Genomic DNA, 42,684 nt, shown 5'->3' with positions numbered 1-42,684 from the left:
GCGACGGGCGTCGACGCGCGCGATGAACGGCTTGGACGTCTCTTCGCTTCCTGCGCGACGGCCGTAGATGAAGGCGTCCGCGCCGAGCTCCTCGACGAGGTCGACCTCGACGGCGATGCCCTGGCCGTCGGGAGCGATCTCGAGGTCCTCGGGACGGATGCCGATGGTGACCGTGCTCTGATCGGTCTCCGAGAGGGTCGAGCGATCCACGGGGACCACGACGCCACCGAACTCGGCACCCTGATCGGTGAGGTTGGTGTCGAACAGGTTCATGGCGGGGGAGCCGATGAAGCCGGCGACGAACACGTTGTTCGGGTGGTCGTACATGCGGCGCGGGGTGTCGAGCTGCTGCAGAACGCCGAAGTTCAGCACTGCGACGCGGTCGCCCATGGTCATGGCCTCGGTCTGGTCGTGGGTGACGTAGACCGTGGTGACGCCGAGGCGGCGCTGCAGCGACGCGATCTGAGTACGGGTCGCCACACGCAGCTTCGCATCGAGGTTCGACAGGGGCTCATCCATGAGGAACACCTGCGGCGAACGGACGATCGCGCGGCCCATGGCCACACGCTGGCGCTGACCACCGGAGAGCGCCTTGGGCTTACGGTCGAGGTACTCGGTGAGGTCGAGGATCTCGGCGGCGTCCTCGACGCGCTTGCGGATCTCGGCCTTCGGGTTGCCGGCGATCTTCAGGGCGAAGCCCATGTTGTCGGCGACCGTCATGTGCGGGTACAGCGCGTAGTTCTGGAACACCATCGCGATGTCGCGGTCCTTCGGCGGGACGTCGGTGACGTCACGATCGCCGATCAGGATGCGGCCTGCGTCGATCTCCTCGAGGCCTGCGAGCATGCGCAGCGCGGTCGACTTGCCGGAGCCGGAGGGCCCGACCAGCACGAGGAATTCGCCATCCCCGACTTCGATGTTGAGGTTGTCGACCGCGGGACGTTCCTGTCCCGGGTAGACGCGCGAGGAATTATCGAACGTGACTGTTGCCATGGTGGTTCTCCTTCACCGGCAGGTACGTGCCGGACGGTCCGTTGTGAAGTGATACGTGGCCGAGTGGATGTCGCTCCCACGAGGGGTGCTTCATCGCACTGGCTCGATAAAGTGTAGCCCAGCTCTCATCTGGATGGGTGCACAGGGCGAGGCGTGTCTCACGTCTCGGGACTCTGTCGCCCGCGGGAGCCTCTCCGCCGCTCCGCCCCCGCTCCTCCGCCGCTCCGCCGTCCGTGTCCGACGCCCGTGCGAGACTCTGCGCAATCCACGGACGGCCTCGTCGACTGGAGCGCGCCCAGTGCGCTCGGGCTGCGGGATACTGGCGATGTGGACATCACTGAGCTGACTCGGAAGATCCTGGACCGCCGTGCGAAGGAGGGCGACCCCCTGCGGATAGTGCAGGCAGGCCATCCCGCGCTGCGGAGGAAGGCCGTGACCGCTGTGGGGCGGATCGACGTCGGGCTCCTGCTCGAGCTCGCCGAGGCGATGACGATCACGATGCACAAGGCGCCGGGCGTGGGGCTGGCAGCTCCTCAGGTCGGCCTGCCGCTGCGGTTCTACGTGGTCGAGGACTCCTTCGCGGCGGAGGAGGGGGAGGACCCGGACGACGATCTGCTGGAGCGGCGCCCGCTCGCTCTGCGCGCCCTGCTGGATCCCGTCGTCGAGCTGCTCGGAGAGCAGCGGGTCTACGCCTTCGAGGGGTGCCTCTCGGTAGACGGCTGGCAGTCGATCGTGCCGCGCTCACGACGGGTGCGACTGCGTGCGACCGAGCTGCTGCCCGACGGCCGGCTGCAGGAGATCGACGAAGAGCACGTGGGGTGGACGGCCCGCATCTTCCAGCACGAGACCGACCACCTGGGCGGCACCCTGTGTCATGACGTCTCCGTGCCCCGCTCATTCATGGAGGCCGGATACACCGCGCACTACGCCGACCTCGGAGAGGCGGTGCGTCGGCTCGGGCTGACCGGCGAGATCGCCGAGCTCGGCGACGGCGAGGTCATGATCGGCTGAGCGGGCACAGTCCGAAGAGCCAGCAGTCCAAAGAGTCTTCAGACTGGCGCCCCACGAGGCGGTACCTTGACCCTGTTCATGACCCCACAGAACGGAGCTGACGGTGGCACAGAGCGACCCGAGCATCCCGCGCGATGACCAGAACGGCCCGGATGCGCTGCCCGCAGATGGCGAGCTCGCCGAGCAGATCGACGAGCGCTGGCTGGCACTGATCGATGCCGCGCTGAAGGTGCAGGCCCCGCTCGCGCACAGCTACGTGCACAAGCTTCGCCAGAAGCACCCCGAGGAGACCGATCGGCAGCTGCTCGAGCGCGTCACGAAGCGATTCACCACGCTGACCACCGCCGCCGGAGCGGGGATCGGCGGCGTCGCGGCGCTGCCCGGGCTCGGCACCGCGGCAGCGCTCGGCCTGACCGTCGGCGAGGGAGTCACCTTCGCCGAGGCCTGCGCCTTCCTCACCCTTGCCGCGGCGGAGATCCACGGCGTCGACATGACCGACAAGAGCACCCGCCGCCTGGTGCTGATGGGCGTGCTCGGCGGCGAGCGCGGCACCGAGATCATCGCCAAAGCGATGGGCAAGCAGGGGCTGCAGTGGCACTCCGTCCTCAACGGCGGAGGTGGCTTCGTGCCCGGCCTGATCAGCAAGCAGGTCTCGCGCTATGTGCGCCGCCGGGTGGTGGCGCGGACCGGCAAGCTGTGGCTGATGCGGCTGCTGCCCTTCGGCATCGGAGCCGTCATCGGGGGGCTCGGCGCCCGGGCGGTGTCGAAGTCGGTCGTCGAGGCGATGCTCGAGATCTTCTCCCAGGAGCTGACCCTCGAGGGTGAGCTCGCAGGAGAGCAGAGCGCGCTGGACGCCTGAGCACCGCGCCGTACCGCGCCGGGCACAGCTCAGTGCTCGTGCGCGGACGATGCGCACGAAGTGAATTTGGGCCCCGCGAAGGGGACGAGGACGAGAAACCAGAAGAGGGCCGACCCGCTCGGGTCGGCCCTCTTCTGGACGGTGGCGACGGGGGCGGCGTCGCCCCCGGACGCTCACATCTCCTGCGTGAAGGCGTTCGCGTGCTCAGTGCCGACGGCGCGACGGTAGGAACGACGGATCTCCGCCTCCGCATCGCTGCGGCCCTCCCAGTGCGCGCCCTCGACGCTCTTGCCCGGCTCGAGGTCCTTGTAGACCTCGAAGAAGTGCTGGATCTCCAGGCGGTGGAACTCGCTGACGTCGGTCAGCTCCTGGCGGCGCACCTGACGCTGGTCGCCGACCGGCACCGCGATGATCTTGTCGTCACCGCCGGCTTCGTCCCGCATGCGGAACATGCCGAGCGCGCGGCAGCGGATCAGGCAGCCGGGGAAGGTGGGCTCCTCGAGCAGCACCAGGCAGTCCAGCGGATCGCCGTCCTCGCCGAGGGTCCCCTCGATGAAGCCGTAGTCGTCCGGGTAACGCGTGGCGGTGAACAGCATCCGATCGAGCCTGATCCGACCGTTGTGGTGGTCCACCTCGTACTTGTTGCGATTCCCGCGAGGGATCTCGATGGTCACATCAAATTCCACGACAGCCGCTCCATTGCTCCGGCCCCGTGGGCCTCTGGTAATGACCCGGACACCATATCGTGGGGTCATGGCCCTGAGAGCAACGGAACGCATCTGGCGCACCACCGCGATCGTGATGTGCGCGGCGGTGCCCACGAGCTTCTACATGCTCGGGGACCTCACCGACGCCTTTCCCGGGGTGCTCACCGTCGCTACGGTCGACGAGGGCCCGGCCTCCGGACCGCGTGCCGTGGCGGAGGACTGGGAACGTCTCGGAGCCTCCGAACTGCTTCCCCCCATCGATCGCAGCGGTGACCCGGTGGACCCGGCTGACCTCGAAGGACGCATGGCTGCGGGAGCCCTGCTGCCCGTGGTCGACAGCGGATTGGCGTTCAGCGTGGTCGATGCCGGGACCGGTGAGGTGCTCGCAGAACGGGAGGCCGACGTCGCGCTCGTGCCCGCCTCGACGCTGAAGATGCTCACCGCCGCCGCGGTGCTGCGCCGATACAGCGGCGACGAGGTGCTCACCACCCGAGCCGCCGTGCAGGACGGCGTGGTGACCCTGATCGGCGGCGGTGACATGACTCTCAGCGAGGAGGAGCTGCGCGATCTCGCGATCCGGACTGCCGAGCTGGCCACGAGCCAGGGCACGACGCAGGTCTCGGTGGTCCTCGATGACACCTATCTCGTCGGCGGCGCCAATGAGGCCTGGGGGAACAACGGCCCCGCCGGCGGGTGGGTGACTCCCACCGCCAGCCTGGCGCTGGAGGGCGGCTGGCTCGACGGGCAGCAGTACGGCGCCAAATCCACCGACCCTGCCGGGGATGCGGCGCGCCGCTTCGCCGAACTGCTGGTCGAGGCGGGTCTCGAGGTCACCGGGACGCTCTCCGAGGGCGTGGCGCCCGAGGACGTGCCATCGGTCGAGATCCATTCCGAGCCGCTCGCGGAGATCGTGCGCCACACCCTGCTGATCTCCGACAACACCACCGCGGAGCTGCTCGCGCACCTGGTCGCGCTCTCCCGTGGCGAGGAGACCACGCCGGTGGGGGCGGCCGCCGCCGTCGAGGCCGAGATCCGAGATCTGGCTGCGGAGATCGGGGTGCCGGACACGGACCTCGCCGCGCTCGAGCTGCATGACGGCTCGGGACTCTCTCGCCAGAACCGGGTGCCGCCCGCCCTGTTCTCGGCGGTGCTGGCCGAGGTGGCCTCCGGAGAGGTGCCCAGGCTCGAGCAGATCCTCTTCGACGTCCCGATCGCGGGTCTTTCGGGCACGCTTGCCGACCGCTTCCACGCCGACGGCACTGAGGATGCGAGCGGCCTGGTGCGCGGCAAGACCGGCTATCTCGGCGGTGCCGCCACCCTCGCCGGAGTGGCCGTCCTGCCCGACGGTCGCACCGTCGGCTATTCGATCGTGGTGCACGGCTTCGACGGCGCGGACGCCGCCGCGGCCCGCGCCGCAGTGGACCAGGTCGCCGCCGAGATCGTGCAGGTCGACTGATGGCCGGCCCGCCCCCGGTGATCGCCCGCGCCCGCACCGCCGTGCGCGCCTCGCTGACCGCGCGCATCGAACAGCTCGCCGATGACACCGCCGTCGGCCATCTCGCCCCTCGACTGCTGGTCGGGCTCAGCGGGGGAGCCGATTCCCTCGCCCTGCTGGCGACGACCGTCTGGGTGGGCTCGCGGATGGGCCTGGAGACGGAGGCGGCGATCGTCGACCACGGTCTGCAGGAGGGGTCGGCGGAGGTCGCCGAGCGAGCCCTGATCCAGGCGCAGCAGCTCGGCGCCGAAGGGCAGGTGCTGCGCGTGCAGGTCGATGCCGACGCACCCGGCGGAATCGAGAATGCGGCACGAACCGCCCGCCACGACGCCCTGGAGTCTGCGCGGGAGGAGCGAGGAGCGCTCGCCCTGCTGATGGCGCACACGCTCGATGACCAGGCCGAGCAGGTGCTGATGGGGATCGCCCGAGGAGCGGGCCCTCGGGCGTTGGCAGGGATCCCGCGCACGCGGGGCGCTCTGCTGCGTCCCTTCCTGGGCACCGGACGCGACGAGCGCACGGCACTGCGGCGCAGCGACACCGAGGAGATCTGCCGCCTCCACGACCTCCAGTGGTGGGAGGACCCGATGAATGCGGACCCCACCCTGCTGCGCTCACGGGTACGGCATCAGGCACTCCCGCTGCTGCGGGAGATCCTCGGTGAACAACTCGACGAGAACCTGGCCCGCAGCGCCGACCTGGTGCGCCCTGATGTGGATCATCTCGACCGGGAGGCGCAGGCACTGCTGCCCTCGCTGCGACGCGACGGGGGAGAGCTGCGCGAGGACGGCGATCTGCTGCTCCTGGATGTGCACGCCCTGGCCGCCGCCCCGGCGCCCTTGCGCACCCGGGTCCTGCGCGACGCCACGCGTTCCGCTGACCGCGCAAAGCCGCAGGGCGGCAGCACCGGCGGATCCTCGAAGTCGCTGCTCCGACGCCAGGTGCTCGCGATCGATGCGCTGGTGGTCTCATGGCACGGTCAGGCAGCGGTGCCCGTTCCAGGTAGGATCGAGGTCGCTCGCCGCGACGGCCTGTTGGTGTGGCGCCGCCTCGATCCGTGATCCGCGGCGGACGCACCCCACCACGTTCCATGGAGGAGATCCGCGTGCCCCAGACGCACCCCCACCCCGATGTCGACCGCGTGCTGCTGGACGAGCAGCAGATCCGCGAACGCCTCGCCGAGCTCGGTCAGCAGATCGCCGAGGACTATGCGGATGAACCGCCGGTCCTCGTGGGCGTTCTGCGCGGCGCGGTGATGGTGATGGCGGATCTCGCCCGCCAGATCGACCTCAAGGTCGAGATGGACTGGATGGCCGTCTCCTCCTACGGCTCGGGCACCAAGTCCTCGGGCGTCGTGCGCATCCTCAAGGACCTCTCCGGCGACATCACCGGGCGCAACGTGCTCATCGTCGAGGACATCATCGATTCCGGGCTCACCCTGAAGTGGCTGCTGTCCAACCTGCGCTCACGGGGTCCCAAGAGCGTCGAGATCGCCGCACTGCTGCGCAAGCCCGAGGCGGCGCGGGTGGAGATCGACGTGAAGTACGTCGGTTTCGACATCCCCAACGAATTCGTCATCGGCTACGGGCTCGACTATGCCGAGAACTACCGCAACCTCCCCTACGTGGGCGTCCTCGCGCGCTCGATCTACGAGGACTGATCCCATGGCAGATTCCCCCAAGTCCAAGAGCTCCGGCGGCAAGAAGCGTCGCCCGTTCACCGGGCTGGCGCTGTGGATCATCGTCGCCCTGCTGCTGGGCATGGCGATGTTCTCCCTGTTCGGCCGCGACGGCTATCAGCAGATCGACACCCAGCAGGGACTCGAGCTGCTGGCCGGCGGCACTGTCGAGCAGGCGAAGATCATCGACGGCAACCAGCAGCGGGTCGACCTGGTCCTGACCGAGGACTTCGTGGACGGCGAGGAGAACAAGGGCACCGAGGTGCGCTTCTCCTACGTCGACGCGCGCGGTGAGGCCGTGGTGCAGGCCGTCGAGGACGCGGCTCCGGCCAAGGGGTACACGGACGAGATCGCCAGCAGCTCCTGGTGGTCCACCCTGCTGCTGTCCTTCCTCCCGCTGCTGATCTTCATCGGCCTGTTCTGGTTCCTGATCATGAACGCCCAGGGCGGCGGCAAGGCGATGCAGTTCGGGAAGTCCAAGGCCAAGCTGTTCAACAAGGAGGCCCCCAAGGTCACCTTCGCGGACGTGGCAGGCGCCGAGGAGGCCGTCGAGGAGCTCGACGAGATCAAGCAGTTCCTCGTCGACCCCGGGCGGTACCAGGCAGTCGGCGCGAAGATCCCCAAGGGCGTGCTGCTCTACGGCCCGCCCGGCACCGGCAAGACCCTGCTGGCCAAGGCCGTGGCAGGCGAGGCGAACGTGCCCTTCTACTCGATCTCCGGCTCGGACTTCGTGGAGATGTTCGTGGGCGTCGGCGCGAGCCGCGTGCGCGACCTGTTCAACACCGCCAAGGAGAACTCTCCGGCGATCATCTTCATCGACGAGATCGACGCCGTCGGCCGCCACCGCGGTGCTGGCATGGGCGGCGGTCACGACGAGCGCGAGCAGACGTTGAACCAGATGCTGGTGGAGATGGACGGGTTCGACGAGAACCAGAACGTCATCCTCATCGCCGCCACCAACCGCGTGGACATCCTGGATCCCGCGCTGCTGCGACCGGGACGGTTCGACCGCCAGATCGCTGTCGAGGCCCCCGATATGAAGGGCCGCCTGCAGATCCTCGGCGTGCATGCCAAGGGCAAGCCGCTCGCGCACGACGTCGACCTCGAGCACGTCGCCAAGCGCACCATCGGCATGTCCGGTGCCGATCTCGCGAACGTCCTGAACGAAGCGGCGCTGCTGACCGCACGCTCCGGCAACCAGATCATCGACAATCGCGCCCTGGATGAGGCGATCGACCGTGTCTCCATGGGGCCGCAGCGCTACTCGAAGGTGATGAGCGAGCGTGAACGTCAGATGACCGCGTACCACGAGGGCGGCCACGCCCTGGTCGCGGCGGCCATGAACAACTCCGCCCCCGTCACCAAGGTGACGATCCTGCCGCGCGGCCGCGCCGGCGGCTACACGATGGTGGTCCCCACCCAGGACCGCAACTACCAGTCCCGCAACGAGCTGCTGGATCGGCTGGCCTACGCGCTCGGCGGCTACGCGGTGGAGGAGAGCATCTTCCACGACGTCACCACCGGTCCCAGCTCGGATCTGCAGAACGCCACCAAGATCGCCCGCACCATGGTGATGCAGCTCGGGATGAGCGACGCCGTGGGCCAGGTCGCCCTGGCCGGCGAGCAGGACGAGGTGTTCGTGGGGATGCAGCAGGGGCAGGCCCCCCGCTTCAGCGCAGAGACCGCGAGCCTCGTGGATCAGGAGGTCCGGATGCTGCTGGACACCGCGCTGGACGAGGCCTGGGCCGTAATCGTGGAGAACCGTCACGTGCTGGACCGCCTGGTGGAGGAGCTGCTCGAGCGGGAGACCCTCAACGAGCACGAGCTCGCCGTGATCTTCCGCGATGTCAAGAAGCAGCCGCCGCGCGAGGTCTGGGTCTCCAGCGCCGAGCGTCCCGCGCTGGCCGCGCCGTCCGTCGGGGCGACGATCACCGCGACCGGTACCGAGGCGCACGACGCCGGGGAGCCACTGCAGCCGGGCGCCCCCGAGCTGCCGCACCCCGGTGGTGAGGGCCCGCAGATCCCGGGCGCCCCGCAGGGTGGTGCCCCCGGAGAGGGCGGCACCGGCTACGGCTACGGCAGCACTGACTACGGCAGCACCGAGGGGACGGAGCGCTGAGATGAGCGTGGACCAGCCCCGGATCGAGGCCGCTGTGCGGGAGATCCTCGCCGCGATCGGTGAGGATCCCGACCGTGACGGGCTGCTCGAGACCCCAGCCCGGGTGGCGCGGATGTACTCGGAGGTCTTCTCGGGCCTCACGCAGGATGCCCGTGAGCCCCTCTCGACCACGTTCGACATCGAGCACCAGGAGCTCGTGCTGGTGCGCGACATCGCCTTCTACTCGATGTGCGAGCACCACCTGCTGCCCTTCCATGGCGCAGCCCACGTCGGATACATCCCCGGCAGCGGCGCGGTCACCGGGCTCAGCAAGCTCGCCCGGCTGGTGAACGTCTACGCCCGCCGGCCCCAGGTTCAGGAGCGGCTCACCACCCAGATCGCCGACGCGCTGATGGACGAGCTCGGCGCCGACGGGGCGATCGTGGTGATCGAGGCCGAGCACATGTGCATGTCGATGCGAGGAGTGCGCGCGGCCGGCGCCCGCACCGTCACCAGCGCCGTGCGAGGAATGCTGCGCGACAGCCCCAGCACCCGTGGCGAGGCCATGGCCCTGATCAACAGGGCGTGAGCGAAGTGAGCAGCACGCCCCGCCGCCCCTCCGGTCTGCCTGAGCGGCTGGACATCGACGACACCCTGGTGATGGGCGTCCTGAACGTCACCCCGGACTCGTTCTCCGACGGCGGCGCGCACGACGATGCGCCCGCCGCGATCGCCCACGGCCTCCGACTGGTCGACCAGGGCGCCGCGATCGTGGATGTCGGCGGGGAGTCCACCCGTCCCGGCGCACCGCGCGTGGACGAGGACGAGGAGCTGCGCCGGGTGCTCCCGGTGGTCGCAGCTCTCGCGGAGAAGGATGTCGTGGTCAGCGTCGACACCATGAGGGCCTCCGTCGCGGCGGCGAGCGTGGAGGAGGGGGCGCTGATCGTCAACGACGTCTCCGCCGGACGTGCCGACGTGGACATGGGCCGCGAGGTGGCCCGGCTCCGCACCCGCCTGGGCACCCCGCCGGTCTTCATCGCGATGCACTGGCGCGGGCACAGCGACGTGATGAACGAGCTCGCCGTCTACCGCGATGTGGCGCGCGACAGCGCGGCCGAGCTCGCCGAGCGGCTCGCCGCCCTGCGCGAGGCGGGGGTGGAGGACAGCTTCCTGGTCGCCGACCCGGGCCTGGGCTTCTCCAAGACGGGAGAGCAGAACTGGGAGGTGCTGGCCGACTGGCCGACGCTGAGCTCCCACGGACTGCCGCTGCTCATCGGGGCGTCCCGGAAACGATTCCTCAGCGCGCTCGGAGTGGATCGCGACCTGGCGACCGCTGCCATCAGCGCCTACAGCGCGGAGCACGGCGCCTGGGCGGTACGCGTGCATGACGTCGAATCCTCGGTCGCCGCAGTGACAGTGGGCGACCGTCTGCGTCGGAGCATCCGACGATGACGGCGCAGCCCGTCCAGCCGGGCACCGGCCCGGGGCGACTGGACCGCATCGAGGTGGCTGGAATCAGAGCCTGGGCGCACCACGGGGTGCTCGAGGAGGAGAAGCGCCTGGGCCAGCAGTTCGAGGTCGATGTGACGCTCCATCTCGACACCGCGCCCGCGGGTGCCACCGACGCGCTCTCTCGCACCGTGAACTACGCCGAGGTCGCGGCAGCGGTGCACGAGGAGATGACCGGCGGCCCCTACGACCTGGTCGAGACGCTCGCAGAGCGGATCGCCACACGGATCCTGACGGACACCGGACATCCCCTGGTACGGCGTCTCGGAGTCCGAGTTCATAAGCCATCCGCCCCCGTCGGGCTGCCCGTCGGCGCCGTCACCGTGAGCATCGAGCGGGACGCCCCGCCGATCTCGGCCGTCCTGGCGCTGGGGACCAACCTGGGGGAGCGGGAGAAGCACCTGCAGGGCGCGCTCGCCCACCTGGCCGCGACGGACGGCATCGACGTGGCCTGGACCGGGCCGGTGCTGGAGACCGCGCCCGTCGGCGGGCCCGCGGAGCAGGGCAGCTTCCTGAACTCGGTGATCGGGGTGCGCACGGTGCTGGGCCCCTTCGCGCTGCTCGAGGCGGCGCACCGTGCGGAGCATGCCGCTCATCGGGAACGCCTGGTGCGCTGGGGCCCGCGCACTCTCGACGTGGACGTCATCACCTACGGCGACTGGGTGAGCGAGGACGCGCAGCTGAAGGTCCCGCACCCACGCGCCCACGAGCGAGCCTTCGTCCTCGCTCCCTGGCACGCCGCCCGCCCGCAGGCGCAGCTGCCGGGGCACGGACCGGTTGACGCTCTGCTGGCCCGTGCTGCGGACCTGGGAGGACTGCGACCGGGGCCGGTCGTCGAGGGGTTCGGAATCTCGTGAAGCCGTTGAACGTGCCGGTCCTGGTGCTGATCCTCGTGATCGGTGCGGGTTTCGGGGCGCAGATGCTCGAGGCCTTCGCCTCCCGTGGCCATTCGCTGCCGATCGCAGGCTGGCTGACCACCCTGGTGCTGCTGGCGCTGGCGGCGGTGCTGCTGGTGCACGGCCTGCCGCTGCGCCGGTACATGCTCGAGAGCCAGCAGCGCAAGGAGCACCCCAGTTTCGCCCCTCGCCGCCACCAGATCGATCTGCCCACCGCTTACCGCACGGTGCTGCTGGCCCGTGCCTGCGCATACACCGGCACGGTGGTCGGCGGGATCTTCGCTGGTCAGGCGTTGTTCCTGCTACTGACCGGGACTGGCGACCCGCTGCTGGGGGTCCTGCCCACTGCTGCCGCGGCGATCGCCGGGATCGTGCTCGGCGTGCTGGGCGTGATCGTCGAGCACTGGGGCCAGCTGCCGCCGGAGGACGGCGAGGGCTCAGCGGAAGGCGCAGGCGCTGGCAGCTGAGCCCTGCGTCTACGTGGACGCTCCGTCCGTGTCGACTTTCGACGGATCAACTTCCTCCCACGGGGGGCGCGGCGAGTAGCTGCGGGATGACACGATGGTGCCCATGACCTCAGCTCACGACCCCCACGAGCACCTCTACGCACCGGTCGCTGACGTTCCCGCGGCGTCCACCAGCACCTCTGCGGCGTCCGCTGACGCGCCCGCGGCGTCTGCCGGCACCTCTGCGGCGTCCGCTGACGCGCCCGCGGCGTCTGCCGGCACCTCTGCGGCGTCTGCCGGCGCCCCCACTGTGTCTGCGGGTGACCCCGCGGCGTCTGCCGGTGCCCCCGCAGGGTCCGGGCGCGTGCTGTCCGACGACCCTGCGGGTCTGCTCGGCGCCGAGGCTCTGCGCCCCGTCTCGCTGAAGCTCATCCCCGCTCGTTACATGGCGGGGAGCATCGGGTACGCCATCTGGCTGGTGCTGATCATCGCCGCGATCGTGGGCACGGTGCTGACGGGATGGTGGTGGATCGCGGCATGCGGCCTGCTGCCTCTGCTGATCATGGTCCAGAGCCTGCTGTTCACCCCGCGCAGGGTTCGGGCGATCGGGTACCTGGACGATGAGGAGGACCTGACGATCGCCAGCGGCATCATGTTCCGCTCCGTCCACACGATCCCGTACGGCCGCGTGCAGTCCGTGAAGATCGGTGAGGGACCGGTGGAGCGGCGCTACGGGCTCGCGACGCTCACGATCACCACGGCCGCGGGCGGAGGCACCGAAACGTTGCCGGGTCTGCCGAAGGCCGAGGCAGAGCGCCTGCGCTCCCTGCTCACCGACCGCGGCATCGATCTCATGGCAGCATTGTGAGCAGCTCAGCGACCAGCCCGTCCAGCCGGTCCAACCCGGACGATCCCACCAACCCGGGCGGTCCCACCAGCCCGGCCAGTCCTACCGGTCCGCCCGCTCCGGCCAGCCCGGCACCCGCAGACAGCGGACTGCTGAACGCGGCTGATCACCAGGCCGCGACCGAGCCGGATCCCTCGACCCCGCGTCACCGCACCCACCCGATCACCCCGCTGGTGACTGGCTGGAAGATCGTGGTCGGCGTGATCGCGGTGATCGCGGCGCAGAACATCGCCCAGCTGCTCGACGAGTTCACGATCCGTCGCGCTCTCATCGGGGTCGGCGTGCTGCTGGCCGCTGCGATCATCGCGATCGCGTTCTCGACCCTCAGCTGGTGGTTCACCACCTACGCGGTCGATGAGGACGGCGTCTCGCTGCACACCGGCATGATCAGCCGCTCCCGCGAGTACGCACCCCGGGCCCGGATCGAGTCAGTCTCCGTCGAACGCCCGCTGCTGGCCCGGCTGCTGGGACTGGCGAAGGTGCGCGTCGAGGTCGCCGGAGGTGGCGAGTCCTATCTCGACATCGAGTACGTGAAGTCCACCGCGGCGGAGGACCTCCGACGAGGGATCCTCGGCATCGCCGAGCGTTCCGCGCCGGAGACAGTGGGCGAACCTGCCACGGACGGCGCCGACCGATACGAGGGAACGGGAACTGCAGGTACTGCCGACCTGCACCCGCAGAACGAGAGCACCGACGGCGCTTCCGGACGGCTCGAGCAGCTCCTGGTCGACGGGGTCACCGACGGTGAGCTGATCGCGCAGGTGCCCACCGAACGGCTCATCCGCTCCCTGGCGCGGGACATCGGCTTCCTCATCGGCGTGGTGATGAGCCTCATCGGCGTGGCCGTCGCCGTCGCGCTCGCGATCTGGCAGGACGGGATCAACATCGCGATGTTCATCGCCCTGGCGCCCGCCGCGATCGCCGTCCCGAAGTACATCTTCGGCCGCATCGAATCCGGATGGGGATTCGTCTCCCGGTTCACCGACCGCGGGCTCCGGATGCGACGGGGCCTGGCCAACACGCGCACCGACAACATCGCCTCCGGTCGGATCCAGCGCATCGAGCTGCGCCGCCCGCTGCTCTGGCGCGGTCCCGGCTGGACCGCCGCCACCGCCACCGTCGCCGGCATCGATGACGACAGCGAGAACGGCGCCGAGAACGTGCTTCCCGTCGGCACTCATGAGGAGCTGCGTGCCACCCTCGGCCACCTCGCCGTGCCGCTCGGCACCGCGGATGACGAGGCCTACATCGAGCACCTGCTCACCGCCCCGGCACGCGAGATCGACGGGTTCCGCACGCAGGTACGGCCGTACTGGATCGCCCGTCGTACCGAGGTGACCGTGCTGCTGCCCGGTGCTCTCGTGAAACGTGGGGGACTGCTGACCAGGCACGTCGAGATCGTTCCCCGCGAGCGCATCCAACAGCTCTCCGTCGACGACGGCCCTCTGAACCGGAAGATCGGGGTCCTCGATCTGCAGGTGGGGATCGCCGGAGAGACGGTGACCGTGAGCAACCTGCCCCGCGCCGAGGTGCTCGGACTCCACAGCGTGCTCTCGCGCGATGCGGCCACGCTGCGCCGCTACCGGGACCGCCAGCACTGGCCGCAGCCCGCCCTGAGCTTCGCCGGACCTGCCGGGCAGCCGCCCCGTCCGGTGGAGCTCGAGGGGGAGCGATGATGCCGCCCCGCCTGGGCATCGGTGTGATCGGGGCCGGCCGGGTGGGTGCGGTCCTCGGCGCCGCGCTGCGGGCCGAGGGCCATGCGATCACCGGCGCCTACGCCGTCTCCGACGACTCCCGCGAGAGAGCTCGGCAGCTCCTGCCCGGAGTGCCGCTGCTGGATGTGCCGGCCCTGGTCGAACGCAGCGAGATGCTGATCCTGGCTGTGCCGGACGACCAACTGGCCCCTCTGGCCGCAGGCATCGCAGCGACCGGGATGGTGCCGGGCGGCCAGCTCGTGATGCACACCTCGGGCCGCTACGGCATCGAAGTGCTGGCGCCGCTCGCCCAGGCCGGCTGCGCGACCCTGGCCCTCCACCCGGCGATGACGTTCACCGGCACCCAGGCCGATCTCGCCCGGCTGATCGGCTGCCCGATGGGAATCACCGCCACGCCTGAGCTGCTGCCGATCGCGGCCGCGCTGGCGGTCGAGCTCGGCGGAGACGCGGTCGTGGTCGCGGAGGGGGATCGCCCCCTCTACCACGCAGCCCTGGCCCACGCCGCGAATCATCTGGTGGTGCTGGTGGACCAGTCCCGTGACGCACTGTCACGGCTGGGGATCGAGGATCCGGGAGCGTACCTGCGGCCGCTGCTCGAGGCAGCGCTCGACGAATCTCTGCGTCACGGGGACAAGGCGCTGACCGGACCCGTGATGCGCGGGGACGCGGGCACCGTCACCGCCCACCTCGGGGCACTGCGTGACCTGGACGCCACCGGGGCCCCGGGCGATCCCGGGGACACCTCCGCCACCTACCGTGCCCTCGCACTCGCGGCCCTGCGCCGTGCGAGACTCCCGGAGGGCACCCGGGCGCTGATCCGGGACCTGCTCGAGGACCATCCGCCGCTGAAGGACGATTCATGACCCTGGACTCTGGCTCCCACGAGCCGCAGCATGGTGCGGACCAGCGCCGTGCCACCACGCTCATCAGCACCAAGGCAGAGCTGCGCGAGCACCGCGCAGCGATGACGGGGACCGTCGCGGCGGTCTTCACGATGGGTTCCCTGCACGCCGGGCACCTGGCGCTGGTCCAGCGCGCTCGGGGGCTCGCCGATCACGTGATCCTCACCGACTTCGTCAACCCCCTCCAGTTCGGCCCGGGCGAGGATTTCGAGGCGTACCCGCGCGACCTCGATGCGGACCTCGCCCTCGTCGACGGGCTGGTCGACGTGGTCTTCGCCCCCTCGGTCCAGGAGATGTACCCGGTGCTGCCACCCACCGTCTCCGTGACCGCAGGGCGGGCAGGCACGATCCTCGAAGGCGCTGCGCGCCCGGGACACTTCGACGGGGTGGTGACGGTGGTGGCCAAGCTGCTGCAGCTCACCGCTCCCGATCTGAGCGTGTTCGGGCGGAAGGACGCCCAACAGCTGGCCATCATCCAGCGGCTGGTCGCTGATCTGGACCTCCCGGTGCGGATCGAGCCGGTCGAGATCCAGCGCGAGCCGACGGGACTGGCCCGTTCCAGCCGCAACGCCTACCTCAGCCCGGAGGGCCGGGACCAGGCGCTCGCGCTCTCGCGCACGATCTCCGCTGCACTCGCGGCTGCGCCTTCGGTCGCGGGGATCAGGGCCGCTCTCGCGCAGGCCGTGGACCGGGCCGAGATCGAGTGGGACTATGCGCTCGCCCTCGACCCCGGCACCCTCGAGCAGGTCGGTCAGGACCATCGCGGTGAGGTCCTGGTGGTCCTCGCGGGGCGCGTCGAGGGCACCCGGTTGCTCGATGCAGCTGTGGCAGTGGCGACAGCCCCCTGATCCAGCGGGCATTCCCAGCGGCAGTGATGAGACAATCACCGTCATGAGCGAGAATTCCCCTGCCCTCGAGACGACGGACACCTCCGACCAGGTCGCGGTCCGCAAGTCCAAGCGGGAGCGCCTGCTGGCGCGCGGGGAGGAGGCCTACCCCGTCTCGGTGCCGGTGACCACCACCATCGCCGAGGTGCGCGCGCAGTACGGCCACCTCGCCGCCGGCGAGGAGACCCAGGACGTGGCGGGCGTCGCCGGGCGCGTCGTCTTCCAGCGCAACACCGGCAAGCTGGCCTTCATCACCCTCCAGGATGGTGCCGGAGAGCGCCTGCAGATCATGGCCTCGCAGGCCGTCATCGGCGAGCAGCGACTGGCGGATCTCAAAGCCGATGTCGACCTCGGCGATCATGTGTTCTTCCAGGGCCGGGTCGGCGCATCCCGGCGCGGCGAGCTGAGCATCTTCGCCGAGTCGTGGCAGATGGCGGCCAAGGCAGTGCGCCCGCTCCCGGTGCTCCACGCCGGACTGTCCGAGGAATCCCGGGTGCGGCACCGCTACGTCGACCTCATCGTGCGGCAGGAGGCCCGTGACACCGTGCGTCAGCGCGCCGAGGTCATGCACTCCCTGCGCACCTCCTTCCACGATCGCGACTACGTCGAGATCGAGACCCCGATGCTGCAGGTGATCCCCTCGGGCGCGGCGGCACGACCGTTCGTGACCCACATGAACGCCTTCGATCTCGACCTGTATCTGCGGATCGCTCCCGAGCTCTACCTCAAGCGCGCTGCGGTGGGTGGTCTCGAGCGGGTCTTCGAGATCAACCGCAATTTCCGTAACGAGGGTGCTGATTCCACGCATTCTCCGGAGTTCGCGATGCTCGAGGCCTATCAGGCGTACGGGGATTACGACACCATCGGCGACCTCACCCGGACACTTGTCCAAGAAGCTGCTGAGCGTGCGACCGGTTCGCAGACCGTGACCCTCATCGACGGGTCTGAATACGACTTCTCCGGGGAATGGGCGCAGATCACGGTCTACGGATCGCTCTCGGAATCCCTCGGCGTGGAGATCACTCCCGAGACCACCCCGGAGCGTCTGCGCGAGATCGCACGTTCCCTGGATCTGGACTTGGATCACCCGAAGTACGGCCACGGAAAGCTGGTCGAGGAGCTGTTCGAGCACCAGGTCGGAGATCACCTGTACGAGCCTACCTTCGTGCGGGACTTCCCGGTCGAGACCAGCCCCCTGGTGCGCGCGCACCGCTCGCAGCCGGGCGTGGTCGAGAAGTGGGATCTCTACGTGCGCGGATTCGAGCTGGGCACCGGCTATTCGGAGCTGGTGGATCCCGTCATCCAGCGCGAGCGCTTCGCTCAGCAGGCAGAGCTGGCGGCCCAGGGCGATGACGAGGCGATGCGCCTGGACGAGGACTTCCTCGAGGCGATGGAGTACGCGCTGCCGCCGACCGGCGGCATGGGCATGGGCGTGGATCGCCTGCTGATGGCCCTGACCGGCCTCGGGATCCGCGAGACCATCCTGTTCCCCCTTGTGAAGCCTGAGGCCTGAGATGGACTCGGGATTCTGGTTTGAGGCCGGGGCGCTGCTCCCATCGATAGGCGTGGGCCTGCTGTTCTGGTTCACGATTCGAGCGATTATGCGGGCAGATCGCAGTGAGCGTGAGATCGAACGTCAGGTCGAGCGAGAATATCGTGAGCGCCACGATAGGGATGAACCGAATCACTCCGCCTGATTGAAAATCTGAATGATATTGATATCTGCGTCGCCGAACTGGATACTTGGTGCTGACGGCGAACTCACCAGAGTTTGCGCAGAAGTATGAAGTCACAGCAACGAGGGAGAACCCCTATGGCACGGAAGACGTACGTGGAGCTCATCGACGATCTCACCGGCGATAAGGCCGATGAGACGGTGAGCTTCGCCCTGGATGGCGTCGCCTACGAGATCGACCTCTCCGAGGACAACGCGAAGAAGCTCCGCGAGGAGCTCAGCAGCTGGACGGAGAAGGCGCGCCGTGTTGGCGGCCGCCGCGCTCGTGGCACCTCCTCCGCGCGCAGCGGCTCGAACGATTCCGCGCGGATCCGCGAGTGGGCCCGTGAGGCCGGCTACGAGGTCCCGGACCGCGGCCGCATCTCCGGCACCATCCGCACGGCGTACGAAGAGGCGCACGGGGAGTGATCCCTGCTTCTCCGCGGGCGCGGTGAGCGACCGCAGAGCCCCTCAGCAGCATGAAGGCCCGCCACCCATCGGTGGCGGGCCTTCACGCTACGAGGCCTCAGGCCTCAGGCCTCAGGCCTCAGGACTCGAAGGCCGAGTCGATGTACTGGTCGACGTTCTCCTTGGTCACCACCGGGGCGAAGAGCTGGACCTGGCGGGGGACCTCGTTCTCGACGAGATCCGAGAGCGACTTGCCCTGGACGAGCAGCCGCGCCAGCGCGACACCGTTGGCTGCCTGGCTGGAGGGGTAGACCACGGTGGCCTCGACGACCGAGTCACCGTCCTGGATGTGACGCATCATGTTCGCCGAGCCGGCACCGCCGACCATGAAGAACTCGTCACGGCCGGCGTTCTCGATGGCGGCCAGCACCCCCACACCCTGGTCGTCGTCGTGGTTCCAGACGGCGTCGATCTCGGGCGCGGCCTGCAGCAGGTTGGCGGTCGCAGATTCCCCGCCCTGGACGGTGAAGTCCGCGTCGACGCGGTTGTCGACATCTTGGCCGCATTCGCCGAGCGCATCCTTGAATCCCTGGGTGCGCTCCGCGGTCAGGGGCAGGGAGGAGATGCCGGTGATCTCGGCGATCACAGCGTCGGGATCATCGCCCACCCGCTCGCAGATGTACTCGCCGGCGTTGTGGCCCATCCCGTAGTTGTCCCCCATCACGGTCACACGTGCGGCGTTGGGGTCGGAGAATTCACGGTCGACGTTGACGACGGGGATCCCGGCATCCATCGCCTGCAGGGCGACGCCGGTCAGCGCGGCGCCATCGAAGGGGACCACGACGATAGCGTCCACCTCGTCATTGTTGATGAAGGTCTCGATCTGGCTGATCTGCAGGTTGACGTCGTTCGTGCCCTCGGCGACCAGCAGCTCGACGTCGTCGTACTCAGCGGCCAGCTCTTGCGTGAGGGTGCTCATCGCCGCCATCCAGCCGTGGTCGGCGGCCGGAGCGGAGAAGCCGATGGTGATGGTCTCTCCGGTCTCGTCATTGCTGCTGCCGGCATTTGATTCGTTGCCGCCGGCTCCGCCGCCGGTGCTCTCCGGGGTGTTGCCCGTGCACGAGGCGAGCAGTGCTGCTGAGGCGAGCACGGCGAAGACGGCTGTGGCACGGCGACGCAACGTCATTGATGCGGTCATGGGGGATTCTCCTTGGGGTGGTGGGGGAGTGGCGGGCAGGGAGAGGCCGAAAATGCGGCGGGTTGGGCGTCGGAGTGGGCGTTGAAGTGGGGATCGGGATCGGAGTGGGGATCAGGGGCCTGGGATGGCAGGCTCAGGTCGATCTGGCGCGGACGACGAATCGCTGCTGGAGGAGGACCGCGATCACGATGATCGCGCCCTGCACCAGCGCCTGCACCGAGGTGGAGAGGTTGTTCAGCACGAAGACGTTGGTCAGGGTCTGGAAGATGAGCACCCCGATCACCGTGCCGACGATCGTGCCGCGCCCACCGATGAGGAGGGTGCCGCCGACGACGACGGCCGCGATCGCATCGAGTTCGTACAGCGTCCCGTTGGTCGAGCTGCCGGCACCTGTGCGCCCGAGCATCATCACGGCTGCGAGGCCGGTGGTGAAGCCGCTGAGCGCGAAGACGTAGACGGTGTGCCGCCTGATGTTGATCCCCGCCAGACGCGCGGCCTCCGCATTGCCGCCGACAGCGACCGTCCGGCGGCCGAAGGTGGTCCGGTTCAGCACCACCCAGCCGACTGCCGCGACGATGAGGAACATCCACACGATGGTCGGCACACCGAGGAGGCTGCCGCCGAAGAAGTCGTCGAAGCCGTCGTTCGTGACCAGCTGGGTTCCACGACCGGAGATGATCTCGGCGAGGCCGCGGGCGGCGATCAGCATGGCGAAGGTGGCGATGAAGGAGACGACCTTGCCGTAGGAGACGACGATTCCGTTGACAATGCCTGCGGCAGTGCCGACCGCGACTGCGGTGAAGACCATCACGAGCCAGTGCACGTCCTCTGCCATGGCCTGGGTGGCGAGTGTGGTCGCCCAGACGCTCGCGAGGCCCAGCACCGAGCCGACAGACAGGTCGATGCCGCCGGCGGTGATGACGAAGGTCATGCCGATGCTCACCACGCCGATGACCGCCGCCCCCCGCACGATGGTGAGGACGTTGTCGACATCGAGGAACCGGTCGCCGCTGGTCAGGGCGCCCACGAGACAGATCAGCAGCAGCGCGACGACGAGTCCGAGGCTGCGGCCCAGTCCGGTGCCACCTCCGAGGCGGGCACGTACGCCCCGCCCTCCAGGATCTGGCGCAGGCCGCAGCGTGCGGGAGGTCGGGGGCAGGGAGCTGCTGTCCGGCGCTGCCCCTCCATCGCTGCGCGATGCCTGATCACTCATGTGCGGTTCCTTCCATGACGAGGTCGAGCACCCCGTGCTCATCGATCTGCGCGGCAGGGCCGTCGTGCACGACGGCACCGTCCGCGATGACGAGGACCTGATCTGCGAGGCCGAGGACCTCATCGATCTCGCTCGAGACCATGACGACGGCGGTGCCCTGTCGCGCCAGGCGCCGGATCAGTGCGTAGATCTCGGCGCGTGCGCCGACGTCGACCCCGCGGGTCGGCTCATCGAGCAGCAGCACCCTGCATCCGTGCACCAGCCAGCGGCCCAGCATCGCCTTCTGCTGATTGCCTCCGGAGAGGGTCCGGATCGAGCGATCCGGATCCTCCGGCGCGAGGTGCAGCGCAGAGATCTGCTCCACGGCGGCCCGACGCTCAGCACTCTCGTCGAGGAAGCCGCCGCGTGCGAACCGGGCGAACGTGGAGAGGGTGATGTTGCGATAGATCGGTTCATCCAGCAGCAGGCCCTGGCTCTTGCGCTCCTCGGGAGCCAGCCCGATGCCACGGCGGACGGCGCGAGTGACAGAACCGGTGCGCATCCGTCGCCCAGCAACCCTGACGGTGCCCGCGGCTGCCGGTCGTGCGCCGTAGAGCGTCTCGAGGATCTCGGAGCGCCCGGCACCGACCAGGCCGGCCAGGCCGAGGATCTGCCCGGAACGGACCTCGAAGCTCACGTTCTCGAACACTCCCGCGAGCGCCAGCCCTTCGACCTCCAGCACCACGTCGCCGAACTCGTCGACCCCGGCGCCGCCGAAGTCGCTCTCGACCCGGCGGCCCGTCATCATCTCGATGAGATCGCCGGTCGGGGTGTCGGCGACGGCGAGCCCGGTGGCGACGGTCCTGCCGTCTTTGAGCACGGTGATCCGGTCGCCGATGCGTCTGATCTCCTCCAACCGGTGGGAGATGTAGATGACGGCGAGGCCCTCGGCGGTGAGCGACTCGACCACCTGGAAGAGGTTGTCCACCTCTTCCGGGTCCAGCACCGCAGATGGCTCGTCCATGACGATCACCTTGGCGTCATGGGACAGCGCGCGCCATGGAGACGATCTGCTTGCCCGCTGCGGACAGGCTGCCCACGTCCTGATTCGGGCGGATCTCCGGGTGGCCGAGGCGGCGAAGCACCTCGCGGGTGCGGACGCGGGTCTCGGCATGCCGCAGGATTCCACCGTGGGACAGCTCATGACCGAGGTAGATGTTCTCCGCGACCGTCAGGCCGTCGACGACATCGAGCTCCTGGTACATGGTGGCGATGCCGAGGTCGAGCGCCTTGGTGGGCGACGCGATCGTCACGGCCTCATCCTGCCAATGGATGTGCCCGGCATCGGGTTGGTGAGCGCCGGCGAGGACTTTGATGAGCGTGGACTTGCCCGCGCCGTTCTGGCCGAGCAGGCAGTGCACCTCGCCCGCACGGACGTCGAAGTCCACGCCGTCGAGCGCTTTCGCGCCGGGGAAGTGCTTGACCAGGTGGGTGACTCGCAGCAGTGCCGCCGGGGGGTCGTCTGTGACCATGCCCACTATGTTAGATGAACATACTTAACAGTCAACCAGAATTTCGACACCGACCGCACCGTTGCGGAACTGATGCTGTGGCGCTGATGCCGCGGAGCCACCCGCGGGTCTGCTCGGCTCGCGCCGTAGCCGCAGGGTGTGCTCCGCGGGTCCGCTCACCAGCCGCGCAGGGTCCAGGCTGCCGCGTGCTCCGCCCCGGGGCTCAGGCGCACCACGTCCGTGCCGCTGCGGAAGGCATCCGGGGGACAGGTCATCGGTTCCACAGCGAGTCCGAGCCGATTGTTCTCGGGCTCCGGTCGGTCTCCGGTGTGCACCTGCAACCACGGCAGCTCCGGACCTGCGGAGAGTTCGACACCGGTGCCGCCCGGGGCGCTGACGGTGATCGTGAGCCGTCCCTGCGGATCCCGGCCGAGGTCGGTGAAGGCGTGGTCGATGAACAGCGAGCCGATCACCTTCGCACTGCGGAAGTCGAACTCCGACCCGGGCGCGATCGCTGCGGTGCCGGTGGGCAGGAGCCGATCCTCGGTGACGGTGAGCACGGTGCCGGCGTCGAACTCCAGGGACCACTCATCGAGCGGTTCGGGGCCGGCGACCAGGTACGGATGCGGGCAGACCCCGTAAGGGGCGTCCAGTGCACCGAGGTTGCGGGCGGTCACCGTCGTGCTCAGGCCCTCCTGAGGGTCCAACGCATAGTGCACCGCCAGCAGCAGATGGAAGGGATAGCCAGGAGAGGGGAACAGCTCCGTGATCATCACCAGCTCGTCGTCGGAGACCGTCACCGGGGTGAACCTCTGGAAGGACACCAGCCCATGCAGAGCATTGCCCCGTTCGGGCTCGGTCAGCGGGGTCTGTATCTCCTGTCCGTCCCAGGTGTAGAGGCCGTCCCCGATCCGATTGGGCCAGGGGGCCACGATCGCGCCGCGGTAGAACTTCATCGGCCCGGTCTCGGGATTGCGGACCAGCAGATCTCGGCCGCTGAGGGTGAGCGACTCGAGGATGGCCCCCACTGCGGAGACCTCGGCGCGATATGCCCCGGCCGCGATGGTGAACAGCTCGCCACGGTCACGAAGGCCGTCGCCGACGGACAGCTCGAGGCCTTCGGTGGGGATGGAATCGTTCATCGGGTGTTCTCCTGGTCGGTCGCGGGCTGGGTCACGGGCTGGATCTCGGGCTCGCTTTCGGGCGTCGGGTCCGGTGCGGGCTCGATGAGCACGACGTCGAGGCGGCGCGGTCCATGCACGCCTTCGACCCGTTCCAGCTCGATGTCGCTGGTGGCGCTGGGTCCCGAGATCATGGTCCAGGCGGCACGGGGATCCTCGCCCATGCGTTGGATCGCCTTCGGGACGCCGAGCACCACCTGGTCGGCGTCCACCACGATCACGTGATGGTCCGGCACCAGCGAGATCGCGCGGCGGCCGCCCCGCTCGTCGCCTCGCAGCACGATGGTGCCGGTGAGCGCGATCGCGGTGTGGCAGCCGGTCAGCACGGCATCGATCGCATCCAGCTGGTGCGGGTCGGCGCTGCCGTCGTCGACGATCAGCTCCGCCTGCACCGCCGTCGTCCACGCATCGGGAAGACCGGAGGGGACGACCACGGTGCGGGCGGCCCCGAGGGCGGCGGCGACCGCTGCAGGCGCCTCGGACGGGGTGGTCCGGTGGACGACCGCGGTGTAGTCCTCCAGACGCTGGACCAGCACCCCGCGGACCTTCTCGGGTGCTGTGCGCAGCTCCTGCTTGTCGTCGGCCCGCTGATAGCTGCGCGGCACGTCGGCGGCCTCGGTGATCTCGTCGCGGCGCGGGGCGTCCAGTGCGGTCCGGAGTCGGGCGAGGATCTCGTCCTTCGCACTCATCCCCGGGGTGCGCTGCGGGCGGACATCGGTCCACTCGGTCATGCCTGCTCCTCGCTGTCCGGCGCGGCGTCGGGACCGGCGGGTGGCGCCGTGGCGGCCTCGCCAGTGCCAGTGCCAGTGCCAGTGCCAGTGGCGCTCTCGGGGCCAACGGGGTCAGCGGCGCCGTCGGCCGCTGCGCGCTCCTTCTCGTGCTGGTCCCACCAGGAGCGGAAGGAAGTGCCGGGCTTGGGCAGGTCACGGTGATCGGTCCAGCCGGGTATCAGCGGGAGCACACCAGGGAGCTTGCCGATGTTCTTCCCACCCAGCACAGAGGTCAGGGGACCGGCGGAGCGCACCGCGAGGTCGTAGGCGCGGGGAGAGGACATGAGCTTGCCCGCTCCCTTCAGTGCCATGTCCCACGTGCCGTGGAAGTCTCCACGGGTCTCCCGGCGGCGGTCGACGTCCTTCGCCCGCAGGTGGACCAGGATCTCCGGGATGTTGATCTTCACCGGACACACGTCGTAGCAGGCGCCGCACAGGCTCGAGGCATAGGGGAGCGTCGAGTTGGGATCGTCGTCCCCGCTCATCCCTGTCATCTGGGGGGAGAGGATCGCCCCGATCGGGCCCGGATAGGTCGAGCCGTAGGCGTGGCCGCCGGCACGGACATAGACCGGGCACACGTTCAGGCAGGCCGAGCATCGGATGCAGTGCAGTGCGCTGCGGCCTTCGGGGTCCTCGAGGACCGCGGAGCGGCCGTTGTCCAGCAGCACCAGATGGAACTCCTCGGGCCCGTCCCCGTCATGGACCCCGGTGAACATCGTGGTGTACGGGTTCATGCGCTCCCCGGTGGAGGAGCGGGGCAGCAGCTGCAGGAAGACCTCGAGGTCCTCGAAGGTCGGCACGATCTTCTCGATCCCCACCACGGAGATGAGCGTCTTCGGGAGCGTGAGGCACATGCGGCCGTTCCCCTCGGATTCGACGACCACCAGGGTGCCGGTCTCCGCGATAGCGAAGTTCGCCCCGGATATCGCCACCGAGCCGGGCATGTCCAGGAACTTCTCCCGCAGGAAACGACGTGCCGCCTCAGCGAGCTCAGCCGGCTCATCGGTGATCGACTCATCGAGGTCCGGCATCGAGGCCAGGAAGATCTCCCGGATCTCCGCACGGTTGCGATGGATCGCAGGCACCAGGATGTGGCTGGGCGTGTCATCGGCCAGCTGAACGATCAGCTCGGCGAGATCGGATTCGATCGCCCTGATCCCGGCGTGGGCGAGCGCCTCGTTCAGTCCGATCTCCTGGGTCGCCATCGACTTGACCTTCAGCACCTCCCGCGCGCCGCGCTCGAGGGCCAGGGCGGTGACTATCTCTCCGGCCTCCTCGGCATCGCGGGCCCAGTGGACCACGCCGCCGGCTGCGGTCACGGAGGATTCGAGCTGCTCGAGAAGCTCGGGAAGATGATCTGTGACCTGCCACTTCAAGGCGCTGCCGGCGGTGCGGAGCTTCTGCCAGTCCCGCACCTCACGGACTGCTGACGCACGCTTGGACTGGATCGTCGAGGTGGCCCGGCGCAGGTTCTCTCGGAGCGTGGGATTCGCGAGCTCGTCCCGTGCGGCCTCCGGGAAGCCGCGCTCGCCCCGCAGGGTCGAGCTGGGGGAGGCGTGCTGAGGGCGGACCTGGGGGATCCCGAGGTGGACTGTGCTCGTAGAACTCATGCGGATCTCCCGAGGATGGTCTCCGAGGGGACGAAGGGGTCCTCCTTGGTCGAGGCGAGGATCTGCGCCAGGTGGATCGACTTCGGGGCGGCGCCGGTGCGGCGCAGCTTGCCACCGATGTTCATCAGGCATGAGGCGTCACCGGCGACCACGAAATCCGCACCGCTGCGCACCACATTGGCGGCCTTGTCGGTCACCATCGCATCGCTGGTCGCGTCGTTCTTCACGGAGAAGGTGCCGCCGAACCCGCAGCAGGTATCGGACTCGGGGAGGTTCTTCACCTCGATGCCGTCCACCGCGCGCAGCAGCTTGAGCGGGCGCGCACCCACCTTCAGGAACCGCATCGAGTGGCAGGTGGGGTGGTAGGTCACCGAGTGCGGGAAGTATGCGCCGACGTCGGTCACCTTGAGCACGTCCACCAGCAGCTCGGAGAGCTCGTACGTCTTCGCCGAGACCGCCGCGGCGCGTTCCTCCAGCTCGCTGTCACCCTCATGCCGAGCGACCAGCTGATGCTGGTCGCGCACGCAGCCGACGCAGGAACCGGACGGCATCACGATCGCGTCGACCGTGTCCAGTGCAGGCTCGAAGGTGTCGACGAAGGAGCGCACCACCGGGGCCGCCTCCGTGTAGTAGCCGGAGTTGGTGTGCATCTGGCCGCAGCAGGTCTGGCGCTTGTCGAACACCACCTGGTGCCCTAGCCGCTCCAACAGCGTGACCGTCGCCCGGGCGACGTCCGGCGCCATCACATCCACCAGGCAGGTGGTCATCAGCGAGATGCGCATCCGTGGTCCTTCCTCCTCTGTCGTGCGCTCGGGGACGAGGCCGCGCCCTGCAGGGGAGCGGCCGCGCCGGTGAGAGGTCAGGCGTGGTTCAGGCCCAGCGACTCGGCAGTGCGAGAGAGCGTGCGGTGCGCCTCGTCAGCATCCTCGGAGAGCGATCGGCCCCAGCTCGGGACCATCTGGGTGAGCGTGGGACGCCAGGCCTCGATGCGCTGCGGGAACATCTTCTCGAGCAGGCCCAGCATGATGCTGGTGGCCGTCGAAGCGCCGGGGGAGGCGCCGAGCATGCCGCCGATCGAGCCGTCGGCTGCGGTGATCAGCTGGGTGCCGAACTGCAGCACGCCGTGCTTGGCCCTGTCAGGGGCGATCACCTGGACGCGCTGGCCGGCGGTGATCTCCTCCCAGTCGCCCTCGTGCGCGGCGGGCATGTATTCGCGCAGGGCTTCGAAGCGCTGGTGGTGGGTGGCGGCGAGCTGCGAGCCGAGGTAGACCATGAGGTCGAGGTTCGGGGGAGCCACCGCCATCATCTGGGTGATGTTCGAGGGCTTCATCGACTCGAAGAGGTCGGTGTAGCTGCCGGTCTTGAGGAACTTCGGTGACCAGCCGGCGTAAGGGCCGAACATCAGGGCACGCTTTCCATCGACGAAGCGGGTGTCGAGGTGCGGGACGCTCATCGGCGGTGCACCCACCGCCGCCTTGCCGTAGACCTTCGCGTCGTGACGGGCGATGACCTCGGGATCGGTGCAGCGCAGCCACTGGCCGGAGATCGGGAAGCCGCCGAAGCCGCGGATCTCGTCGATCCCCGACTTCTGCAGCAGCGGCAGCGCGTAGCCGCCGGCGCCGACGAAGACGAACGGCGCGCGCACCACCCGGATCGAGTCGTCCTTGGTGGAGCGGACCATCACGCCCCAGTCCTCACCCATGCGGCGCAGATCGACTACCTCGGAACCGGTCGAGACCGTGGTGCCGGTGCGGGAGGCGAAGTCGAGCATCTGGCGGGTCAGGGCCCCGAAGTCGACATCGGTGCCGTCGGCGGAACGGGTGGCCGCGATGGTCTCGGTGACCGGTCGGCCCTCGGAGACCAGCGGTGCCCACTGGGCCAGCTGAGCGTGCTCGGTGGTGAACTCCATGCGGTCGAACAGCGGGTTCGCGGCGAGCGCCTCATGTCGACGGCGCAGGTAGTCCACGTTCTCCATGCCATGCACGAAGCTCATGTGGGGGACGGTGTGGATGAACTTGGCCGGATCACCGATGCGGTCGTTCTCCACCAGATGCGCCCAGAACTGCCTCGAGACCTGGAACTGCTCGTTGATGGAGATCGCCTTGGCAGGGCTGACGGAGCCGTCGACGTCCTGCGGCGTGTAGTTCAGCTCGCAGAGCGCGCTGTGGCCGGTGCCGGCGTTGTTCCAGGCGTCGCTCGACTCCGCACCCAGCTCGTGGAGCCGTTCGAGGACCACGATGTTCCAGCTCGGCTCGAGCTCGGTGAGCATCGCGGCGAGGGTCGCGCTGGCGATGCCTCCACCGATCAGCACCGCATCCGCACGGGTCACGTCCAGGTCAGCCATATCTCTCCGTTCGCTGTGCACGTCACGCGCCTCGAGGCCGGTCGGCACGTCGCGTCGTGCGGCTCCGGGCGGTCGTGGCATCCAGCGTATCCCGTGTCCGGGCCCCTCCGCCGCCTCATCCCCCCGGGCTGACGGTGGACATTCAGGTGCGCGCCGTCGGTCCCTTGTCCTTCCCCTGGCCGGTTCCGTCCCTGCGCCAACACCGACAACGACAGACAGAGGCGGCACCCCGGATCGGGGCGCCGCCTCTGGTCGGACGAGGGGTGAGGGTCAGACGGAACGGTCAGACGGGACGGTCAGACAGGACAGCGGAACGGTCAGACAGGACGGTCAGACGGTGGGCGGGGGATCCCGACGCTCCGAGACCGTGTGCCCCGGTGCGCTCTGGGTGTTGACCACGGTCTTGCGCGAGCGCAGTGAGAGCAGCAGGCCCACGACGAAGAGCACCGCCCCGGCGACCATCAGGATGGTGCCGAGCATCGTGGAGTCCACGCCCGGCAGGTCGAACTCGAGGGCGAAGCGGGAGATGGCTCCGAGCACGAACAGGATGATGCCGCCGACGATGGCGCCCATGGGATGCTCCTTCACGCAGAAAGTATGACGTGGGTCATCTTAGGGGCTGCCGCCGTCCGGGGACGCAGCTCGACCGACAGGTCGGCGGTGCATGTCGGCCGCTGGGAGTGGAGCGGGGAACGTGAGTGGAATCGTCCGGTGAGCGCTCACCGGCATCCAGGAATGACGACCGATCACGCCTGCGGCGAACAGCTATCACGCCAGCGGCGAACAGGCGATGCATCCTCCTCGGATCCGCGTAGTCTCGATCCATCACCACCACCGGACGGGGGAGGACCATGTTCGAACGCTTCACCGATCGCGCCCGCCGCGTCGTCGTCCTGGCGCAGGACGAGGCACGGCTGCTCAATCACAACTACATCGGCACCGAGCACATCCTGCTGGGCCTGATCCACGAGAACGAGGGCGTCGGGGCCAAGGCCCTCGAGGCTCTCGGCGTGACCCTCGATGCCGTGCGCGAGCAGGTCCGCGACATCATCGGCGAGGGCAATCAGACGCCCTCCGGCCACATCCCCTTCACGCCGCGTGCGAAGAAGGTCCTCGAGCTGAGCCTGCGCGAAGCGCTGCAGCTCGGGCACAACTACATCGGCACCGAGCACATCCTGCTCGGTCTGCTGCGCGAGGGCGAGGGGACGGCCGTCAAGGTCCTCTCCCGCCTCAAGGCAGAGCCGTCGGCCGTGCGCCAGGAAGTCATCGAGCGCCTCTCCGGCTACCAGGGCAAGGAGCCGGCCAATGCCGGCGGCCCCGCCGAGGGTCAGCCCGCCGGATCTCTGGTGCTGGATCAGTTCGGTCGCAACCTCACCCAGGCCGCCCGCGAGGGCAAGCTCGACCCGGTCATCGGCCGCGAGCACGAGGCCGAGCGGGTCATGCAGGTGCTCTCCCGCCGTACCAAGAACAACCCCGTGCTGATCGGTGAGCCCGGTGTCGGCAAGAGCGCCGTGGTCGAGGGGCTCGCGCAGTCCGTCGTCGCCGGCGATGTGCCCGAGACCCTCAAGGACAAGCAGATCTACACCCTGGATCTGGGCTCCCTGGTTGCCGGCTCCCGCTACCGCGGCGACTTCGAGGAACGCCTGAAGAAGGTGCTCAAGGAGATCCGCACCCGCGGTGACATCATCCTGTTCATCGACGAGATCCACACCCTCGTGGGTGCAGGTGCCGCCGAGGGCGCGATCGATGCGGCCAGCATCCTCAAGCCGATGCTGGCCCGTGGCGAGCTGCAGACCATCGGGGCGACCACCCTCGACGAGTACCGCAAGCACATCGAGAAGGATGCGGCGCTCGAGCGCCGCTTCCAGCCGATCCAGGTCGAGGAGCCGTCGGTGGCGCACACCGTGGAGATCCTCAAGGGTCTGCGCGATCGCTACGAGGCGCACCACAAGGTCACGATCACGGATGCCGCCCTGGTGGCCGCCGCGAACCTCGCCGACCGCTACGTCAACGACCGCTTCCTGCCGGACAAGGCGATCGACCTGATCGATGAGGCCGGGGCCCGCCTGCGCATCCGTCGGCTCACCGCGCCGCCCGAGCTCAAGGAGTTCGACGCGCGCATCGAGGAGACCCGCAAGAAGAAGGAGGAGGCGATCGACGGGCAGGACTTCGAGCTCGCCGCCTCCCTGCGGGACGAGGAGCAGAAGCTCAAGACGGAGCGCGAGGAGAAGGAGAAGGCCTGGCGTCACGGCGAGTCCGATGCCGTCACCACGGTCAGCGAAGAGGTCATCGCCGAGGTGCTGGCAGCTTCGACGGGCATCCCGATCGTGAAGCTGACGGAGGAGGAGTCCTCGCGTCTGCTCAACATGGAGGACGAGCTGCACAAGCGGGTCATCGGGCAGAACGAGGCCATCAAGGCCATCTCCCGTGCCATCCGTCGCACCCGTGCGGGGCTCAAGGACCCCAAGCGTCCGGGCGGCTCGTTCATCTTCGCCGGGCCCACGGGCGTCGGCAAGACCGAGCTGGCCAAGGCGCTGGCCGAGTTCCTCTTCGGCGACGAGGAGTCGCTGATCCAGCTCGACATGTCCGAGTTCGGCGAGAAGCACACCGCCTCGCGGCTGTTCGGCTCGCCTCCCGGCTATGTCGGGTACGACGAGGGCGGCCAGCTCACCGAGAAGGTGCGCCGCAAGCCCTTCTCCGTGGTGCTCTTCGACGAGGTGGAGAAGGCCCATGTGGACATCTTCAACTCGCTGCTGCAGATCCTCGAGGACGGTCGCCTCACCGACTCCCAGGGTCGGGTCGTGGACTTCAAGAACACGATCATCATCATGACCACCAACCTCGGCACCCGGGACATCGCCAAGGGCGTGTCCCTGGGCTTCACCGCGGGCGGCGACCTCTCCACCGACTACGAGCGGATGAAGTCGAAGGTCCACGAGGAGCTCAAGCAGCACTTCAAGCCCGAGTTCCTCAACCGTGTCGACGATGTCGTGGTCTTCCCGCAGCTCTCGATGGCGGAGATCGTCCAGATCGTCGATCTGGAGATCGCCAAGCTCCAGAAGCGCCTCCAGGACAAGGACATGTCGCTCAGCCTCAGCACGGGGGCCAAGAGCCTGCTGGCCGAGAAGGGGTACGACCCCGTGCTCGGTGCGCGACCGCTGCGTCGCACCATCCAGCGCGACATCGAGGACACGCTCTCCGAGCGGATCCTGTTCGGTCAGATCCAGGTCGGCGACGAGATCGTCGTCGACGCCGAGGGCGAGGGCCTGCTGGGCGAGCTCACCTTCACCCGCCGTGGCGAGAACGGCACCCTGGAACCGATCTCCGAGGTCGTCGACCTCGAGTCGATGACTCAGGCTCGCGCGGACGTCGTGACGCAGACCGAAGGCTCGGATGCACCGGGCACGGACAGCGCGGAAGCCAGCGCCTGATCTCGGCTGGTGCCGGCCCCACCCTCTCGGGGTGAGGCCGGCACCGGTGCTGCGCAGCGCTGACCTCGGCGGCGCACACGAACGGCCCGTGAGACCTGCTGCTCCGGAGCGGCTGACGGCCCGTGAGACCTGCTGCTCCGGAGCGGCTGACGGCCCGTGAGACCTGCTGCTCCGGAGCGGCTGACCGCGGATTCCCATGGAGAGGACCGATAGCTCACGTGATCGACTGGTTGCTGTCGCTGACTGGCCAGCTTGAATCCTGGATCCTGACCCTTGCTGATGCCTGGTGGGTCTATCTCGTGGTGTACGGATTCGCTGCGTTCGATGGCTTCTTCCCGTCGGTGCCCAGCGAATCGACGATCGTCACCCTCTCCTCCCTCTGGTCGAGCTCGGGCAGGCCCTCGATCCTCCTGATCGGTCTTGCCGCCTGGCTCGGAGCCTGGACTGGGGACAACGTCGGCTACCTGGTCGGCAACAAGATCGGCTACGAGCGCTTCAAGTTCCTGCGCGAGGGCAAGGGGCGCGCCGCCGTCGAGGCCGCCGACCGGGGCCTGCAGAAGCGGGCTCTGGTCTTCCTCATGACCGCTCGTTACATCCCCTTCGGCCGCACAGCGGTCAACCTCGTCGCCGGCGCGGTGCACTATCCCCACCGGAACTTCTGGCCCCGCTCCCTGCTGTCCACCTTCGTCTGGGCGGTCTACTCCTGTGCGATCGGTGCCCTCGCCGGTGCCTGGTTCGAGGACAACCACCTGCTGGGAATCACGGTCGCGCTGATCGCTGCCGTGGTGATGGCCCTGCTCGTCGAACGGCTGATCACAGCTGTGCACCGTGCGCTGGACCGGCGTGCGGAGCGACGCGCGGCAGAGGCAGACACGAACGCGGATACGGAGCGGGACGCCGCGCTCGAGGAGTCCACTGCCCCGCAGTCCGCAGCCACGCCCGATGCCCCTGAGCAGTCCGCCACCGAGCACTCCGCCGCAGTGAGCCTCTCAGCTGAACTGAGCACGGCAGAGCCCGACCCATCCCAGCAGCCCGACGTCCAGGCTCCCGCTGACTCAGATCCATTCCGCACGCAGTCCCGTCCCGGGCTGCCGGGCGGTGAACCGATCGCTGTCAGCGCCGAATCTCCGAGCGCGGCCCGAGGCGAGGAGAGCCCCGCATGAGCATCAGCATCCGCCCCGCCCTGCCCGCCGACGTGCGAGCGATCAACTCGCTGGTCGAGCCCATGACCCATACCGGGGTGCTGCTGGGCAAGGACCTCGTGTCCTACTACGAGTCGATCCAGGAATTCCTGGTCGCGACCGACGAACACGGCCGGGTGATCGGCTGCGGTGCCCTCCACGTGATGTGGGAGGACCTCGCCGAGGTGCGCACCCTGGCGGTCCACGACGAACAGCGGGGAACCGGCCTGGGCCACCGTTTGCTGGAGGCCCTGCTCGAGCGTGCCCTCCAGCTCGGATTGCAGCGGGTGTTCTGCCTGACCTTCGAGGTGGAATTCTTCGCCCGTCACGGTTTCGAGGTGATGAGCGAGAGCGTGGACCCCGAGCTCTACAACCAGCTGCTGCGCTCACTGGACGAGGGGATCGCGGAATTCCTCGATCTCGCTCGGGTCAAGCCCAACACCCTCGGGAACACGCGAATGATCAAGCTCCTGGACCGCGAGCGCTGAACAGCGCTCGGCACACCTGCTCAGCCTTGAGCGAGCGTGCGATCGTGCCCTTCTGGAAAGGTGCAGGATCAAAGGTGCAGGGTCAGGGCAGGCGCAGGCCGGTGCCCTGTGAGACGGCGAGGCCGTCGCTCAGCAGCGACTCGGCGCAGCGCTGCACCCGAGCCGTATCGTCCCGGTCCAGGTCGAGCAGCTCCTTCTCGGTCGCGGTGCCGTCTCGGCGCAGCAGCGCCATGATCATGCCCCGCATCTGCCGATCCGTACCCTCGAAGGCCTGGCGCCGTCGGGTGTCCGTCTCCGGGGCGGGGCGTCCCGCAGCCAGCCATGCACAGCCCTGGGCGGCCAGCGGGCATTCCTCGCAGCGCGGTGACCGTGCCGTGCAGACCAGCGCCCCCAGCTCCATCACCGCCTGGTTCCAGGCGACGGAGCGTTCCGGCTGGGAGGGCAGGCTGCGGGCGGCGAGGCTGCGCTCGGCCGCGCTGTAGGAGCGGTCCGGGAGCGCTCGACCTCGACGGGAGCGGGTCAGCACGCGCCGGATATTGGTGTCCACGACGACGGCCCGACGGTGATGCGCGAAGGCGGTGACCGCAGCGGCGGTGTACTCACCAACCCCGGGCAGCGAACGCAGCACCTCCTCGCCGATGGGCACCTCCCCACCGTGCTCACGCACTATCGCGCGGGCGCACTCCTGCAGCCGCAGTGCCCGCCGGGGATAGCCCAGCCGATCCCAGCGGCGCAGGACCTCAGCGGTCGGGGCGTCGGCGAGATCGGCGGGAGTCGGCCAGCAGCTCATCCATTCCCGCCATCGTGGCAGCACCCGGACCACCGGGGTCTGCTGGAGCATCACCTCGGAGACCAGGATGGCCCAGGCGGAGACCCCCTGATGGCGCCAGGGGAGGTCGCGCCCGGTGCGCGAGAACCAGGAGATGACGGCGTCGATTGAGTCTTCATCGATGGGGGAGGGCACCGGCTCCGGTGCGGGTGAGGCGGGTGAGGCGGGCGCGGCGGGGGAGGCATCGCAAACGGCGCGAGCCGGGACCCGATGGTCCCGACCCGCGCCGGTGGACGATGGTGCCGAAGCACCGCTCATGTGAGTCAGACCTGCGGGGTGGTGCCGCCGGGCTGGACGGGGCCACCACGCTGCGCCGTGAGCGCGTCACGGATCTCGGTGAGCAGGACGATGTCCTCGGACACCGCAGTCTCCTCCTCCTCGGGCAGGCCACGACGCTTGCGATCGAGCTTGCGTGCGCTGGAGATCGGCAGCACGAAGACGAAGTAGACGACGGCAGCGGTGATCAGGAAGGCGATGACCGCGGAGAGGACAGCACCGAGGTCCACCCGGGTGGCCTCATTCGCGTCGATGATCTTGAACGAGAGTCCGTTGACGTTGGTGCCGCCGAAGACGTTGATCACGGGCTGGATCAGATTGGCGACGAACGCACCGATCAGAGCGGTGAAGGCGCCGCCGATGACGACACCGACCGCCAGGTCGATGACGTTGCCCTGCATGACGAAGTTCTTGAAACCCTTCATGGGGTCATCCTTCTCGGGTCGGGGATGGGGAGGATCCGCGCTAGCGGTTCCGCACGGACTCTAGCCGATCACCGCGACCATGACGGTGCCCGCGCCGAGAGCGTGAGCCAGTTCTCCAGAACTGGCACGGTCCACGGCCACCAGGATCTGGGTCGAACCGGAGCCGGCACCTCCCAGCCCGACGGTGGAGGGAGTCGTCGGGGCGGCCTCGACCACCTGGGCGGTGATGGCACCGGGGGAGTCCAGAGCGGGATCCGCGGGAAGCAGCTCGACACGGGTCCCCGGACTCAGATGCGGGGCGAGCAGATCGGGGATGGGAACCACCATCAGCACCGCGCCCTCGGGGAGCGATGGCTGTCCCTCTCCGGAGAGGAAAACGTCCAGGAGCGGGGCGCCGGCAGGAACCGAATGGGTGGTGGCGCGACCGAGCACGTGCTCGGCTGCGGTCGGGGCCTCTGCGGGAAGCAGCTGTTCCGCCGTGCGCACCGTGCGCAGATGTTCCGGTCCCAACACCGTCCCGGCGGGCAGGTCCTCGTCCGCGACGATCACCTGAACACCCCGGGCCGAAGGTGGCAGGAGCGAGGGCAGCACCGCCGTGACCGCGACCGCGAGGGCCAGCAGTGCCAGCAGGCGTCGACGGCGGCGCAGTGCACGGCGCCAGTGGGGAAGATGACTGCGGAGTCGGGAGAGCATGCCTGGACGCTAGGTCGCCGACCGTAGCTGCGGGGCGCTGGAGGCCTCGCGGTGGATGACCTCCCGGTGGGGAGGAACGGTCGCGGAAGGGATGAGCTGTGCATCCCGACCCGGTGAGAGGGCCCGGGCAGGGCGCGAGATCAGGAGGCTGCGGCGGGGACCGGCTGGGCGCTGGTGGTCGATGCGGCGGCCGGGGCGGAGGCGGTGCTCGACTCGGTGGCAGTGGCAGGCGCGGAGGAGCTCGTGGACTCGCCGCCAGCGGAGCTCGCGGAGCCCGTGGAGGAGGTGGACGCGCCCGAGGTCTGGGAGTCGGTCGAGTAGAAGCCCGATCCCTTGAAGACGATGCCGACCGAGTCGAAGACCTTGCGCAGCGCATCCTCTGCGCACTCCGGACAGGTCACCAGGGAATCTTCACTGAAGCTCTGGTACTGCTCGAAACGATGCGCGCAGCTCTTGCAGGCATAGACGTACGTGGGCACGCGGGATCCTCCGGGATGATCGATGGGCACGGGTCCGCCGCAGGGCCGACCGCCGACCATCTTACGACTGCAGAGCCCTCAGGATCCCTCGGACGTGATCAGCGAGACCAGACCGTCGGCCGTGAGCACGCGCGGGATCGGCACATCATGCTCGCCGCGCACCAGGGCCCCCTCTTCGAGCAGCTCGCTCGGGTGGATCACCGCCACCACCTGTGCACTCGGCGGGATCGTGGTCAGCGCACGGTCGTAATAGCCCGCCCCGTGACCGATCCGGGTCGCCGAGCGGTCCACGGCCACGGCGGGGGCGAGCACGAGCATCACCTCGTGGAGAGCGCCGGTGCCCAGGCGCTCACCGCGCGGTTCCTTGCCGAAGCCGCGCCCGGGGGAGTCCTGGAAGTCGGAGTCGCCGTCCCACGCGATCCATTCGAGCTCGGTGCCGGCGTCGGCGGCGGGGAACACCAGGCGGGCCCCCGCCTGCGCGAGTCGGCGGGCCAGCGGCATCACATCGGCCTCTGAGGGAGTGGGGTGATAGGCGGCGACCAGCGGCAGCGCCGTCCCTGCAGCCCGCGCCGCGGTCACGGCCGCCTCGACGGCGGTGATCAGGGGTGAGGCGTGCCCGAGCAGCTGCTGAGCTTCGCTGGCCCGTCGGGCCGCACCGTGCTCCCCGCCATAGGCCGCAGCCCGATGGGCTCGCAGCTGCCTGCGCAGCTCCCGCTTCTTCGAGGCCAGCATCTCGGGATCCATGGGGACAGGCTCCCATATGGGGCATATGAGCTCCAGGAGCAGCTGAGGCTCCAGGGACAGCTGGGACTCCAGGGACGGCTGGGACTCCAGGGACAGCTGGACTCCAGGGATGGCGTGTCGGTGGGGAAGGGACAGTCGGTGGGGACGTGGCCGACTACGATGACGCGATGGTTCACGTGTGGCCGCTGGCCCTGCACGACGGGGAGCTGACCCTACGACCCCTGCGGCGGTGGGATCGCACCGACTTCGACCGGCTGCGAGAGCGCAATGCCGACTGGTTGCGTCCGTGGGACGCAAGCGATCCTGAGCGCCGCCGGGCCCCGATCAATTTCCGCACCCTCCGGCGCTGGAACGAGGAGCAGGCACGACTGGGGACCCACCTCCCGCTCGCGATCACGCGCCGGGGCGGCGCGGTCCTCGGGCAGATCACCGCCGGCCCGATCCAGTACGGCGCACTGCGCTCCGCGGTGCTCGGATACTGGATCGACCGCGAGGAGGCGGGGCGTGGTCTGGTGCCGCGGTCGGTGGCACTGGTCATCGATCACCTCTTCGCCGAGCTCGGACTGCATCGCATCGAGGTCACGGTGCGCCCTGAGAACGTCGCGAGCCTGCGCGTGGTCGAGAAGCTCCACCTGCGGCCGGAGGGGATGCGGCGCGCGGCGATCCATGTCGACGGCGCGTGGCGCGACCACCTCGTCTTCGCCCTCACCGCGGAGGAAGTGGTCACGGGTGATGACGGCCGCGGAGTGCTGAGACGACTTCAACGAGAGTTTCCTCCCGACACGCCCACGACGTGACCAGGGGAATCACAGTCGTGTCATTAGTGTGTGGGTGTGGAGTCGATCAATCTTGGAGCCGTCCTCTTCGGCATCCTGCTGCTGCTGTGGCTGGCCTATGCCCTGCCGCGCACAGCAAGCCGTCGTGAGGTGATGGGCCGTGCCCGCGCCGCGGACGAGGCCGAGATGACCTCCCAGGCGCGGGACCTCTCCGCGGCCGTCCACGCCCGCCGCATGCCTACCGAGGTGAACCCGCCCATGTCTCAGGACCGTCTGCTCCTGCGCCCCGCCGATCCCACGCGTCGTCCCCGATTCGATGCCGAGCCGGGTACCCGCATCGACCCTGTCCAGGAGCGTGCCCGCTCCCGCCGTCTGCTGCGCCTCGTGCTGGTCGGCATGCTTCTCGTCACGGCAGTGCTGATCGGCCTCGCCGTCGCCGAGACCGTCACCTGGTGGCTGCCGGTGATCGCGCTGACCGGCACCGCGATCTACCTGGTGGGGCTGCGCCGAAGCGAGCTCGAGCGGAGGTCTCGGCAGACTCTCGCCGCGACCCGCGCCCGCCAGGAGCGAGCTGAGCAGGAGACCGCCCGCCGCCGTGCGACTGCAGCGGACAGCTCGACCACCCCGGCGACGGTGGTCGACGCCGTCGAGCCCGTCGCTTCTTCTGCACCGGCCGAGAGCACTCCACTCGAGGATGCCGCCGAGCGCGCCCTCCAGCGGACCACCCGGCCGGGGGAGTGGACTCCCCGCTCTGTGCCCCGTCCCACCTACACGCTGCGGGGCGAGGTGGACGACCTCGCAACCCGCCATGCCGCCCATCGTCAGAGCATGCTGGCCACCTCGGTGCCGCTGGAGAGCGGACAGGTCGAGGAGCTCGAGGCGGTCGACGAGACCTTCGCACCAGCCCAGGACCTCCATCTCGACGAGATCCTCGCCCGCCGACGGGCCTGAGATGCTCGAAGGCCGCCGTCTCGAGGACCTCGACGAGCTGCTCGCTCGCACGGGCATCCACGAGCGGCCGGTCGCGGTGCTCGACCTCGACGCCTTCGACGCCAATGCCGCGGACCTCGCGCGCCGCGCCGCCGGCACCCCGCTGCGCGTCGCCTCGAAATCCCTGCGAGTGCGAGGCCTGCTCGAGCGGGTGCTCGCCCGGCCCGGGTACGCGGGCATCCTCGCCTTCACACTCCCTGAGGCGCTGTGGCTCGTGCACCACGGCGCCCGGGACGTCGTCGTCGCTTACCCGACTGCCGAGCGCGGGGCGCTGCGACGCCTCGCGACCCGCCCGGAGGCCCTGGACGCCATCACGCTGATGGTCGACGAGTCCGCGCAGCTCGACCTGATCCTGGATGCCACCGCTGATCTCCACCCCCGTGCGGGAGGGCGGCGAATCCGGATCGCGCTCGAGCTCGACGTCTCCTATGCCCCTCTTCCCGGTCTTCCCGGGTTGCGGTTCGGAGCGCTGCGGTCACCCGTGCGGAGCGTCGATCAGGCCGTCGCTCTCGCCCGCGAGGTGCTGGCCCGGCCACGACTCGCCCTGGTGGGGCTGATGGCGTATGAGGGGCACGTCGCCGGGGTGACCGACGCGGCCGCGACCCCGTACGGTGCCGCGGTGCGGGCCATGAAGCGCCTCTCCCGCCCAGACGTCGCTGCCCGACGCGCAGAGGTGGTCGCCACGGTGAGCGATCTCGTCGAGCTCGAGTTCGTCAACGGCGGCGGCACCGGTTCGATCGAGTCCACCGCCGCGGAAGGAGCCGTCACGGAGATCGCCGCCGGTTCCGGGCTGGTCGGTCCGGGGCTGTTCGACCACTACCGGGACTTCACCCCGCATGCCGCGCTGCTGCTCGGCGTGAGCGTGGTGCGCAGGCCGGCCCCGGGGGTCGCGACCCTGCTCGGCGGCGGCTGGATCGCCAGCGGTGTGCCGGCGGAGGATCGCCTGCCCACCATCGCGCATCCACCCGGCCTCGCCTTCGCCCCGCAGGAGGCGGCGGGGGAGGTGCAGACTCCCGTCATCGGTCCCGCGGCCGACGCCCTCCGCGTCGGGGACACCGTCTGGCTGCGGCATGCGAAGGCGGGCGAACCTGCCGAGCACTTCGCGGCGTACGTCCTCGTGCAGGGCGAGGAGATCTCCGGTTTTCTCCCCACCTACCGCGGTGAGGGTGCAGTCTTCCTCTGAACCCTTCTCGCACCGGTGCCCTCCGGGCCGCGGGCGGACCATCCAGCGAGCCCCGGAGGAGCGGCCGATGAGGACGAGCAGCACGTCGATGCGCACCTGGAGCGGAGCTGTGCGCTGGACTCCGCAGCAGGAGCTGCGCCCCACCTCACAGGACGGGGTGGTCGAGGCGGTGCACGCCGCCCGCGCCCGCGGCTGCTCCCTGCGGGTGCTCGGCGGCGGGCACTCGTTCTCCGCGCTCGTCGCGACCGACGGGATCACCCTGAGCCTCGACGGCTACCAGGGTCTGGTCAGCGCGGACCCGGCCACCGGGCTGGTCACGCTGCGCGGCGGAACACGGCTGTGGGCGGTCGCCGAGCTGCTGGCCCCCTACGGGCTCGCGCTGTCGGTGATGGGGGACATCGACCGGCAGTCGATCGCCGGGGCGATCCAGACCGGCACTCATGGCACCGGAGCGACCTTCACGGGCTTCGCGGGGATGGTGCGCGCCCTGCGGCTGGTGCTGACGGACGGCTCGGTCGTGGACACCTCCCCGACCAGGGACCCCGAGCTCTTCGCGGCGGCACGGCTGGGGCTCGGCACGATCGGGGTGGTGCTCGAGGTCACCCTGCAGTGCGTGCCGGCCTACCGCCTCGAGCTCGTCGAGAGCACCCGGGCGCTCGACCCCGCCGTCGGATCCTTCCTCGCGGACTCCTTCAGGAACGACCACCACGAGATCTTCTGGTTCCCCCGCACCGACCGGGCGACCGTGCGCACCATGCATCGGCTGCCGGCCGATGCCCTGCGGGAGCGCCCCGCTCGGGCGGCTGAGCTCCTGCAGCAGGAGGTGCTCGGCAACGGCGCCTGGGAGCTGCTGTGCCGCGCAGCGGCTCTGGTGCCGCGGCTGAGCAGACCCGTCGCCGAGATCGCCTCACGCTCGTTCGCCGGCTCCCGGGTGGTCGACGACTCCGCCACCGTCTACGCGGCACCGCGGCGAGTGCGGTTCCACGAGTCCGAATGGGCCCTGCCCGCGGAGCGCTTCGAGGAGGCTTTCGTGGCGCTGCGCTCCCGTATCGAGTCAGAGCGCGTTCGCGTGACCTTCCCGCTCGAGATCCGCCGCGCCGCGGCCGATGATGTGTGGCTGTCCACCGCCTATCAGCGCGACACCGTCTATCTCGCCGCTCACCGCTATCACGCAGAGGAGGCGGGCCCGTACCTGCTGCTGGTGCAACGGACTCTCGCGAACTTCGGCGCCCGCCCCCACTGGGGCAAGCAGCACTGGCTCGGTGCCCGTGAGCTCGCCCGGCTCCATCCACGCTTCGACGATTTTCGGGCCGTGCGCGAGGCCGCGGACCCCGACGGTCTGCTGATGAGCCCGTACCTGCGCCACCTGCTGGGGTGAGCGGGGGAGTTCGGCGGGAGGACACAGCCGGAGAGTGGCCCAGGGGCCGGCTGTCCGCACCCCGTCCTCCCGCCCGGGACCGCGCGGTGCGGGCTAGCCTGGCCGCGATGAACACCAACGCGCCCCGTCCCCCGTCCGCCGCCGTCCCCTCGCCCTCGCACCTGCTGGACATCGCGACCGCCGCAGCCTTCGCGGCAGCCGAGTACATCCGCGGGTTGGACCGCGACGGCCTGGCCCGCGAGTACAAGACCTCCAGCCACGACATCGTCACCGAGCACGACCGGGCGAGCGAAGAGATCATCGTCTCCGAGCTGCGACGGCTGCTGCCCAGCGCCCGGATCGTCGGCGAGGAGGGCGGGGAGCGTCCCGCCGAGCAGCCTGCCGGAGACACCAGTGACGAGCCGGCGGTCAGCTTCTACGTAGACCCCATCGATGGCACCAGCAACTTCGCCGCTGGCCTGCCGCTGTTCTGCATCTCGATCGGTGTGACGATCGGCGACGAGCTGGTCGCCGGCGTGATCGACGCTCCGGTGCTCGGCCAGGTGTTCGCCGCGGCAGATGGCGACGCGACCCTGAACGGTCGAGTGCTGCGCCCACGCGCCACGCGGCCGGCACCCGACGCCCTGGTGCTGGCAGGGTTCCCCGGTCAGCGCGTCGGCTCCCAGTTCCCCGACTATGCGGCACGCTCCCTCCGTTCCCTCGAGGACGAGGTCTCCGCGGTGCGGCACCTCGGCTCGGCGGCGCTCGAGCTCGCCTATGTCGCCGCCGGCTGGGCCGACGCGACGGCCCTGACCGCGATCAACTCCTGGGACGTGGCGGCCGGCTTCCACATCCTGCGCCGCGCCGGTGGCTCGCTGCGCACCTGGCCCGGCGACGACGGTGTGGAGCGCCCCGACCACCTCCAGCCCGCCTATGTGGCCTGCACCGGGCAGGAGCGCCTCGCGGTGCTCGACACCGTGCAGGAGGAACTCCAGGAGCTGCGCGACGCGCAGCGGTGAGCTCGGCGCGGTGCGCGCCGGGTGAACGCTGCGAACGCCGCCTTGCCTCCTCTGCAACCTCCCCTGTGACCGCCGCTGTGACCTCCGCTGTGACCTCCCCTGTGACCTTCGTCAAGGCGCGGATCACGATGCGACAGCACCGCAGCCGCGATGCTAATCTATCGGGGTCGCCCAGCGACATGGGGCTATGGCGCAGTTGGTAGCGCGTCTCGTTCGCAATGAGAAGGTCGGGGGTTCGAATCCCCCTAGCTCCACTCCTTGAAGGCCGTTGGCCAGGATGAAGATCCTGGTCAGCGGCCTTCGTTGTTCTCCGAGGTCCTCGACGGAGGATCAGCGGAACATCCGCTCCACGCGAGCGCGCGCGGACGATGCGCGTGAGAAGCCCGATCGAGCGTGGACGCGGGGTGCGGCGTCGCACTCGACTGCGAACGCGAGGCGAGTGCTGCGAGAAAGTTCATCTGAGCCACGAGACGGTGCACACGCGGCGCACGAGAACTGCGGCGGCCGAGGCGTAAGCTGTCGGTCGCAACATGCTGTTCGGGGGGCTCGCCGTCCTGCACTCCTTCGCGCCCCAGAGCAAGGATCAAGTCCTGTCACCAGTTCTGACGCGCGATAGAAGCCGTCGAGGAGAGCCCGATCGGCTTCAGGGGCGACGACGCGTCAGGCTCGTCGTGCGCAGGTGGATCGACGAGTTGCGGTCACTCATGGTGCGGCCGAGCGAGAGTGTCGTACCCCTGTGCCAGAGTTGGGGTGGGCCACGCCGCTGGCGTGTCGGGTCGGGTAGG

At 69.3% G+C, this 42,684-nt stretch carries 39 protein-coding genes, 1 tRNA gene and 1 pseudogene; 25 read left to right on the top strand and 16 right to left on the bottom strand.

Annotation, left to right across the window (positions count from 1 at the left end; all coding sequences use genetic code 11):
- Nucleotides 1–993: ABC transporter ATP-binding protein (locus ACTH43_RS13830; RefSeq protein ID WP_441445481.1), on the bottom strand; the 993-nt coding region annotated here is incomplete at its 3' end.
- 327 nt (nucleotides 994–1,320) lie between these two features.
- Here ACTH43_RS13830 and ACTH43_RS13825 point away from each other — a divergent pair.
- Both ACTH43_RS13825 and ACTH43_RS13820 read left to right on the top strand, forming a co-directional pair.
- Nucleotides 1,321–2,004 (top strand): peptide deformylase, encoded by a 684-nt coding sequence (locus tag ACTH43_RS13825; protein WP_441445480.1) that lies wholly within the window; start codon nucleotides 1,321–1,323, stop codon nucleotides 2,002–2,004.
- Nucleotides 2,005–2,107: 103 nt separating this feature from the next.
- On the top strand, nucleotides 2,108–2,863 hold the full coding sequence (locus tag ACTH43_RS13820; RefSeq protein WP_441445479.1) for a hypothetical protein: 756 nt from the start codon (nucleotides 2,108–2,110) through the stop codon (nucleotides 2,861–2,863).
- Between the two features lie 173 nt (nucleotides 2,864–3,036).
- Here ACTH43_RS13820 and ACTH43_RS13815 read toward each other — a convergent pair whose 3' ends face one another.
- On the bottom strand, nucleotides 3,037–3,549 hold the full coding sequence (locus ACTH43_RS13815; protein ID WP_441445478.1) for an inorganic diphosphatase: 513 nt from the start codon (nucleotides 3,547–3,549) through the stop codon (nucleotides 3,037–3,039).
- A gap of 67 nt (nucleotides 3,550–3,616) precedes the next feature.
- Here ACTH43_RS13815 and ACTH43_RS13810 point away from each other — a divergent pair, with 67 nt between their 5' ends.
- The 14 genes from ACTH43_RS13810 (at nucleotide 3,617) to ACTH43_RS13745 (ending at nucleotide 18,243) form a co-directional block, all read left to right on the top strand.
- Nucleotides 3,617–5,026 (top strand): D-alanyl-D-alanine carboxypeptidase/D-alanyl-D-alanine-endopeptidase, encoded by a 1,410-nt coding sequence (locus tag ACTH43_RS13810; RefSeq protein ID WP_441445477.1) that lies wholly within the window; start codon nucleotides 3,617–3,619, stop codon nucleotides 5,024–5,026.
- Nucleotides 5,026–6,123 (top strand): tRNA lysidine(34) synthetase TilS, encoded by a 1,098-nt coding sequence (tilS, locus tag ACTH43_RS13805; protein ID WP_441445476.1) that lies wholly within the window; start codon nucleotides 5,026–5,028, stop codon nucleotides 6,121–6,123. Before ACTH43_RS13810 ends, tilS begins: the two co-directional genes overlap by 1 nt.
- Nucleotides 6,124–6,167: 44 nt before the next feature.
- Nucleotides 6,168–6,722, top strand: a complete 555-nt coding sequence (gene hpt, locus ACTH43_RS13800) for a hypoxanthine phosphoribosyltransferase (RefSeq protein WP_441445475.1) — start codon at nucleotides 6,168–6,170, stop codon at nucleotides 6,720–6,722.
- A gap of 4 nt (nucleotides 6,723–6,726) precedes the next feature.
- Complete coding sequence (ftsH, locus tag ACTH43_RS13795) at nucleotides 6,727–8,859, top strand: ATP-dependent zinc metalloprotease FtsH (RefSeq protein ID WP_441445474.1); 2,133 nt, start codon at nucleotides 6,727–6,729, stop codon at nucleotides 8,857–8,859.
- Between the two features lies 1 nt (nucleotide 8,860).
- Nucleotides 8,861–9,427: a GTP cyclohydrolase I FolE gene (folE, locus tag ACTH43_RS13790; RefSeq protein ID WP_441445473.1), complete on the top strand. Its 567-nt coding sequence runs from the start codon at nucleotides 8,861–8,863 to the stop codon at nucleotides 9,425–9,427.
- A gap of 71 nt (nucleotides 9,428–9,498) precedes the next feature.
- Nucleotides 9,499–10,290: a dihydropteroate synthase gene (folP, locus tag ACTH43_RS13785; RefSeq protein ID WP_441445482.1), complete on the top strand. Its 792-nt coding sequence runs from the start codon at nucleotides 9,499–9,501 to the stop codon at nucleotides 10,288–10,290.
- The gene (gene folK, locus ACTH43_RS13780; protein ID WP_441445472.1) at nucleotides 10,287–11,204 is read left to right on the top strand and encodes a 2-amino-4-hydroxy-6-hydroxymethyldihydropteridine diphosphokinase; all 918 of its coding nucleotides are present in this window, start codon (nucleotides 10,287–10,289) and stop codon (nucleotides 11,202–11,204) included. The genes folP and folK overlap by 4 nt, the downstream gene beginning before the upstream one ends.
- Complete coding sequence (locus ACTH43_RS13775; protein WP_441445471.1) at nucleotides 11,201–11,710, top strand: DUF3180 domain-containing protein; 510 nt, start codon at nucleotides 11,201–11,203, stop codon at nucleotides 11,708–11,710. Before folK ends, ACTH43_RS13775 begins: the two co-directional genes overlap by 4 nt.
- 103 nt (nucleotides 11,711–11,813) lie before the next feature.
- Nucleotides 11,814–12,557, top strand: a complete 744-nt coding sequence (locus ACTH43_RS13770) for a PH domain-containing protein (protein WP_441445470.1) — start codon at nucleotides 11,814–11,816, stop codon at nucleotides 12,555–12,557.
- Nucleotides 12,554–14,272: a PH domain-containing protein gene (locus ACTH43_RS13765; RefSeq protein ID WP_441445469.1), complete on the top strand. Its 1,719-nt coding sequence runs from the start codon at nucleotides 12,554–12,556 to the stop codon at nucleotides 14,270–14,272. Before ACTH43_RS13770 ends, ACTH43_RS13765 begins: the two co-directional genes overlap by 4 nt.
- Nucleotides 14,269–15,174, top strand: coding sequence for a Rossmann-like and DUF2520 domain-containing protein (locus tag ACTH43_RS13760; RefSeq protein ID WP_441445468.1), 906 nt, complete (start codon nucleotides 14,269–14,271; stop codon nucleotides 15,172–15,174). The genes ACTH43_RS13765 and ACTH43_RS13760 overlap by 4 nt, the downstream gene beginning before the upstream one ends.
- Complete coding sequence (gene panC, locus ACTH43_RS13755; RefSeq protein ID WP_441445467.1) at nucleotides 15,171–16,061, top strand: pantoate--beta-alanine ligase; 891 nt, start codon at nucleotides 15,171–15,173, stop codon at nucleotides 16,059–16,061. Before ACTH43_RS13760 ends, panC begins: the two co-directional genes overlap by 4 nt.
- A 43-nt stretch (nucleotides 16,062–16,104) precedes the next feature.
- Nucleotides 16,105–17,613 carry a lysine--tRNA ligase gene (gene lysS / locus ACTH43_RS13750; RefSeq protein ID WP_441445466.1) on the top strand — a complete coding sequence of 503 codons (1,509 nt, stop codon included), beginning with the start codon at nucleotides 16,105–16,107 and terminating at the stop codon, nucleotides 17,611–17,613.
- Nucleotides 17,614–17,913: 300 nt separating this feature from the next.
- Nucleotides 17,914–18,243 (top strand): histone-like nucleoid-structuring protein Lsr2, encoded by a 330-nt coding sequence (locus ACTH43_RS13745; RefSeq protein WP_441445465.1) that lies wholly within the window; start codon nucleotides 17,914–17,916, stop codon nucleotides 18,241–18,243.
- A 118-nt stretch (nucleotides 18,244–18,361) separates the two neighbouring features.
- Here the strand turns inward: ACTH43_RS13745 and ACTH43_RS13740 are convergent, their stop codons facing one another.
- From ACTH43_RS13740 to ACTH43_RS13700, 9 genes and pseudogenes are all read right to left on the bottom strand, one after another.
- A complete protein-coding gene (locus tag ACTH43_RS13740) occupies nucleotides 18,362–19,420 on the bottom strand; it encodes a substrate-binding domain-containing protein (RefSeq protein ID WP_441445464.1) in 1,059 nt (352 codons plus the stop codon).
- 133 nt (nucleotides 19,421–19,553) lie between these two features.
- The gene (locus ACTH43_RS13735) at nucleotides 19,554–20,633 is read right to left on the bottom strand and encodes an ABC transporter permease (protein ID WP_441445463.1); all 1,080 of its coding nucleotides are present in this window, start codon (nucleotides 20,631–20,633) and stop codon (nucleotides 19,554–19,556) included.
- Nucleotides 20,626–22,144: pseudogene (locus ACTH43_RS13730) on the bottom strand (sugar ABC transporter ATP-binding protein). The gene ACTH43_RS13735 and the pseudogene ACTH43_RS13730 overlap by 8 nt, the downstream one beginning before the upstream one ends.
- Nucleotides 22,145–22,299: 155 nt before the next feature.
- A complete protein-coding gene (locus tag ACTH43_RS13725; RefSeq protein ID WP_441445462.1) occupies nucleotides 22,300–23,265 on the bottom strand; it encodes an aldose 1-epimerase family protein in 966 nt (321 codons plus the stop codon).
- Nucleotides 23,262–24,035 carry a LutC/YkgG family protein gene (locus tag ACTH43_RS13720; RefSeq protein ID WP_441445461.1) on the bottom strand — a complete coding sequence of 258 codons (774 nt, stop codon included), beginning with the start codon at nucleotides 24,033–24,035 and terminating at the stop codon, nucleotides 23,262–23,264. The genes ACTH43_RS13725 and ACTH43_RS13720 overlap by 4 nt, the downstream gene beginning before the upstream one ends.
- Nucleotides 24,032–25,684: a lactate utilization protein B gene (locus ACTH43_RS13715; RefSeq protein WP_441445460.1), complete on the bottom strand. Its 1,653-nt coding sequence runs from the start codon at nucleotides 25,682–25,684 to the stop codon at nucleotides 24,032–24,034. The genes ACTH43_RS13720 and ACTH43_RS13715 overlap by 4 nt, the downstream gene beginning before the upstream one ends.
- Nucleotides 25,681–26,466: a (Fe-S)-binding protein gene (locus tag ACTH43_RS13710; RefSeq protein ID WP_441445459.1), complete on the bottom strand. Its 786-nt coding sequence runs from the start codon at nucleotides 26,464–26,466 to the stop codon at nucleotides 25,681–25,683. Before ACTH43_RS13710 ends, ACTH43_RS13715 begins: the two co-directional genes overlap by 4 nt.
- Before the next feature lie 77 nt (nucleotides 26,467–26,543).
- Nucleotides 26,544–28,028 (bottom strand): malate:quinone oxidoreductase, encoded by a 1,485-nt coding sequence (locus ACTH43_RS13705; RefSeq protein WP_441445458.1) that lies wholly within the window; start codon nucleotides 28,026–28,028, stop codon nucleotides 26,544–26,546.
- 330 nt (nucleotides 28,029–28,358) lie between these two features.
- Nucleotides 28,359–28,601 (bottom strand): DUF6458 family protein, encoded by a 243-nt coding sequence (locus tag ACTH43_RS13700; protein ID WP_441445457.1) that lies wholly within the window; start codon nucleotides 28,599–28,601, stop codon nucleotides 28,359–28,361.
- A gap of 278 nt (nucleotides 28,602–28,879) precedes the next feature.
- On the opposite strand from ACTH43_RS13700, the gene ACTH43_RS13695 reads away from it, so the two are divergent.
- The 3 genes from ACTH43_RS13695 (at nucleotide 28,880) to ACTH43_RS13685 (ending at nucleotide 33,128) form a co-directional block, all read left to right on the top strand.
- The gene (locus ACTH43_RS13695) at nucleotides 28,880–31,459 is read left to right on the top strand and encodes an ATP-dependent Clp protease ATP-binding subunit (RefSeq protein WP_441445456.1); all 2,580 of its coding nucleotides are present in this window, start codon (nucleotides 28,880–28,882) and stop codon (nucleotides 31,457–31,459) included.
- Nucleotides 31,460–31,677: 218 nt separating this feature from the next.
- A complete protein-coding gene (locus ACTH43_RS13690; protein ID WP_441445455.1) occupies nucleotides 31,678–32,622 on the top strand; it encodes a VTT domain-containing protein in 945 nt (314 codons plus the stop codon).
- Nucleotides 32,619–33,128 carry an amino-acid N-acetyltransferase gene (locus ACTH43_RS13685; RefSeq protein ID WP_441445454.1) on the top strand — a complete coding sequence of 170 codons (510 nt, stop codon included), beginning with the start codon at nucleotides 32,619–32,621 and terminating at the stop codon, nucleotides 33,126–33,128. The genes ACTH43_RS13690 and ACTH43_RS13685 overlap by 4 nt, the downstream gene beginning before the upstream one ends.
- A gap of 82 nt (nucleotides 33,129–33,210) precedes the next feature.
- Here the strand turns inward: ACTH43_RS13685 and ACTH43_RS13680 are convergent, their stop codons facing one another.
- From ACTH43_RS13680 to ACTH43_RS13660, 5 genes are all read right to left on the bottom strand, one after another.
- Nucleotides 33,211–34,092 carry an A/G-specific adenine glycosylase gene (locus ACTH43_RS13680; protein ID WP_441445453.1) on the bottom strand — a complete coding sequence of 294 codons (882 nt, stop codon included), beginning with the start codon at nucleotides 34,090–34,092 and terminating at the stop codon, nucleotides 33,211–33,213.
- Nucleotides 34,093–34,220: 128 nt separating this feature from the next.
- Nucleotides 34,221–34,658: a large conductance mechanosensitive channel protein MscL gene (gene mscL, locus ACTH43_RS13675; RefSeq protein WP_441445452.1), complete on the bottom strand. Its 438-nt coding sequence runs from the start codon at nucleotides 34,656–34,658 to the stop codon at nucleotides 34,221–34,223.
- A 60-nt stretch (nucleotides 34,659–34,718) separates the two neighbouring features.
- A complete protein-coding gene (locus ACTH43_RS13670; RefSeq protein WP_441445451.1) occupies nucleotides 34,719–35,351 on the bottom strand; it encodes an SAF domain-containing protein in 633 nt (210 codons plus the stop codon).
- A gap of 140 nt (nucleotides 35,352–35,491) precedes the next feature.
- Nucleotides 35,492–35,830 (bottom strand): FmdB family zinc ribbon protein, encoded by a 339-nt coding sequence (locus tag ACTH43_RS13665; RefSeq protein WP_441445450.1) that lies wholly within the window; start codon nucleotides 35,828–35,830, stop codon nucleotides 35,492–35,494.
- A gap of 78 nt (nucleotides 35,831–35,908) precedes the next feature.
- Entirely contained in the window at nucleotides 35,909–36,574 is a 666-nt protein-coding gene (locus ACTH43_RS13660; RefSeq protein WP_441445449.1) for a 5-formyltetrahydrofolate cyclo-ligase, read from the bottom strand.
- A 167-nt stretch (nucleotides 36,575–36,741) separates the two neighbouring features.
- Between ACTH43_RS13660 and ACTH43_RS13655 the strand changes: the two genes are divergently transcribed.
- The 6 genes from ACTH43_RS13655 to ACTH43_RS13630 all read left to right on the top strand — a co-directional run bounded on the left by ACTH43_RS13655 (nucleotide 36,742) and on the right by ACTH43_RS13630 (nucleotide 42,153).
- A complete protein-coding gene (locus ACTH43_RS13655; RefSeq protein ID WP_441445448.1) occupies nucleotides 36,742–37,371 on the top strand; it encodes a GNAT family N-acetyltransferase in 630 nt (209 codons plus the stop codon).
- A gap of 36 nt (nucleotides 37,372–37,407) precedes the next feature.
- Nucleotides 37,408–38,301 (top strand): hypothetical protein, encoded by an 894-nt coding sequence (locus ACTH43_RS13650; RefSeq protein WP_441445447.1) that lies wholly within the window; start codon nucleotides 37,408–37,410, stop codon nucleotides 38,299–38,301.
- Nucleotide 38,302: 1 nt separating this feature from the next.
- On the top strand, nucleotides 38,303–39,523 hold the full coding sequence (locus tag ACTH43_RS13645; protein WP_441445446.1) for an alanine racemase: 1,221 nt from the start codon (nucleotides 38,303–38,305) through the stop codon (nucleotides 39,521–39,523).
- A gap of 67 nt (nucleotides 39,524–39,590) precedes the next feature.
- Entirely contained in the window at nucleotides 39,591–40,901 is a 1,311-nt protein-coding gene (locus tag ACTH43_RS13640; RefSeq protein ID WP_441445445.1) for a D-arabinono-1,4-lactone oxidase, read from the top strand.
- A 107-nt stretch (nucleotides 40,902–41,008) separates the two neighbouring features.
- Nucleotides 41,009–41,899 (top strand): inositol monophosphatase family protein, encoded by an 891-nt coding sequence (locus ACTH43_RS13635; protein WP_441445444.1) that lies wholly within the window; start codon nucleotides 41,009–41,011, stop codon nucleotides 41,897–41,899.
- A 181-nt stretch (nucleotides 41,900–42,080) separates the two neighbouring features.
- A tRNA-Ala gene (locus ACTH43_RS13630) sits at nucleotides 42,081–42,153 on the top strand.
- Nucleotides 42,154–42,684 lie beyond the last annotated feature (531 nt).

The sequence above is a fragment of the Brachybacterium sp. genome (assembly GCF_052095815.1).
Classification (GTDB): domain Bacteria; phylum Actinomycetota; class Actinomycetes; order Actinomycetales; family Dermabacteraceae; genus Brachybacterium.
The sequence above is the reverse complement of the archived record's forward strand: the minus strand, read 5'-3'. Positions and strand labels throughout refer to the sequence as shown.

Excerpts from the sequence above, each read along its gene's own strand:
- ACTH43_RS13810 (WP_441445477.1), top strand. The coding sequence starts at position 3,617 with ATGGCCCTGAGAGCAACGGAACGCATCTGGCGCACCACCGCGATCGTG.
- tilS (WP_441445476.1), top strand. The coding sequence starts at position 5,026 with ATGGCCGGCCCGCCCCCGGTGATCGCCCGCGCCCGCACCGCCGTGCGC.
- ftsH (WP_441445474.1), top strand. The coding sequence starts at position 6,727 with ATGGCAGATTCCCCCAAGTCCAAGAGCTCCGGCGGCAAGAAGCGTCGC.
- folE (WP_441445473.1), top strand. The coding sequence starts at position 8,861 with ATGAGCGTGGACCAGCCCCGGATCGAGGCCGCTGTGCGGGAGATCCTC.
- folP (WP_441445482.1), top strand. The coding sequence starts at position 9,499 with ATGGGCGTCCTGAACGTCACCCCGGACTCGTTCTCCGACGGCGGCGCG.
- folK (WP_441445472.1), top strand. The coding sequence starts at position 10,287 with ATGACGGCGCAGCCCGTCCAGCCGGGCACCGGCCCGGGGCGACTGGAC.
- ACTH43_RS13770 (WP_441445470.1), top strand. The coding sequence starts at position 11,814 with ATGACCTCAGCTCACGACCCCCACGAGCACCTCTACGCACCGGTCGCT.
- ACTH43_RS13760 (WP_441445468.1), top strand. The coding sequence starts at position 14,269 with ATGATGCCGCCCCGCCTGGGCATCGGTGTGATCGGGGCCGGCCGGGTG.
- panC (WP_441445467.1), top strand. The coding sequence starts at position 15,171 with ATGACCCTGGACTCTGGCTCCCACGAGCCGCAGCATGGTGCGGACCAG.
- lysS (WP_441445466.1), top strand. The coding sequence starts at position 16,105 with ATGAGCGAGAATTCCCCTGCCCTCGAGACGACGGACACCTCCGACCAG.
- ACTH43_RS13745 (WP_441445465.1), top strand. The coding sequence starts at position 17,914 with ATGGCACGGAAGACGTACGTGGAGCTCATCGACGATCTCACCGGCGAT.
- ACTH43_RS13740 (WP_441445464.1), bottom strand. The coding sequence starts at position 19,420 with ATGACCGCATCAATGACGTTGCGTCGCCGTGCCACAGCCGTCTTCGCC.
- ACTH43_RS13735 (WP_441445463.1), bottom strand. The coding sequence starts at position 20,633 with ATGAGTGATCAGGCATCGCGCAGCGATGGAGGGGCAGCGCCGGACAGC.
- ACTH43_RS13725 (WP_441445462.1), bottom strand. The coding sequence starts at position 23,265 with ATGAACGATTCCATCCCCACCGAAGGCCTCGAGCTGTCCGTCGGCGAC.
- ACTH43_RS13720 (WP_441445461.1), bottom strand. The coding sequence starts at position 24,035 with ATGACCGAGTGGACCGATGTCCGCCCGCAGCGCACCCCGGGGATGAGT.
- ACTH43_RS13715 (WP_441445460.1), bottom strand. The coding sequence starts at position 25,684 with ATGAGTTCTACGAGCACAGTCCACCTCGGGATCCCCCAGGTCCGCCCT.
- ACTH43_RS13710 (WP_441445459.1), bottom strand. The coding sequence starts at position 26,466 with ATGCGCATCTCGCTGATGACCACCTGCCTGGTGGATGTGATGGCGCCG.
- ACTH43_RS13705 (WP_441445458.1), bottom strand. The coding sequence starts at position 28,028 with ATGGCTGACCTGGACGTGACCCGTGCGGATGCGGTGCTGATCGGTGGA.
- ACTH43_RS13700 (WP_441445457.1), bottom strand. The coding sequence starts at position 28,601 with ATGGGCGCCATCGTCGGCGGCATCATCCTGTTCGTGCTCGGAGCCATC.
- ACTH43_RS13695 (WP_441445456.1), top strand. The coding sequence starts at position 28,880 with ATGTTCGAACGCTTCACCGATCGCGCCCGCCGCGTCGTCGTCCTGGCG.
- ACTH43_RS13685 (WP_441445454.1), top strand. The coding sequence starts at position 32,619 with ATGAGCATCAGCATCCGCCCCGCCCTGCCCGCCGACGTGCGAGCGATC.
- mscL (WP_441445452.1), bottom strand. The coding sequence starts at position 34,658 with ATGAAGGGTTTCAAGAACTTCGTCATGCAGGGCAACGTCATCGACCTG.
- ACTH43_RS13670 (WP_441445451.1), bottom strand. The coding sequence starts at position 35,351 with ATGCTCTCCCGACTCCGCAGTCATCTTCCCCACTGGCGCCGTGCACTG.
- ACTH43_RS13660 (WP_441445449.1), bottom strand. The coding sequence starts at position 36,574 with ATGGATCCCGAGATGCTGGCCTCGAAGAAGCGGGAGCTGCGCAGGCAG.
- ACTH43_RS13655 (WP_441445448.1), top strand. The coding sequence starts at position 36,742 with ATGGTTCACGTGTGGCCGCTGGCCCTGCACGACGGGGAGCTGACCCTA.
- ACTH43_RS13645 (WP_441445446.1), top strand. The coding sequence starts at position 38,303 with ATGCTCGAAGGCCGCCGTCTCGAGGACCTCGACGAGCTGCTCGCTCGC.
- ACTH43_RS13640 (WP_441445445.1), top strand. The coding sequence starts at position 39,591 with ATGAGGACGAGCAGCACGTCGATGCGCACCTGGAGCGGAGCTGTGCGC.
- ACTH43_RS13635 (WP_441445444.1), top strand. The coding sequence starts at position 41,009 with ATGAACACCAACGCGCCCCGTCCCCCGTCCGCCGCCGTCCCCTCGCCC.